Source organism: Rodentibacter sp. JRC1, assembly GCF_020521555.1.
Classification (GTDB): Bacteria; Pseudomonadota; Gammaproteobacteria; order Enterobacterales; family Pasteurellaceae; genus Rodentibacter; species Rodentibacter abscessus.
On the sequence record NZ_BPWA01000001.1, the window covers coordinates 576,716 to 634,386 of the forward strand.

Below are 57,671 nucleotides of genomic sequence, written 5' to 3' on the forward strand. Positions count from 1 at the left end.
ATTAAAAACGGCAGGTTTAATTTAATAAGTCTCGGGGCTGATTTTCAGTCCCAAACTTTTTTATCATTTGACGGTCGAAGTGCGGTCACTTTTTCTTTTGTTTATTTTTAAGGATTCAGTAATGAAAAAATTTCTCTTAGGATTAGCAGTGATCAGTCTATTATCGGCTTGTTCCACCGATCCTGAAAAATTGCAAAGTGCAAATGATACCTATCAAAAATCAGACTCACCCATTCCAAACTTTTCGCCATTAGCAAGCGGAGGGGTAAATCTACCAAAACAAGATGCCACCTACGAACTGCCTAATCTCACCATCAAAAAAGGGGAAACCCTGGACATTCGCCCGCCATCAACACCTTTGGCTATCATCAAAAACTCATTAACTCAATTTGATGGAGAGCGTGCATTAATTGTATATCCTGAAGAAAAGGCTTCACTGTATAACTTACAACAGATCCAACGCTTATTGAAAGAAGAGGGAATTAATTCTACTATCAACGGAGCGATACTCACCACCGATTGGCATAATTCCGATCGTGCGGATGACAAAGCCAACACTGAAATTCGTTATCAAGTAGAGCAAGTTTCCGCCCGTGATGCGAGTGCCCTCACGGTTTCTATCCTTCAAATGCGCCGTGATGGTATTATTTTCACACCAAGCGTAATGGAAAAGCAGCGTTACACTGCCGATCGCTTGAATCGTTTTGTTGCAACGCTCACCCATAGTTATAACAAACAGCAACAAGATTTAAGCAATACCACTATCGGGGCTTTCCAATCTGATTTAATCACAGACATAAACGGAAGAACGGCATTGGGAATGGATGCAACCTTTGTTCAAGCGTGGGAAAAATTAGGTTCTGTACTGCCAAAAATCGGGTTTTATACTAAATCTGAAACGGCAGGACGCGGACAACGAGAATTAAAATATTCGCCATTAAATAAAGAGGACTGGCTACCTTTAGGTGTAAATGCACCCGATCTTGAAAAAGGCACTTACTTTATGCAGCTCTCTGCAATGGGTGAACGAAGTGCGGTTGTTATTACCGATGAAAACGGTAAAGCATTAAGCGATGAAACGGCAAAATCGGTTTATCGTGCGTTAAGTACTTTACTCTTGAAATAAAAAAACAAAAAAGAGCGGTTGGTTTTTATGGTGAATTTCAACCGCTTTTTACTTTCCGAGTATAAAACTATTCCGCTTTCACACCTAAATTACCGATTTTCACCCCCAGCATACCAAGGGAAACCGAATCTAAATAATCGCCAAGAAATTTGAATAATTCATTTAATTCGGTAAATGAACGCTGCACTTTAATTTGCTCTTCGACTCTGCGCACAAATTCATAACGAATACCCTTTTCTTCAAAGTGCGCGGTGAGCGTTACATAAACCGTTTCAAAAAAATGACTGCGTGCGCCTTCTTCACCCGGATCACTAATACGCACATTCCACGTCGTGTTAAATAATGTTTCTGTTTTATTTGACATATAGTTACCTCATATTGCTATTTTTCATAATAAATTAAGTTTTAAAATATCAACGATCATTGCTACGCCTCGCAGTGCTAGTTGTACTGTCTTCAGCTTGAGGATTTGTATCTATTTTAATTTAATTCACTACATTTAAGAAAAACCCGATTATAAAATTTCTGAAATCAAAAAATTTATAATCGGGCTTTTCAAAAAATTTCCCAACGTGTTTTGCTTTTCGCTGGTAGCTTCCTTTCCCTTTGCGTTTTTTCTCAATACGCTGACGGAATAATCTATCCCGTAATAACGCCATAATCGCATTATCTTTCACCACGCCGCGGGTGTGTTGATAAACGGTTTGATTTTCAACCGCACTTTTCTGTTTTTTTGCCATCAATTTTTCCTTAAACTTAAAAAAGCCGCGAAGTGATTTTCACGGCTGTTGTATTATACGCATAAACGTTAAAATTACAAAATCGCCAATACGCTTTCCGGCGGTCGTCCGATTTTTGCTTTCTCGCCATTTACTACAATCGGACGTTCCATAAGTTCGGAATGTTTGCTCATCGCCTGTAATAAATCCGTCTTGGTTAATGCAACATTATCCAAATCCAAGGATTTATACAACTCGTCTTTCACCCGCATCATTTGGCGTATATCAATAATCCCTAATTTATCGGCAATCTGTTGCAATTCTGCAACCGAATATTGTTTTTGTAAATAAAGCTCAATGATCGGCTGAATACCTTGCGATTCAAGCAATGCCAGGGTTTCTCGGCTTTTTGAACAGTGTGGGTTGTGATAAATAATAATCGACATAGAATTTCTCTCCGGTTGGCTATAACAGAGGGGAATTTTAACTTATAATGACGCAAAATACTTGATTGGATGCTCATTATGTTAGACATGTTAAAAAATTGGTATGCCCGCCGTTTGGGTGATCCACAAGCAATGGGATTACTGGCAATTTTACTTTTTGGTTTTATTGCGATTTATTTTTTCGGCGATTTAATTGCGCCGTTACTTATTGCCATCGTGTTGGCATATTTGTTAGAAATGCCCATTCGTTTTCTCACCAATAACCTAAAATTTCCACGAGTGTTGGCAACCATCATCATTTTCGGCGGATTTATTGGCGTCGCAATCGTGTTCTTTCTTGTGCTTGTGCCAATGTTATGGAACCAAACCGTCTCATTATTAAGCGATTTACCCGCTATGTTTAATAAACTCAATGAATGGCTGCTCGCTTTGCCTGAACATTATCCTGAATTAATCGACTATTCGATGGTAGATGCTATCTTCAATTCTGTACGTGAAAAAATCCTTGGCTTTGGCGAATCGGCGGTGAAACTTTCTCTCGCTTCAATTATGAATTTGGTATCACTGGGCATTTACGCCTTTCTGGTGCCTTTAATGATGTTTTTTATGCTAAAAGACAAAAGTGAACTTTTACAAGGCGTAAGCCGATTTTTACCTCGCAATCGCCATTTAGCCTTCAAAGTTTGGACGGAAATGCAGCAACAAATTGCGAATTATATTCACGGTAAATTGTTGGAAATTCTGATCGTAACGCTGGTGACTTACATCATTTTCTTAATTTTCGGTTTGAATTATCCGCTACTATTGGCATTCGCTGTGGGGCTTTCCGTATTAGTGCCTTATATCGGTGCGGTATTAGTTACGATTCCCGTGGCACTCGTCGCACTTTTCCAATTTGGTATCAGCCCGACATTTTGGTATATCATTATCGCTTTTGCAGTGAGCCAACTATTAGACGGAAACTTACTCGTGCCTTATTTATTCTCCGAAGCGGTAAATTTACATCCGTTAATCATCATCGTTTCCGTACTTATTTTCGGTGGTTTGTGGGGATTCTGGGGGGTATTTTTTGCCATTCCACTCGCCACGTTAGTGAAAGCCGTGGTAAATGCGTTACCGGAAGATTAAATGTAGTGAATTAAATTAAAATATATACAAAGCTACAAGCCGAAGGCTGTACAAATAGTACGGTGAGACTGAGACGCGCCCCAGTACAGTAGAGATTTTTACTATAAAAGTAAGGCGGATTATCCCGCCTTTTCTTTCTCTATATCCAATACTTCAACCACATCCGGCGTTTCCGGTTTAATACGCCATTTCACATTAAATTCATACAAACTCATACCGTAAATTCTCTCACTTGGCTTGCCTTGTTGATAAGCCGGACGAGGATCTTGCTCAATCACTTCACAAATAAAACGCGCTAAGTGCGGTCGTTTTTCTTCAAGTTTTTTAACCGCACTTTGCGCCCGTTCGGTAAATTCTATCTTCAGTTTCGCCTGCGGTTTTTCTTGTGCAAAGCCGGAACGCGCATTAGGCTCACTATCGGCGTAAGCGATATAGGGCTTAATGTCAAAAATCGGCGTACCATCCACCAAATCCACCGCACCAAGATGCAAAAACACTTTCCCCTGAATACATTCTACTTTGCGCAATTCAACTTTGGATAATCCCAACGGATTAGGGCGATGCGTTGCGCGAGAGGCAAAGACACCGACCCGTCGATTACCGCCTAAACGGGGAGGACGTACCGTTGGCTGCCATTTTCCCCGCTGAATTTGATCAAACTGAAAAATCAGCCAGAGATGGCTAAATTGTTCCAACCCTTTCACTGTTTCCGGTGAATTATAAGGTGGAAGTAACTCCACAATCCCAACGCCGTCTTGAACCAAATCCGGTTGACGCGGTACAGAAAATTTTTCTTTATAAGGTGTGTGGATAATTGCAATAGGCGTTAACGTTAAATCATTCATAAGTGCATTATTTCAGTGTAGAATACGCGGCTTATTGTAATTAAAAGTGCGGTCAAAAAAAATGACAAATAAAAAATTAAAAATGTGGTGGGAAACAGCACGACCAAAAACCTTGCCTTTAGCACTAGCTTCCATCTTTACCGGCTCAGCACTTGGCTATCGGGCAAATCCTGAAGAATTTAATATCTTGGTAATGATGCTTTGTTTGCTGACAACCATTTTATTACAAGTACTTTCCAACTTTGCCAATGATTATGGCGATCATCAAAAAGGTTCTGATACAAAAGAGCGTATCGGTCCATTACGCGGCATTCAAAAAGGGGAAATCTCAGCACAAGAACTAAAATGGGGCTTGATATTGATGATCTTGGCAAGCTTTGTCTCCGGAAGTTTTCTTATTGGCATCGCTTATGAAAGTTTATCCGATTTATTGTTTTTTGCAGGTCTTGGCATTTTAGCCATTATTGCCGCCATCACCTACACTGTAGGAGCGAAACCTTATGGCTATATGGGATTAGGCGATATTTCCGTGCTGGTCTTTTTCGGTTTGATTGGTGTAGGCGGTACCTATTACTTACAAACACATAGTATTGACGGAGCAATAATTTTACCTGCGATTGGTTCGGGATTATTGGCAAGTGCAGTATTAAACATCAATAATTTACGTGATATAGAACAGGATGCGAAAGCAGGCAAAAACACCCTCGCCGTGCGTTTAGGCGCATATAAGGGGCGGATTTATCACTGTATTTTATTAAGTGCGGCAGCCTTATGTTACCTAATATTTACACTGTTTAGCGCAAGTTCATTAGCAAATTATTTATTTCTGATTGCCTATCCGTTACTTGCCAAACACGCAATCTTTGTTTATCGCAGCACACAGCCTGAAGCCTTACGCCCAATGCTTGCTCAGATGTCAATGATTTCGTTATTTATCAATCTGTTGTTTAGTTTAGGCTTGCTTATCGGCTAAATCGGAATATACTTAGGCTTGTCTCAAATTTTGATAGGGGAATTTATGTTTATTGATACTTCAGAACTTTGCGATCTTTATGCAGATCAAGTGGACGTGGTAGAACCGATTTTTTCAAGTTTTGGCGGTATAAGCAATTTCTATGGAAAAGTCACAACCGTGAAATGCTTTGAAAATAATGGCTTAATCGCTGAAGTATTAGAAGAAAACGGTGAAGGTCGAGTGTTGGTTATTGATGGTGGCGGTGCAGTTCGCCGCGGTCTAATCGATGCGGAACTGGCTCAACTCGCAGCAGATAATAACTGGGAAGGCATTATCGTTTATGGTGCGGTTCGCCAAATCCAACAACTCGAAAATATTGATATCGGCATTCAAGCATTAGCGCCAATTCCTGTAAGTGCAGATGAAAATAATGTCGGAGAAAGCGATATTCCGGTTAATTTCGGCGGTGTAACATTTTTTCCTGAAGACTACATTTATGCCGACCTTACAGGAATCCTCCTCTCGCAAGAAGCCCTTGATTTAGAAGGATTTGAAGAAGAATAAACAAAACATCAAAGTGCGGTTAAAAATAACCGTACTTTCAAACTACTGTCCCCATCCTTTTAATAAGGTGGTTTGTTCGCAATCTAAAACGGCTCACTTTTGTGAGCCGTTTTTTATAGCAATTAATCATGTAAACCTAATTTCTTCTCAAGGTAGTGAATGTTTGTGCCACCTTTTTGGAAATTTTCATCTTCTAAAATCAGTTCATGTAACGGAATATTGGTTTTAATGCCATCGATGATCGTTTCAGCCAACGCATTTTGCATACGACGAATCGCAACATCACGGGTATCGCCATAAGTAATCAATTTTGCGATCATCGAATCATAGTGCGGAGGTACGGTATAACCGCCATAAATGTGAGAATCCCAACGCACGCCTAAACCGCCCGGCGAATGTAAGTGATTTACTTTACCCGGTGAAGGTAAGAAAGATTTCGGATCTTCCGCATTAATACGGCACTCAATCGCGTGACCTTTCACTTTAATATCTTCTTGTTTGATAGAAAGTGGTAATCCCGCCGCAATTCGTAACTGCTCTTTGACCAAATCCACACCGGTGATCATTTCCGTTACCGGATGTTCCACTTGGATACGGGTATTCATTTCAATGAAATAAAACTCACCGTTTTCATACAAGAACTCGAATGTACCTGCGCCACGATAACCGATTTCCACACAAGCGTTGGCACAACGTGAACCAATATCTCTACGTACTTCTTCCGTAATTCCCGGGGCCGGTGCTTCTTCTACCACTTTTTGATGGCGGCGTTGCATAGAACAATCACGTTCAGCCAAATACACTGCATTGCCATGGGTATCCGCCAATACTTGAATTTCCACGTGGCGTGGATTTTCTAAGTATTTTTCCATGTAAACCATATCGTTATTAAATGCGGCTTTCGCCTCGGCTTTTGTCATTGCGATAGATTCTTCAAGTGCTTCTTCGTTACGTACTACACGCATTCCACGACCGCCGCCGCCGCCGGAAGCTTTGATGATAATCGGATAGCCGATACGTTTTGCAATTTCTTTATTTTTTGCAATATCATTGCCCACCGGACCATCAGACCCCGGCACACAAGGCACTCCGGCTTTCTTCATTGCTTTAATCGCAGAAACCTTATCCCCCATCAAACGAATTACATCCGCCGTCGGTCCGATAAAAATAAAACCGGAACGTTCTACTTGTTCTGCAAAATCGGCATTTTCAGATAAAAAACCATACCCCGGGTGAATAGCATCCGCCCCGGTGACTTCCGCTGCCGCAATAATTGCGGGAATGTTTAAATAACTTTTTGTTGAAGGAGCAGGACCGATACAAACGGTTTCGTCTGCCAACAAAACATGTTTTAATTCACGGTCTGCAGTGGAATGCACCGCAACGGTTTTAATGCCCAACTCTTTACAGGCGCGTAAGATGCGGAGCGCAATCTCACCACGGTTGGCAATCACAACTTTTTCTAACATAAGAAATTCCACTTGTTAAAAAATGGCGGACAAGCCCGCCATTTTGGATAATAGATAAGATTATTCAATAACAATTAACGGCTCGTCAAATTCCACCGGTTCACCGTCATTAATAAGGATAGCTTTCACCACACCGGCTTTATCCGCTTCAATACGGTTCATCATTTTCATCGCTTCAACGATACAAAGCGCATCACCGACTTTTACAGTTTGTCCGACTTCAACGAAAGCTTTTGCTTCCGGGCTTGGGCTACGATAGAAAGTTCCCACCATTGGTGAACGAACGATATGACCGGATAACTCATCGGAAGCCACAGGAGCCGAAGTCTGCACCGCAGGTGCCGGAGCTACTGCCGGAGCAACAACAGGTGCAGGTGCAGCAATTGGTGCGGCATATTGTACCGCTGTTGGTGCAACCACAGGAGCTGCACGACTAATACGCACCGTGCCCTCTTCTTCTTGCACTTCTAATTCGGTGATACCGGATTCTTCCACTAATTCGATCAGTTTTTTGATTTTACGAATGTCCATACGTTCTTCCTAAAATAATGAAATTTTTAACCGCACTTTTACTACATGATGATCACAAAAATACCTAAAAGTGCGGTCAGTAATAAACTTGTTTTCTGCGCCGCAGAGATTACCCTAAATTTAGCGAAAATGCGACAAAATTCTATAAATTTAACCCAAAATGCAGGGGTTTTATTATTTTTTCGCTAAATAGTTCAAAGCGAACAAAAAAGCGAATTCATAACCTTGCGCCCCTAGTCCGCAGATCACGCCTTCCGCCACATCACTAAAATAAGAATGATGACGGAAGGGTTCACGCTTATGAACATTCGATAAATGAATTTCCACAAAAGGGATAGATACTGCCAATAATGCGTCACGCAAAGCAACACTTGTATGAGTATAAGCGGCGGGGTTAATTAAAATAAAATCAACCTGTTGGAAACTTTGATGAATTTTATCAATTAATTTTTCTTCACTATTCGCCTGAAAGCATTCAAGTTCCACTTGATGTTTCTCGGCTAGAGCCTTGATATTTGCTTCAATTGCAGCAAGAGATAAACTGCCGTAGTGCTTCGGTTCTCGCGCCCCTAGCATATTCAAGTTCGGACCATTTAATAGCAAAATTCGGGATTTTTGTGACATATTTTTTCCTTTTTGAAACTCAGGATTATACTGATTTTCTGATGAATGGTGGTCGAATCAGATAATCTTTGTAATAAATTCGGAATCCAAATCGACAAGCGGTAAATCAGAATTAGGCCATGAACGGAGCACCTGATAATCCATTAAATCCAAGGTGTCCAAGCCCGGTGTAACATTAGGTGTATATTGTTGCGCTATACGTGCAAGTTGTGTTAGACCAAGACTGCTTTCGATGCTTGAGCTTATTACGGCGGCTAATCCTAAATCATTAGCCCGTTCAATTAACGCGACACAGCGTTCAATCGAACCGATTAAGGTCGGTTTAATGACAATGGCGGATAAGTAGGGTTCTTTTCTAAGCTGAAAATCAGGCTCCCGCACCGATTCGTCCCACGCAATAGCAATACCGGTTTGCGCAGCAAATTCACGACTGAGAGCCGGTGTTTTACAAGGTTCTTCTAAAAATTGAATACGGGAACGGTGTACCGGTTTTACTTTTGCCGCAAATTGTAACGCTTTTTCCAACGTCCAATGACGATTCGCATCTAAACGCAATCGCAAATCGGGAATCGCTTCTAAAAACATATCTGCAATTAAACCGTCACGATTGGCTTCGTACATGCCGACTTTAATTTTTGCGACTTTCTCCCCCGAAAGATTTGCCAATTCTGCATAAAGTTCGTCAGGATCGCCATAACACAGCGGTGCGGCTTGATAATTGCCCTCTTCTTTTAAAGTGCCTTTCATCTCATTCATCGCACAACTGATACCAAACGCCACGGAAGGGTAAGTATCATCAAGTGAAAGCCGCGGTGCATCACAACTTCTTTCACGCCATTTTTCAAGCCATTCAATCGCTTGTGTTTCGGCTTGATCAAGCGTTTCTTCACTAAAACCGGGCAAAGGAGCGATCTCTCCCCAACCATCACGAGCGCAATTTACCCGCACGATTAATCCTTCACGGCGTTTTAAAAATCGATCCCGTAAAATCAGTTGGCTGTCAACAGGAATAGTGTAACGGTAGAGATTAAAAGATTTATTTGCCATATCTTATTCCCATACAAAAGTGCGGTTAAAAATCGATGAGAATTTTAACCGCACTTTGTAGTGATAAACTAAGGATTACGTCTAAATTTACTGAAATCCGGCGCACGTTTTTCGTTGAATGCGTTACGACCTTCTTGACCTTCTTCCGTCATATAGAACAACATTGTCGCATTGCCTGCCAATTCTTGTAAACCTGCCTGACCGTCACAATCGGCATTTAATGCGGCTTTTAAGCAGCGAATGGCAATCGGGCTATTGCGCAGCATTTCACGACACCAACGCACGGTTTCTTTTTCAAGATCCGCATAAGGTACAACGGTGTTCACCAAGCCCATATCTAAGGCTTCTTGCGCATTATATTGACGGCATAAGAACCAAATTTCACGCGCTTTTTTCTGACCGACCAAACGCGCCATATAGCTTGCTCCCCAACCGCCATCGAATGACCCCACTTTCGGACCGGTTTGACCGAAAATCGCATTTTCGGCGGCGATGGTTAAATCGCAAAGCATATGTAATACATGGCCGCCGCCAATGGCATAGCCTGCCACCATTGCTACAACAGGTTTCGGACAGGTGCGAATATCACGTTGAAAATCCAACACATTTAAGTGATGCACGCCGCTTTCATCTTTATAGCCACCGTAGTCGCCGCGAATTTTTTGATCTCCGCCGGAACAAAAGGCTTTTTCCCCTTCACCGGTTAACACAATCACGCCGATTTTTTCATCAAAACGTGCATCTGAAAATGCGTGAATCATTTCTTTTACCGTCTGCGGACGGAATGCGTTGCGAACTTCAGGGCGATTAATCGTGATTTTTGCAATACCGTCAGTGGATTTGTGATAACGAATGTCAGTATAACCTTCGCTATGCTCAACCCATTCAACAGGCGCATAAAGTACATCATCTTTTGGATTTTGCATTGAGAATACCTTCTAATTTGAGACAAAAGTGCGGTCATTATAACGGAAGTTTTTGTAATCGGGAAAACTAAAATTTAATTGTTCCTTTATCTTCTTGGCGGTTATTGCTAGAATTTTCCCCGTTTACCACAGGTATTGATAAAACATAAAAGGAATCAACGGTGAAATATATTCTTACCCTTAGTATGGCATTTTTACTCGCTGCTTGCAGTTTGTTCGATACACCGCAATCCCCTATTCCTGCAGAATTTGCCGGTGCGGACTATCAGCTTTCGGATAAAGACGCAAAACAATGGGCGATAGCCAGTAAACAAGCCGAGCAATGTATTTACCCGAATCTTACCCGTATTCAGCAACAACATTTTAAGCACGAAGACAGCTATATTCATTCTCAATATGTCTTTTTCTATCCACTTGAAAAAATCATTGGTGAAGACTATGTCGCTATGATTCAAAAAGATGAAAAATCAATGAATTATGCGACTTATCAATTCAAAAAATTCCGTACTCAGACAGGTAAGATCGAACCTTTGGAAAATAAAGCCTGCCAACTATTACGCACACAAGCCCGTGATGATTTGGATGTGGTGAAAGGTCAATATAAAAACGGTATGGTTGATGAAACAAAAAATGAAGACGGCACATCGAAGAAACCCGAAGACGGTATTGCAACAAATCAAAACAAATTCTTCTTCGACATTATAAAATGGGGTTCGGCGTTATTACTGTAGTATTCAAGCGGGTTAAACGGTATTCGGGCTAAAATCGAATACCGTTTTTTATGCAAACGATTAGGTGAAAAAAGTGATAAGTAGATCAAATTTTTGGCAAATAACCCTTTGAACTTTAATTATTTTCCGCTAGTCTATCCAAGGTATTTCTTTAAACTTAAGAAGGTGACATTATGGCAAATATTTTTGATCTCGCACAAAACTGGTTAAGCCAAGATCCCGATGCAGAAACTCACGCAGAATTGACCGCACTTTTAAATGCGGCAAAAGATGGTGATAAAAAAGCGGAAGCTGAATTACACGCACGTTTTGACGGTCGTTTACAATTCGGCACAGCAGGCTTGCGTGGTCGTTTACAAGCCGGTTCGATGGGGATGAACCGTGTGCTTGTATCTCAAGCGGCAGGCGGATTAGCCGATTATTTAAAAAATTATGACGACACACCTTCTATCGTAATTGGTTACGATGGACGTAAAAACTCTGATGTATTCGCTCGTGATACGGCTGAAATTATGGCGGGAGCAGGAATAAAAGCGTATCTATTGCCGCGTAAATTACCAACTCCGGTATTGGCTTATGCAATTCAATATTTTGACACCACTGCCGGGGTGATGGTTACCGCAAGCCACAACCCACCGGAAGATAACGGATACAAAGTTTATTTAGGTAAAGCAAACGGTGGAGGACAAATCGTTTCTCCGGCAGATCAAGACATTGCAGCATTAATCGATAAAGTGGCGGCAGGCAATATCAAAGATTTACCGCGTAGCAACGATTATATTGTGTTGAACGATGAAGTCGTTGATGCTTACATTGCGAAAACCGCCTCTTTAGCAAAAGAACCTCAATGCGATATTAACTATGTTTACACAGCGATGCACGGCGTTGGCTATGAGGTATTAAGCAAAACCTTGGCAAAAGCAGGTTTACCACAACCTCATATTGTTGCGGAACAAGTGTGGCCGGACGGTACTTTCCCAACCGTGAATTTCCCTAATCCTGAAGAAAAAGGTGCACTGGATTTAGCCATCAAAGTGGCGAAAGAAAACAACGCCGAATTTATTATCGCAAATGATCCGGATGCCGACCGTTTAGCCGTTGCCGTGCCGGATGCAGAAGGTAACTGGAAACCGCTACACGGAAACGTAGTGGGCTGTTTCTTAGGCTGGTATTTGGCAAAACAATATCATGCGGAAGGAAAACAAGGTATTCTCGCTTGCTCTTTAGTTTCTTCCCCTGCACTTGCCGAAATCGCGAAAAAATACGGTTTTCAATCAGAAGAAACCTTAACGGGTTTCAAATATATCGGTAAAGTTAAAGGGCTCTTATTCGGTTTTGAAGAAGCACTCGGTTACTTAGTCGATCCGGATAAAGTACGCGATAAAGACGGCATTTCTGCGGCGATTATGTTCTTAGATCTTGTGCGGAATTTGAAAAAACAAGGTAAAACCTTGGCTGATTATGCCGATGAATTTACCAAAGAATTCGGTGCTTATGTGAGCGGACAAATTTCTATCCGTGTTGATGAACTTTCAGAAATCACTAAATTAATGACCGCACTTCGCAACAATCCGCCGACTGAAATTGCCGGTGTTAAAGTGGCACAATTTATCGATCATACTAAAACCGATCGCCAAAGTGATATCTTAGTATTCGTACTTGAAAATGGTAGTCGCCTAATCTCCCGCCCTTCAGGTACGGAACCGAAAATTAAGTTTTACCTTGATGCACGTGGCACAGATCCGAAAAATGCCGAACAAGTACTTTCTGATCTTGATGAAGGGGTTCGCAATATTCTTCGTCAAGAAGCTTATGGTAAGCAAGATTGCTAATTAAATTTAATAACCTGAAAAGAGGTGCATATTTGTACCTCTTTTTTCTTTAACGAGGTATAAATGAATCCTTGGGTTTTACTCGCAATTTCAATTTGCTTAGAAATAGCCGCAACAAATTTATTAAAACTGAGTAACGGTTTCACCAACCCCGTCCCGACTATCGGCTCATTGACACTCTACGCCATTGCCTTTTATTTACTTTCGATTATTTTCCGTACCTTACCTGTGGGATTGGTTTACGCCGTTTGGTCCGGTGTGGGGACTGTATTAACCGCTGTCGTTGCCTACTTCGCATTCGGGCAAAAAATTGATATGGCAGGATTAATTGGAATCGGATTAATTATCCTTGGTGTCTTGATTATTAACTTGTTTTCGTCAACGACACATTAAATTACGTAACCACTGCATAAAGCGAAAAATAGGGTAACGCAACTTATTGCCCACCATTGAAATTCCTTCTTTGGATGGGTGGGAAAAAAATTTGACCGCCCTACAACATCCTTATTTAACAACATTTGTGCAACCGCTACATAATACCGAAAAAAAGCGAAAAATTGATCTGACCCCAAAAAGTTAGACCATTTAACAAATGGTTTGAGTTCGATATTGTATCGGGCTCAAGCCGTTTAATTTTAATTGTATTCGTTCCTCATTGTAATACCGTATATACTCCCTCACCGCTTGTGCAACCTCCTCGGCATTGTCAAAATGCTTACCATAGATACATTCCGTTTTCATCCGCCCGAAAAAGCTCTCCATCATCGCATTATCTAGGCAGTTTCCCTTTCTTGACATACTCTGCACTATGCCGTTTTCTTGTAAGATGCGTTGATACGCACACATTTGATATTGCCAACCTTGGTCCGAATGCAGTATCGGCTTCGCCTCTTTGGGTAATTTTTCGACCGCTTGTTGCAACATTACTTTCACTTGTTGCCAATTCGGGCTTCGACTGATAGCAACGCTGATGATTTCCGAGTTGAAGCAGTCTAAAATCGGTGAGACGTAACATTTACTGCCGTCTTTGGCTTTGATTTCCGTGATGTCGGTAAGCCATTTTTCGTTTGGTCGGGTTGTGGTGAAATCCCGTTGTAAGCGGTTTGGGGCGATGTTTCCGATTTCACCGCGATAGGCGGCGTACTTTCTCGCTTTTTTGCCCTTCACCTGTAGCCCCATTTGTTGGATTAAGTGTTGTACCCGTTTGTGATTAACGCCTTTCAATAACGTACTTACTCGGCGATAACCATACGCCGGATTTTCTGCTTTAATCCGCCTGATTTCCGCTTTAAGTGCGGTATTTTTATCCGCCTTCGGCTTTAAATGATAGAAAAACACACTACGAGACAAATTTGCCAATGAAAGCAAGATGTTAAGCGGAAACGTCCCTCTCAATCTTTGGATAATCGCCGCCGTTCGGCTTCTTCCTCCCGTATCACTTCGTCCAACTTTTTTAGAAATGCCACCTCCGCTTCAAGCTCCAAAATCCTTAACCGTAAGCGGTCTTCTTCGGTCTTCGGCGGCGGTGGCATTTTGGCGTATTTTGGTTTTTTCGGGGACATTGTCGGTCTTCCTTTCGGTTTGGGGTGTAAACCGTTTATACCGTCTTTTTCAAAGGCTTTCAACCATTGGCTGATAAGACCTGAATTACTTATGCCGAAATGGATTGTCGCTTGCCTTGCAGAGAAATCCCCTTTTTGAACGGCAAGGATGACTTGATATTTAAATTCAGCGGAATAAATGCGTTTGCCGGGCAATAGGGCAAGCCCTGCATTGCCTGAATGTTGATATTGGGTAATCCAACGTCTTAAGGTGGTGTCGGAAAGTTGAAATTGCTTTTTTGTAAGTGAAACATCTAAGTGATTTTTAAGATAAAAATCGATGGCTTGTTGTTTGAATGTTTGATTGTATTTGGTCATAAAATCTGCCCCTGACTGAGTTGGTTTATTTTGTCCAACTTTTGGGGGGCAGATCAAATTAACCGCTCTTTTTTATACTCATTGCCTTTTTAAGCCTTCACGTCTTGTTCATCACGCAATTGCCGATCAAACACGTTCGCACAATCATCTGTGCCTGCGCCGTACCAAGTTGTATCACGCAATGCTACTTCACCTTTGCGATATTTTTCAACCTCACTTTTTTTCACCAAATAACCGGTTACACGAATTAAATCGGTATTTTTCAGATACGTGGTGATGTAACGATAGCCTGAAGCAAATGCACCATCAATAATATCGACTACGGCATCACAGTGATCTACATAAGTTTGATCAAAAGCGAATAAATCCCCTGTGCCGGATGGAAAATATTTATGAAAAGGGGCTGATTGTTTTAAATGAGCCAATAGTGTCGGCTCTTCCCCGACACGAATACGGTGTGCCGGTGTATTGCGTTTATCTTCTTCGTGATTACTTGCGCCCACTTGTGCATGTAATAAATAACGATTGCCCGTTCGTTCTGCATATAGGCCTTCGTGTGTATCGGTGATTTCTTTTAATTTATCCATGATTGCGGTGGCGATTTCATCTCCACGTTTACTTTTACCAAAGGTTTCATTTAAACCTTCACATTCTAATAAGTGATTTGTCGCATCCGCTAATCCGACAATTGCGAACATTCCGGTAAAATTAGTACGCTTGATAAAACCTTCTTTTTCTAAGAACGAGCTATCAAAAAAGCAACTTTCTTCCACCACAAATTTATGACGTTTATCCATTGTGGAAAGAGCGCATTTTGCCACTCGTGGTAACAATGTATTTACCATTTCATCCGTGCTTTTACAGGAGCGGGCAATAGTACCAAGACGCAAACGGGTTAAGGTATAAGCCCCGCCACATTCCGGCAAAGCGTTGTAACAACTCGCCACGCCGTATTCTTCACCGAGATCGGAAATATAATAGGCATCATTGGCAAAAGAAGGTTTAGACACTAACAAGCAGGCTTTAGCAGCAAGTTCTGCAAATTCACGGCTCGTTTTAGTTTTATCATACCGAATCGTCATATTCGGGGTTGGAGCTTCCAACTCAATGACTGCACGTAAAATTAAACGACCTGCTTTCATATCATAAGGACCAATATTGGCGTGGCAGAACGAATCCGGCACTGTTTTATCAATATGATTTAAGAAACGTTTGATTTTTATATAATCTTTTTCTTCATCCGTAATAAAGGGCTCAAGCAATACATCAAGGCGACCGATATACACGGGATAAGTCGTAATGGAGGGAACGTGAGAATAAAGAATCAATAAACCGTCTAAGACTTCATCAAGATCCTTCGGTGGAGGTAATTCTAAAAATTCACAGCCTTTTTGAATATACACATTGTAATCCGGCAAAATATAGCGCGGGCGATAAATCGCATAGCCTTCACATAAATCACAAATCATCTGATTTTGCAAAAAGCCCCATTCCTCATCGGTATAACCGAGCAATTCACGGGGATCAAATAAGCGTTCCGCAATATTACCTAAAGTCATTAATTTTTGGTGATAAGTCAAATTATCGGCTTTGGCGGTATTGAGAATATCTTGAAGCGTGGCGAGCATAAAACTTTCCCTCATAAAATAAGATGGAACATTGTAATGCCCACTTTGATACAAGGCAATTTTCATAATGTGATGTTGATCACATTTATCTAAAATTTATCTTGTAAATTATGCTCTATAATACCATTAAAGTATTTTGGCTTTACTGTATTTACCCTTATGATAGCGACATCTAACCGAAACAGGTAATTTATGAAAAAACCACGAGTAATTCCCCATACCGCTTGGGCGGCCGACTCCTTATGGTCGGTTGAAACGAAAACGATAAGCGTGTTGTTATGCGCTTTAGCGATATTGGGAATCGGCGATGGATTGATCGTATTATCCGATTTCGGTTCATCTCCTTGGACAGTGCTGTCTCAAGGTGTCGCATTACAAAGTGATATGAGTATCGGCTGGTCATCATTTCTTATCAGTGCGGTTGTAATGATTGCTTGGTTGCCTTTGAAACTACGTTTCGGTTTAGGAACAATCCTGAATATCATTGTCATTGCTCTTTTTTTAGATCTCACCACAAAAATTTTGCCCGAACCGACCGCACTTCTCTCTCGGATTGGGGTTGGTATCTTTGGGCTTTTTCTATACGGCTTAGGCACGGCACTTTATCTTACCTGTCAGCTAGGTGCAGGTCCAAGGGATGGGCTTATGGTGGGAATTTGTCAACGCTTTCATTTAAAGGTGGGCGGTGTTCGCACCGCTATTGAAGTGTTCGTTTGTGTGCTGGGCTTTTTTCTTGGCGGCACGGTGGGAATAGGCACCGTCATTTTTGCCGCCGGAATCGGTTGGATTGTACAAGCCTGTCTTAAATTAATTGCCCGCTTGCCACATCTTTCTCACGAAAGGAATAATCTCTCCTAAAGCATGCCGAATTGAGATAAGCGTTAAATTCATTTGTGTTTCCTTGCCGGCAGGGGGACAAAAAGCAAGATGTTTATCCGCCTCATTAATCGGTTTCCAACGTCTTGGTTGAGAAGAACGACTATTCGGATAAAACCCAATGGTAGGAATATTAAATGCACTGGCTAAATGCAACGGTCCGGTTGAGCCGGCAATGAATAAATCGGCACAAGCAAGCGATCGGGCAAAATCCACCAAGCCATTATTTTTATCATAAATCACCACTTGCGAATCATTCACTAATTGTGCAAGTTCACCCGCTTTTTCACTTTCTCCCGGGCCTGCAGTTAGCACAATATGGCAATCAAATTCAGCTAATAAACCTTTGATTAACTCCGCATATTGTTCAAGTGAAAGATTGGTTGCCGAACCGCCAGAACCGCTGTGTACGAAAATCCATTTTTTTTCTCTTGAAATCCCCAACATGTCTTGTAGAAAAATACGCTGATTTTCAACCGCACTTTCCGCAAAGGTTAGATAAGGCGGTTTCACTTCAACTATCGGCATCGCTTGTTTTGTCAAAAATGCACGAACTAAATCCTGATTATATTCCGCTTCCGATTTTTCCGAACGGGAACGTCTTTGCGTAAGGCGATGATTATAAAGAAATTGTACCCATTTCGTCGCAGGCGCAAGACGATATTTAATCCCGCTTTTCCACGCTAATTTCCCATTGTGGGAATTTGAGAAAAAACTGATCATTGCATCAAAGTTTTTCGATTTCACCTCATTTACAAGGCGATTAAAATCCGCTTTATCGCCTTTGTGGCTATCAATAATCACATCATCCAGATAAGGGCAAATTTCTGCCAATGGTGCGGTGTAACGCGGCACAAGTGCGGTCAATTTTAATGAAGGATTCGAGGCTTTCAACATCGCAAACGCCGGCCAAGCCTGTATAAAATCACCAAGTTTATCATTGCGAATGACTAAGATTTTTTCCATGATTGTTCCTCCAAAGGAGATTTCTCCATTTGTTTTAACATGGCATAAAAAACAAGGGTTAAGAAAAAGTAAAAAAGATTACCTGAATTATGCGTAAAAAAACCTTGGCTTAAACAATAAATCATCACGGAAAGAATATGCACCGTTCCCAATGTTGCGAGCAATTTTATATCTGAAGACGAACTGTTTAATCGAAGACTAAATTGACGTAACGGCACAAGTAAAATGCCGAGAAAAGCGATAAATCCGACAATACCCCGCTTAGACAAATCATCAAGATACTGGTTATGGGCGTGATCAAATTGTCCGATATTGCCTCTTACCGCTTTTACCTTCACATCCTGCTTACGTTTTTCTGTCGCACCATCTGCGCCCCAGCCAAAAATCGGTTTTTCTTTTATCATCAAAATTGCGCTTTTCCACATATCAAAACGCAGTCCAAGAGACGTATTGGCATTGTTCTTTTCATAGTTACTTATATCGGATTGAATGAAAGACAGGCGTTCCATCACCCGGCTATTCGGCATATTCGTTACGCCGGTAATAGCAATAACAAATACCGTTGCCAGCACAAAGAAAAAACCTTTTGAAAGTGAATGACGATAAATCCACAACACCACGATAAAGATGATAGGTAACGCTACCCACCCTCCTCGTGCCGTTGAAAGAATACTCCCCAATATGCCAAAGAGCGAAGCAACAATACAAAGTGCGGTCATTTTACGCTGTGATTTTTGCCAGTAATAAAGCCCAATCACTAAACTAAATAGCCCGAATGACATTGAAATATCGCCCGCTTGAATATAGATTGTACGCAAACCATAAGCAGCTTGGCTATGCAAAACAAATTTATCGTAAAGGGCAACCAATCCTGCAATGACAGAGCCTAACGGAATTGCATAAATTAACGCACATAGTTTTAACGGCATTCTTAATAAAAGCATTAAGGCCGGAATTAACAACACGGCTCGACTTGGGTTGTCTAATTCCCTACCTCTTCCGTCATTCATCAATAGTGAAAGCAAAAAAACAGCAAAATAAAAAATATAACTATAAATTAACCATTTATCTTCTTTTGATAAATTCCATTTAAATTTCTTAAATAGCCCGTAAACGCCATAACCGATCCCTAATGCAATCAGAAAAAACGGCGCAATATTATGTCCGCCTTTAAATGCCAAAACGGATAAAAAGAAAAAACTGATACTACAATTAACCAGAAACGGAAGAAGATTTTGTTTAGATATTTGCATAAATAATCACTCGAACAATAAAAAAACCGCACTCAAAAGTGCGGTCGTATTTTATGCTATTTTTGTGGATTATAAAACATCAACACAGTTTAAGTCTTCGAAAGATTGCTCTAGACGTTTGGACATAGATTCTTCCATTTTGCGCAACCAAACACGTGGATCGTAGTATTTTTTGTTCGGCACATCTTCGCCCTCAGGGTTACCTAATTGACCTTGAAGATAGGCTTCATTCGCTTTGTAGAAGTTTAAAATACCGTCCCAAGACGCCCATTGTGTATCCGTATCAATGTTCATTTTGATAGCACCGTAGCTGATTGCTTCGCGAATTTCTTCACGAGAAGAACCTGAACCGCCGTGGAATACGAAATCAATCGATTTGGCCGGAAGGTTACGTTCTTTAGAAACGAACTCTTGCGATTCTCCTAAGATAGACGGTTTTAATTTTACATTACCCGGTTTGTAAACGCCATGTACGTTACCGAATGCCGCTGCCACAGTGAAGCGTGGGCTAACAGGATGTAATTGGTCGTAAACATACAATACATCGGAAGGTTGGGTGTATAAGCGGGATTCATCAACATCAGAATTATCTACACCGTCTTCTTCACCACCGGTAATGCCGATTTCGATCTCAAGGGTCATACCCATTTTGCTCATACGTGCAAGGTATTCACGGCAGATTGCCATATTTTCTTCCATTGGCTCTTCAGATAAGTCAATCATATGAGAAGAAAACAGCGGTTTACCGGTTTCGGCAAAATGTTTTTCACCGGCATCAAGTAAGCCGTCAATCCACGGAAGTAATTTTTTTGCTGCGTGGTCAGTGTGAAGAATAACAGGCACACCGTATTCTGCCGCAAGTGCGTGAACGTGTTTCGCACCTGCAATTGCACCTAAAACGTCCGCACGAGCGCCGGAAGCCGGTTTAATACCCTTACCTGCATAGAAAGATGCGCCACCGTTAGAGAATTGAATGATAACCGGTGCTTTTACACGTGCTGCGGTTTCTAATACTGCATTTACAGAATCAGAACCGACGCAGTTTACCGCCGGAATTGCAAAATTATGTTCTTTTGCATAAGCGAATACTTTTTGAACATCATCACCGGTTAACACGCCCGGTTTTACAATATCTAATAATTTAGCCATTTTTATGTTTCCTTTTGAAATATTAAAAATTTTTTAGGTATATGGTGTTTAATTTCTACAAAATTAGCCTTTTGCACGTTTTTCAAGAATTTCTACCGCAGGTAATACTTTACCTTCTACGAATTCTAAGAATGCACCGCCACCGGTTGAAATGTAAGAAATTTTATCCGCAATACCGAACAGATCGATTGCCGCTAAAGTATCACCACCACCGGCAATAGAAAATGCTTCGCTATTTGCAATGGCGTGAGAAATAATTTCCGTTCCTTTGCGGAAATTAGGGAACTCAAATACGCCAACCGGACCATTCCATAAAACGGTTTTTGCATTTTTGATAATTTCCGCTAATTGTTCTGCCGATTTATCACCGATATCGAAGATAGACTCGTCATCTTTTACTTCTGTGACAGATTTTTCGGTTGCCGGCGCATTTTCTGAGAACTCCGTACCAACACGAACATCAACCGGAACCGGAATATCGGTACTTGCCGCTAATTCTTTCGCAACCGGAATCAAGTCTTCTTCGTATAAGGATTTACCTACATTATGACCTGCTGCAGCAATAAAAGTATTTGCGATACCGCCGCCCACGATAATTTGGTCAGCGATTTTAGAAAGAGAATTTAACACCTCTAATTTTGTTGAAACTTTAGAACCGCCTACGATTGCCACCATCGGACGAGCCGGTTCTTTTAATGCTTTACCTAATGCGTCTAATTCTGCGGCAAGTAAAGGGCCGGCACAAGCAATCGGTGCAAATTCCGCCACACCGTAGGTGGAAGCTTGTGCACGGTGAGCCGTACCGAATGCGTCCATCACAAACACATCGCAAAGTGCGGCATATTTTTTACCTAATTCAGGATCGTTTTTCTTTTCACCTTTATTGACACGAACATTTTCTAAAACAACGATTTCACCTTCTTTTACTTCTACACCGCCAAGATAATCACGTTCTAAGCGCACAGGAACACCAAGATGTTCATTCAAATAATCAACAACAGGCTGTAAAGAATCTTCAGGCTTAAATTCACCCTCTGTCGGACGACCTAAATGCGAAGTCACCATCACTTTAGCACCTTTCTCAAGCGCCAATTTTAAAGTAGGAATGGTGGCACGAATACGGGCATCGGAAGTCACTTTACCGTCTTTTACCGGCACATTAAGATCTGCACGGATAAACACTCGTTTTCCTGCTAAATCCAGGTCGGTCATTTTGATTACTGACATAATCTATCCTCTTTTAGTTAGTTAAAGTTAAAAATCAAAACCTTGCGTATTATACCTAGATCTCGCTAGGTTGTAACGATTTAGATCAAAGAAATCCTCATTACCTTTGGCAATCAATCACTTGCCATTGCTTGTTATAACAGATGAATAATTCATTACGACTTGCGCCAAGATAGGCATTTTTGAGCTGCGGATTATTCTGTTTCATCCAGCGAAATAATTCACTTCGGCTTAAATTTTCTTTAGGTAAATTCAACGTGTTAAATAACGTTTGCATTTTGGCAAAATATTGTTCGGCAGAGTCAAAGGCACAGCTACCGTGTTTCTCCCATTCGCCTTGTAATAATTTTGCCCCCGGCGATATGGTTAAATAATGCTCAATCGTTGATTTTGGCAAAGCGGGCAAATCGCCTTGGCAAAAACGCGGATGATCCGCAACAGAACGGGCTTTCGCATTTTGTGGCCACAAACCATGTACAACCCAGCCAAAAGAGCGATTAATTCCACATTGATATTGAGAGGATGAGGGAAGCCGATCACCATATTTTTCACGTTGCGAATCACAAAATCCGGGCGACCAAGAAAGTACTAACATATAGTAATCCGCTGCAGCCTTGGCATTTTGACCGATAGAATCATCTCGCATACTTACGTCATAATCGGAAAAAATATCGCCATTTTTGACCGCACTTTTACCGGATTGGGAAGAGATCCTCTGTACGATTTGTTTGGAAGAGGAGGATTTTTGCTCTTCGGTAAAATATTGCCAAATACTTAAAGCAGCCAGAGCAATAATGGAAAGTATCGAAACCTGTTTTTTCATAAAATCCGCTTATTTTTTGTCAATTTTATATTTGTCGGCTATAATTCGCCGCTTTCTATTTGTTGATACATTTAAAGGATCTTCATGGCGTTACTCATCACAAACAAATGCACAAATTGCGATATGTGCTTGCCTGAATGCCCGAACGAGGCGATCTCTGTCGGCGATGAGATCTATGTAATTGATCCTGTACTTTGTACCGAATGTGTCGGTCACTATGATACACCGACTTGTCAAAAAGTTTGCCCGATCACAAACTGTATCAAGCCGGATCCCGCTCATCAAGAAACGGAAGAACAACTTTGGGAACGTTTCGTTATGATCCACCACGCTGACAAGCTCTAAGGTAATCTTATGTTTGCCCGAATGAATAAAACCAAATTAATCAAGATAGCAGTGATTTTGATTTATCTGTTCAGCCCTTTCGATATTCTGCCGGAAGCCATACTTGGCCCTTTAGGTTTAGTAGACGATGCGGCGGCGGTTTGGCTGCTGATCAAAATATTATTTTCTAAATAAAGTGCGGTTGAAATTTGGTGAGAAAATCCGGTATCGTGCAGTTATTTCACAAAAAGAATTTTATATTCAATATTTATTGGAAGGTAGGGTGCGTTAGCCTTAGGCATAACGCACCTTCCTGTCAATTAATCAATAAGTCTCATTACGGTGCGTTACGGCTTCGCCTAACGCACCCTACAATATTTTGTGCAATAGCTACATAATACCGAGAAAATCAACCGCACTTTCATTCGGTTACGCAATCTTCATTTGGAAAATCACAAGCTCAGCCTGACAACAAAACGTGAATTCCGCCTTTAACAAATATCCGTCTTCCGCTTTGCTAATTTCCGCCTGAACATCACAAGGTTCACTTTCCACCTCGCGAGCTTTTTGGGTAAAAAAGTCTAATGCAGTTTGCGCCTGTTCCTGCGTATCATAAACATAATTGAGCATTTGTGTACAATCTCGATTATCAAATAATGATTTCATATCAAAAGTATTACAGCCGACACATTCAATCGGTTTTTCAGTTTGAATAGCCATTTTTCGCTCCTTTATTTAGTGAATTAAATTAAAATGGATACAAAGTAGCAAGACGAAGCTAGACATTTTTAAATTTAATTCACTATGGTCTTTATTTTGCGGCGACAAAGCCGACCGCTTCATACACTTTTGTTAATGTCTCTTGTGCTTTTGCCCGCGCCTTTGCCGCCCCTTGGCGAAGTACGTCATCAAGTAAAGCTTCATTATTGCGGTATTCGTTGAAACGCTCTTGTAAACCTGCAAGCAAGCTGGAGACTTCATCCGCCACCGCCGTTTTTAAATGACCGTACATTTTACCTTCAAATTCTTTCTCAAGTTCCGAGACTGGTTTATCGCTTACCGCCGAAAGAATATCTAATAAATTCGATACTCCGGCTTTATTTTTTACGTCATAACGTACCACAGGCGGTTCATCGGAATCCGTTACGGCTCGTTTGATTTTTTTCGCCACCGATTTCGGATCTTCCAAAAGGGTGACAACATTATTGCGATTGTCATCTGATTTTGACATTTTCTTTTCCGGATCTTGTAATGACATAATACGAGCGCCGGCTTTTCCGATAAAAATTTCCGGAATCGTGAAAACATCACCATAAAGCGCGTTGAAACGGTTTGCAATATCGCGGGTAATTTCCAAATGTTGTTTTTGATCATCGCCCACCGGTACGCTTTTTGCCTGATAAAGCAAAATATCCGCCGCCATTAACACCGGATAATCAAATAAACCCACATTGATATTTTCTGCATAACGGGTGGACTTATCTTTAAACTGGGTCATTCGGCTCATTTCGCCAAAATAAGTATAACAATTTAATACCCAGCCCAATTGTGTGTGTTCAGGCACGTGAGATTGCACGAAAATCGTCGCTTTGTTCGGATCAATGCCACATGCCAAATAAAGCGCTACCACATCAAGGGTTGCTTTACGAAGTGCGGCGGGATCTTGGCGAACCGTAATGGCGTGTAAATCCACCACGCAAAAAATACACTCATAATCATCTTGCATTTTCACCCAGTTACGTAACGCACCTAAATAGTTACCGATGGTCAATTCACCGGAAGGTTGCACACCGCTAAAAACAATTGGTTTTGTCATAAGTTGTCCTTTTCATTTTAAAGCAAATTGACGCTATCATATCAAAAGATATAAGCTTTTTTAATGAGAGAGTTCAAAACAAGCCGTAAAAATGCTATATTGTGAGCCAACCTAACCATTTATTGATCACAATTCTCACGTTGACGCTATCTATGAAAAATTATCACGATATGACACTGGCTCTCGCCGGTGTTTGCCAATCCGTCGCCCTTATCAATCAACTTGCAATGGAAGGCGATATTATTCATAAAGATGCTTTTCAAACCTCAATTCAATCGCTTTTACAAATCCAACCGAAAGATCCCCTTGACGTTTTTAATGGAGATGCCCGCCATCTTAAATTGGGTTTGGAAACCTTAATCGAGCAATTAACCTCAGTAAATGACCGCAACATCGTGAATTATTGGACAGGTCTGCTTAGCTTGGAAAATCGCCTACAAAAAAATGCAAAAGCAAAAAATCAACTGACACAGCGTATCCGACATTTATCGGAACAAATGGAATATTACGATTTGCTTGCTCCAAGTATGATTTCCATTATTGCAAATATTTATATTGACCTAATCAGTCCTTTGAGCGACAAAATTCGTATTATAGGCGTCACGGATTATCTGCAACAGCAAGAGGTTCAGGACAAAGTTCGCGCTTGCTTACTCGCCGGCATCCGTTCCGCTGTATTATGGCGGCAAGTAGGCGGCAGCAAATGGAAGATACTATTCTTCCGTAACAAAATAATTAATGTGGCAAAAGAAATTTATTCAACGATTTAATTAACCTTCCTTATATACCGGAGTATTTTATGCAACTTTCCGCACTTACTGCGATTTCCCCGATTGACGGACGCTATCAAGACAAAGCGACCGCACTTCGTGATATTTTCAGCGAATTCGGTTTACTCAAATTCCGTGTCACCGTTGAAGTTCGCTGGCTACAAAAATTGGCGGCGACAACGGAAATCTCAGAAGTTCCGACTTTATCTAAAGAAGCAAACGATTACCTCAATAAAATCGTCAGCGAATTTAATCTAAAAGATGCCGAGCGTATCAAAGAAATCGAACGTACCACCAATCACGATGTGAAAGCGGTTGAATATTTCTTAAAAGAAAAAAGCGAAAACTTACCGGAACTGGCAAAAGTCGCTGAATTTATTCACTTTGCCTGCACCTCGGAAGACATCAACAATCTCTCTCATGCGTTAATGTTAAAAACCGCACGTGATACCGTTATTCTTCCCGAGTGGCAAAAACTCATTGATGAAATCAATCGCCTTGCAAACGAATACAAAACCGTTCCGTTACTTTCCCGCACGCACGGACAACCCGCCTCGCCTACAACTATCGGAAAAGAAATGGCCAATGTGGTTTATCGCTTACGTCGCCAATTCAAACAATTACAACAAAATGAAATCCTCGGTAAAATCAACGGCGCGGTGGGTAACTACAATGCCCATTTATCGGCTTATCCGAATCTTGACTGGCATAAATTCAGCGAGGAATTCGTTACCTCACTCGGTTTAAACTGGAATCCGTACACTACACAAATCGAACCGCACGACTACATCGCCGAATATTTTGATGCAGTGGTACGTTTCAATACCATAATTATTGATTTCGACCGTGATCTTTGGGGTTATATCGCCTTAAATCATTTCAAACAGCGTACTATCGCAGGTGAAATCGGTTCCTCCACGATGCCGCATAAGGTAAATCCGATTGATTTTGAAAACTCCGAAGGAAATCTTGGTCTGGCAAACGCCGTGATGACCCACTTGGCGCAAAAGTTACCGATTTCCCGCTGGCAACGTGATTTAACGGATTCTACCGTTTTGCGTAACCTCGGCGTGGGTATCGGCTATTGCTTAATCGCTTATGCGGCAACACGCAAAGGAATAAGTAAATTAGAGGTGAATGAACAGCATTTACGTGATGAACTCAACCAAAACTGGGAAGTTCTTGCCGAGCCGATTCAAACGGTAATGCGCCGTTATGGTATCGAGAAACCTTATGAAAAACTCAAAGAACTCACCCGAGGTAAGCGTGTGGACGAACAAGCAATGCGTGAATTTATCGAAAAACTTGAAATTCCGGCAGAAGAAAAAATCCGCTTGCAACAACTCACACCTGAAACCTATATCGGGGCTGCAATTGAGCTTGTAGAAAAGCTGTAATTTGAAGGAATGAAGTGCGGTTAAAATTGACCGCACTTTTTCTTTTCAAACAATGAATTTCAATGGTGGACAACAAGTTGCACCACCCTACTTTTCACTTTGTGCAACTGATATGGAATACCGTGAATATCGACCGCACTTTGTTTTTTATAAAAATCAAAAACCGGACGAAGAGGTAGGGTGTGTTAGCCAAAGGCGTAACGCACCGTTAAACCCAAGTTTGGTGCGTTACGGCTTCGCCTAACCGCAACCCTACAGTGATTTGTGCAACTGATACACAATACCGAAAATTCAAAGCGATTTTTGACCGCACTTTATTTTTTTCATTTAATCGAAAATTAGACGAAGATCAAAGCAAGCGCATTTTTTGCAAGACAAAACAGCAAAATACCTTTATCATAAGCCCCAATTTTAGGCTTGCCTAATACGCATTTTTATTAACTTAAAGAGGAAAACAAAAATGGCAAAAATCGTTAAAGTGATTGGTCGTGAAATCATCGACTCACGTGGTAACCCAACTGTAGAAGCTGAAGTTCATTTAGAAGGCGGTTTCGTTGGTCTTGCGGCTGCTCCGTCAGGTGCATCAACCGGTTCCCGTGAAGCATTAGAATTACGCGATGGCGACAAATCACGTTTCTTAGGTAAAGGCGTATTAAAAGCGGTATCTGCGGTAAACGGCCCGATTGCTGAAGCATTAGTCGGTAAAGAAGCATCAAATCAAGCTGAAATCGACCAAATTATGATCGATTTAGACGGCACGGAAAACAAATCAAACTTCGGTGCAAACGCAATCTTAGCGGTATCTTTAGCAAATGCAAAAGCGGCTGCGGCCTCTAAAGGCTTGCCACTTTATGCTTACATTGCCGAATTAAACGGTACACCGGGCGTATATTCCATGCCATTACCAATGATGAACATTATCAACGGTGGTGAACACGCAGATAACAACGTTGATATTCAAGAATTTATGATTCAACCGGTTGGTGCAAAAACATTACGTGAAGCACTTCGTATCGGTGCGGAAGTATTCCACAACTTGGCGAAAGTATTAAAAGCAAAAGGTATGAGCACCGCAGTAGGTGACGAAGGCGGTTTCGCACCAAACCTAGCATCTAATGCCGATGCGTTAGCATGTATTAAAGAAGCGGTTGAAAAAGCAGGTTATGAATTAGGCAAAGACGTAACCCTCGCAATGGACTGTGCATCTTCCGAGTTCTACAACAAAGAAACCGGCAAATATGAAATGAAAGGCGAAGGTCGTTCATTCACTTCTGAAGAATTTACCCACTACTTAGAAGAATTAACCAAACAATATCCGATCGTGTCTATCGAAGACGGTCAAGATGAGTCTGACTGGGCAGGTTTTGCATACCAAACTAAAGTTTTGGGCGACCGTGTTCAATTAGTGGGTGATGACTTATTCGTAACCAATACCAAAATCTTAAAAGAAGGTATCGAGAAAGGCATTGCAAACTCAATCTTAATCAAATTCAACCAAATCGGTTCTTTAACCGAAACATTAGCCGCGATCAAAATGGCGAAAGATGCAGGTTATACCGCTGTAATCTCTCACCGTTCAGGTGAAACCGAAGATGCCACTATCGCAGATTTAGCGGTTGGTACAGCAGCAGGTCAAATCAAAACAGGTTCTATGAGCCGTTCTGACCGTATTGCGAAATACAACCAGTTAATCCGTATTGAAGAAGCGTTAGAACGTGCCGGCACTCCAGCTGCGTTCCCGGGCTTAAAAGCGGTTAAAGGTCAAGCTTAATCTTCGCTCGCTAATTAAAACAAACCGCACTTTTGAAAGAAAGTGCGGTATTTTTTTAAGACATTTTCGGAATGATGTATCCCCTGCACAAATCATTGTAGGGTGGCGTCAAGCGAAGCCGTAACGCATCGTAATGAAATTTATTGATAAAAAGGTGCGTTACGCCTACGGCTAACACCCCCTACCTCAAAATATCGGATATAAAATTCTCTTTGTGCGACTGATACATAATAACGGGCGTTTTCACCATTTATAGTGTAAACATTGCAGGACATATCACATACGCCCTTAAAAATTAACTTTATTAGGAAAATCTATGCTCCATCTAACCCTTGAAGACGAACTCTTCCTCGGCACACCGAAACAGGTCGGCACTCACTCCACCTTGTATGATCACCTTGCCGTGATGTTTGAAGATGACGGTGAAACCGGCTATTTTTACGCACTTGATATGCGCCAAAACGGACAACAGATTGTAGATGTACTGCACGTGTATAATGTGGATTCCACCTCAAATCATCACGAAGCCCGCAAACTAGAAATCTGCTGGGATGAAAGCGGCTATTTGGCTTTACTCTTAATTAACGGTTATCCGCACGCCGTATTTGATTTTGCCCGTTTAGTCGGTTATAACAGTAGCAAGTATCCGCAACCGGATTTAATGAGTATGTGGACACGTGAAGAAATAACCAACGACAAAGCCGAGCAATGGCTAGGCATACCGACCATCAAATAAATGAAATTTTATCGAAATTTACACCCCTTCAAAGTGATAAGCTTTGATTTAGATGATACGCTTTACGATAACCGTGAGGTTATAACCGCTGCGGTTGCACGCTTTATTCAATACGTACAAAATCTCACGCAATGCCCAAGTTTTGGTGAAGAATGGGGGGAATTAAAAGATCAAATTGCACGGAAAAATCCTCGCTTAAGCGAAGATGTGACGGAATGGCGAAAAGAAGCACTACGCCAATTTCTAGTCAAAAAAGACAAAAATGCGGAGGAAATTGACCGCACTTTAACGTTTGCAATGAACGAATTTTTTCATTGGCGACACCGAATTACCGTACCGGAAGAAACGATCAGCGTTTTAAATTCATTGAAAACAGATTATAAACTTAGCGTGATTACAAACGGAAATGTCGAACCCTCACGTATCGGTTTAACCCAATTTGATCTTATCTTACGTGGCGGCGAGCACGGCAGAGCAAAACCGCACGAGGATTTATTCCTACAAACCGCGCGTTATTTTAATATTGCTCCGCAAGAAATTTTACACGTAGGCGATAACTTAATCACTGACGTACAGGGGGCGATTCAAGCCGGTTGCCAAGCAGTATGGATTAATTTATCGGAGAATACGCTTGCCGATTTTTCCGAAGCAACCCTTTTACCCACTTTAGAAATCAATCAATTAACCGAATTACTTAAGCTATGAAAAAACAAAACCAAATTCTTGTTACGCTTTCCATTGTTGCCTTACTTGGTGGCTGCTCGGAAGAAGAAGTACAACGCGATGTTTATCATTCCCTTGAAGACTGCCTTGCCGATTGGAAAAAAATCGAACTCTGTGAGGCTGACAAAAACACGGAAAATACACAAACCGCTCCGATTAACGAAAACCGTCAAACCACGCTATCTCAAAATAGCAATTCCCTCTCAAATTTAGGTTTGCGCAATAACGGAGAGAACGCAAATACCGCCAATCAAGAATGGCAAAATGCTCAAAACAACCAACCGAACGGTGGACAAAATACCAATAATGAACCCGCAGCCAATGCGGAAAGCAATGATCCTTCTTTAGGTGCAGCTATCGCCGGCGGAGTGATGGGGTATATGGCAGCACGTGCAATCAGCAGCTTTTTAGGCCCAAGTTATCATCCGAGCAATCGTGCGGTTTCCACTCCGACAGGACAAGTTATCCAACCGCAAACCAACCGCTCTGTCGGCAAACCCATGTTGGTAAAAGGCAAAGCAGGTAGTATGAATAGCAAACCTGTTTCACGTGGTGGTTTCACTGCGCCGAGTAGTTCAAAACGTAGCAGCGGAGGCTAAAATGAAACGCGTTACCGGTTTTCCTACCCGCCCTGATATGACGCAGCAGCTTTTAGACGTAGGATTCGATTATTACAATTTACCCTCAAGCGATGGTTCCCATTATTGGTCGGATAATGTTGCCTATGAATTTACCTTGGCAGAAATCGATCGCATTGAAGATACCACGAATGAACTCCACGCCATGTGTTTGGACTTTGTTGCAGATGAAATCAAGCAAGGGGATTATTCCTATTATCGTTTTAGCGATTTACAAAAGCAGCTTATTGAAGATGCGTGGCGCAAACAAGCCCCATATTTATACGGACGCTTTGATTTCGGCTATGACGGCGAAAATTTAAAAATGTTTGAATATAACGCCGATACGCCCACTTCTTTACTCGAAGCTGCCGTAGTGCAATGGCAATGGTTAGAACAAATCGAAGGGCTACAACATCGCGATCAATTCAACTGGATTCACGAAGAATTACTCAAACATTTCACCTTTCTCAAACAACAAAGCGGAAAATCCGACTTCCATTTTAGTGCGATGCAAGAGGCCGGACGTGAAGATTGGGGCAATGTGGATTATCTGGCAGATGTTGCTTACAACGCAGGTTGGAACATTCATCAACTTGCCGTGGAAGATATCGGCTATAACCAAGAAAACCAAGAATTTATCGATTTAAACGATGCACCTATCGAAATGTTGTTCAAGCTTTATCCGCTAGAATGGTTAAGTAGTGCTGAATTTGCTCAACATATTCCTACCGCTAAAACAAATTTTATTGAACCGGCTTGGAAAATGCTATTAAGCAACAAAGCCTTATTGGCAAAATTATGGCAACGTTATCCAAACCACCCGAACTTACTCCCGGCATATTTCAATAAATTTGATATTACCGACAGAAAAGCCATTTGGGTGAAAAAGCCGTTGCTAGGTCGCGAAGGCGCAAATGTGTTCTATTATGAAAAAAGTAACGGGGTAGAATTTGCCGCCAAAGGTAGTGAACATTCGGCATTCTACGATACAGCAGGCTATATTTATCAACAAAAATTCGAACTCCCGAATTTTGACGGAATGTATCCGGTTATCGGCTCATGGGTAATCGGCGATGTAGCATGCGGTATGGGACTGCGGGAAGATTTCACGGCAGTAACAGGAAATGACAGCCACTTCGTACCACATTATTTTGTGCCGTAAAAATGATGAGAACTATGTCTTTACAAACTATCTAAAGCTAAAAGTGCGGTCAAATTTGACCGCATTTTTAGTGTTCATCATTTGTCGCTATTGCACAAATCATCGTAGGTGCCGTTAGGCAAAGCCGTAACGAACCGGAGGAAATTTATTGATAAATTGATAAAAGGTGCGTTACGCCTGCGGCTACCCCCCTACAAAACCTAAAGTTCTTTTTATCAACCATTTTTTCTATTATGCCTCTACATAATATTCGATAAAAAAACCGCAGCTTTTAGCTGCGGTTTAATTATTTTAGCGAATGTTCGCAGGTATTAAATTACCATTGGTAACCAACACCTACCGAACCGCCCACATCACCGCGACTATTGGTGTTACCTTGAAGTTTCAAGATTAACTTACCGTTATCGCTAGCACGTGAGTAACCTACCGCTAAGGCATTTTCACCTTTGAAGTGACCAGCAGATGCCGCAACCATTGATTTACCCGGTAAATAAACCTGTGGTAAACCTGCCGCAGCGTTAGCACCGGCAATACCCGCACGTAAGTCTTTATCGACTTTATTAATACGGTTATTGATATTACCGGCAACGCCTCTTAATTGGCTCACGTTAACCGCATCGGTATCAGCTGTACCCGGAGCAACATTCTTGATCTGGGTTGGCGCAAGATTACCGTTTGCATCCGCTTTACCGATAACAATATTGCCGTTTTTATCACCGGTGATAATCGGGCCGGTATTACCGCCGACCTGAACGGTGTTGACGGAAATATTGTCACTTAAACCGTAAGTCACGGTGCTATCGCCGTTTGCATTAACGGTAATGTTAGCCTCTAGGTTTTTACCTGCTTGGTAAGTCACGGTTTTACCCGGATTGACTTTAGCCGAACCGTTATTTGAGGTCACTAAGTTATTGGTTTTCGCTGCTTTAATGGTGTGTCCTGCGCTATTAATCGCATTCACAACCGTTGTGCCGTTCACCAAATTGCCACCGTTTCCTGCCGGATCAACACTTACCGTACCGTTAGGGTTAGCCACGATATTTGTCGTGTTCGCAACCAAACCTTTATTCGGATCGATCGTGATCGTTGTTCCATCGGCTTTAGTAGTTACAGTAATCGTGCGTACACCATTTTCTGTCGAACCGGTCACATTAACCGCACCATCGCCTTTGAAGTTTACGCGATTAGCATTCTTCACAGTGTCTTTATAACCGTTTCCTTCCGCTTCAACAATCCAACCCATATTTTGTAGATCACGAACTGTTGCCGCCGAATCAGGTTTTGTTGGGTTGCTTAAATCCACTAACACATTACTTGAAGTATTGGTTGTCGGATTAATTACATCGCCACTCGCCGTATTCGGAACGGTTGTCGTGTTCAAGGTTGAACCCACACCGGTAATTTGCGTAGGTTTACCGTTCGTTGTGATATTCAGTGCGAAATCCGGTTGTGTCGGATTATTCGTTGCAGGCGTTGCATTGTCTGCATTGAAATCCACTTTCGGCGCAGTCGGATTCGACACATTACCCACTGTCAATGTCGTAGTATTCACATTGCTTACCGTAATATCTTTTGATAAACCGTAAGTAATGGTGCTGCCGGTTTGGTTGATTTCCAAGTTTTTACCTGCGACATAGGTCAAGGTATCGCCGGCTCTCACTTTCGTGCCTGCAGCATCCGCACCGCTAACCACTTGGTTATCGTTACTGCTTGTATTCACAGTGTGGTACACGTTGTTAACAGTGTTCGCAACATCGTCTACCGTTGCAAGCGGTTTAGTACCGTTGCTGCTATCAAACTCGGCTTTACCCGTTGTTGCATTAGCAGAAACATTACCGGTCGCCGCATTGGCGATATTGGTTGAATTTGCCGTCAAATTACCGTTTTTATCAATCGTAACGCTTGAACCGTCAACCTTCACATTAACGGTAATGTCAGATTTATTACCATCAGAGGTAATATTCACAACAGTGCCGCTGCCATTGTTGAAGTTTACGGTATCGTAAGCTGCAACAAAGTCTTTCGCCTTACCATTTTCTTGCAAGTTCCAGCCTGAATTCAACACATCTTGAACGGTTGCAGCTTCAGTCAAGTTATTGCTAATTGTCGTCGGTGCGCTTGAACTGTTTAGATTCGTTCCGCCGGTTAGACTACTTGCATTGTTAAAGTGATTGTTTAAACCACTAATCGTACCGTTGGTAATTGTTGTGTTGCCTACGGTGATACTTGTTACGTTAATATCACTAGATAAACCATATTCCACAACATGGTTACCATTGCCATCGGTCGTTTGGTTCACAACAAGGTTTTTACCCGCTGAGTAAGTTACGGTATCACCAGCTTTCACTCGAGTTTGACTTTGATTTGGATCTGCTACCGTTTGTACACCATCTTTACCACCATTGGCATTAGATGCAGTGATGTTATGTGAAACATTGTTTAATGTGTTCACTAATGTACTAGCATTCACAAATGATGCACCTTGTGTAGGATCATCCAACTTCGCCGTACCGTTTTCATTGGTTGAGGTTGAAGTGCTGTTCACATCAAAGCCGACATTCAACGTGCCGTTGTTAATGGTAACATTCGGGGTTGTTCCATTACCGTTCACATAGTTGACGTTATTCACCGTGCTTTGGTTTGCAGGTTCGCCGCTAGTAGTATTGGTAACAGTTTGGTTGTTCACAGTGTAGTTGACTTCTTTACCTTTAATAGTAATCGTACGAACATCACCGCTATCCGAACCTTCTACCGTAACACCGCCTGCGCCGACAAAATTCACTTCGTTGGCATTTTTAACCGTGTTGCTGTAGTTGTTGCCTGTTGCTTTAACAATCCAACCCATATTCACCAAATCACGTACTGTCGCTGCTGAATTTAACGTGCCTTCCGGTAAGTTGGTTAAATTCACTAACTGTTTGGTAACATCCGGTTGTCTTGCGCCGTCTTTATCACCCGGATTCGTCGCCACATCGGTCAAGTTCAATACCGAACCTACGCCGGTAATTTGTGTCGGTTTACCGTTTGTCGTGATATTCAACGCAAATTCCGGTGCGTTACTTGCGTTATTATTAGTCGCAGGTTTCGCAGTTTCCGCATTGAAATCCACTTTTGGTGCTGTCGTATTAGACACATTACCAATGGTTAACGTGGTGGTGTTCACATTATTCACAGTGATGTTTTCAGATAAACCGTAAGTAATGTTATGTCCGTCTTGTACGATTTCTAAATTTTTCGCCGCAGTGAATTGAACTGTATCGCCCGCTTTCACTTGTGCACCCGTAGCATTAGCCTTAGAGGTGATTTGCGTTTCAACTTTAGAAGTATTCAACGTATGGAACACGTTATTAATGGTGTTCGCTACATCGGTTACCGTTGCAATCGTGCCGTTAGTCACGTTCGATTCCGCTTTACCTGTCGTGGTATTCGCTTTCACATCACCGGTTTTCACCGCCACCGTGCCGTTGGTCACGTTGGTTGTGCTGTTATCGCCTTTGATGATATTCGAAGTGTTCGCCACTAATTTACCGTCTACCACGCTGATAGTCGCGTTATCAACATTCACGTTGTAGGTAACGTTGCTGACCGTGCCGTTCGCATCTGTCTCAATTACCGCTGTGGTTGCCGTGCCGTTATTAAAGTTCACCGTGTCATACGGTTTCACGAAGTCTTTCGCCGCACCGTTTTCTTGTAAGTTCCAACCTGAATTGAGGATGTCGCCTACGGTCGCTGCGTTAGTGACGTTTAAGTTTGTCGGTAAACTTTGTTCTTTGGTTACATCTTTACCTTCGGTGTTGTACACATCTTTATTATACGTATCCGGTAAGTTGCTATTTAAACCGCTAATCGTACCGTTGGTGATGGTGGTGTTACCTACGGTGATGTTATTCGCCGTGATGTTATTCAGGCTGATATTTTCTGATAAACCGTAAGTGATGTTCGCTCCGTCTTGGTTGATTTCGAGGTTTTTACCCGCTTTATACGTGATGGTATCACCCGCTTTCACTTGAACATCTTTATGACCGCCGCTGGTGACTTGGTCATTGTTCTTCGCTGTTGTGATGTTAAATGATGAATTGTTCACCAAGTTCGCCACTTCCGTTGCGTTCAAGAAGGAATCACCGTTAGTCACTGAAACCGTACCGTTCGGGTTCACCGTGCCGTTTGTGGTGTTAACATCAAAGGCAACGTTTAACGTACCATTGTTGATGGTCACATTCGGGGTTGTTCCCGTGCCGTTTACGTAGTTGACGTTGTTTACCGTGCTTTGGTTTGCAGGTTCGCCGTTCGTGCCGTTAGTCACGGTTTGGTTGTTCACGGTGTAGTTGACTTCTTTACCGGTTACGGTAATGTCGTAAATACCGGTTGTCGCATTCGCTTTACCCGTTACGTTCACGCCGTTTTCACCGATAAAGTTTACGGTATTGGCATTACGTACCGCCGCAGAATAGTTGTTACCGTCCGCTCTTACCACCCAGCCGTAGTCTTTCAAATCGCCCACGGTTACGACCGCACTTGGATCCGTCGCATTGGTTAAGTCGATAAATTTATTTTGGTTATCGCCTGTGTTGCTGTCTGATGTGGTTGGAATCGTAATGTTATTCAACGCCGTGCTGACATTGGTGATCTTATCGCCGCCGACATCTAAACCTTTATCCGTTGAGCTGATATTGGTTGTCGGTGCTGTCGGATCAGACACGTTACCCACTGTCAATGTTGTGGTGTTCACGTGGTTGAATGTGACGTTTTCAGCGGTTGCAAAGGCAATTCTGCCGCCGGTTTGGTTCACCACCAAGTTTTTACCTGCTACAAACTCCAGCGTATCACCGGCTTTCACTTGGGTTGTGCCGTTAGTTGCCGTTACCGCTTCATCCGTGTTGGTCGCGTTTACGGTGTGGAACACGTTATTAATGGTGTTCGCTACATCGGTTACCGTTGCAATCGTGCCGTTAGTCACGTTCGATTCCGCTTTACCTGTCGTGGTATTCGCATTCACATCACCGGTTTTCACTGCCACCGTACCGTTGGTCACGTTGGTTGTGCTGTTATCGCCTTTGATGATATTCGAAGTGTTCGCCACTAATTTACCGTCTACCACGCTGATAGTTGCGTTATCAACATTCACGTTGTAGGTAACGTTGCTGACCGTGCCGTTCGCATCTGTCTCAATCACCGCTGTGGTTGCCGTGCCGTTATTAAAGTTCACCGTGTCATACGGTTTCACGAAGTCTTTCGCCGCACCGTTTTCTTGTAAGTTCCAACCTGAATTGAGGATGTCGCCTACGGTCGCTGCGTTAGTGACGTTTAAATTTGTCGGTAAACTTTGTTCTTTGGTTACAGGGCTGTTGTTTGTGTTGTACTCATCTTTATTGTATGTCGGCGGTAAAGTGCTATTTAAACCGCTAATCGTACCGTTGGTGATGGTGGTGTTACCTACGGTGATATTATTCGCCGTGATGTTATTCAGGCTGATATTTTCTGATAAACCGTAAGTGATGTTCGCTCCGTCTTGGTTGATTTCGAGGTTTTTACCCGCTTTATACGTGATGGTATCACCCGCTTTCACTTGAACATCTTTATGACCGCCGCTGGTGACTTGGTCATTGTTCTTCGCTGTTGTGATGTTAAATGATGAATTGTTCACCAAGTTCGCCACTTCCGTTGCGTTCAAGAAGGAATCACCGTTAGTCACTGAAACCGTACCGTTCGGGTTCACCGTGCCGTTTGTGGTGTTAACATCAAAGGCAACGTTTAACGTACCATTGTTGATGGTCACATTCGGGGTTGTTCCCGTGCCGTTTACGTAGTTGACGTTGTTTACCGTGCTTTGGTTTGCAGGTTCGCCGTTCGTGCCGTTAGTCACGGTTTGGTTGTTCACGGTGTAATTCACTTCTTTACCGGTTACGGTAATGTCGTAAATACCTGTTGTCGCATTCGCTTTACCCGTTACGTTCACGCCGTTTTTACCGATAAAGTTTACGGTATTGGCATTACGTACCGCCGCAGAATAGTTGTTACCGTCCGCTCTTACCACCCAGCCGTAGTCTTTCAAATCGCCCACGGTTACGACCGCACTTGGATCCGTTGCATTGGTTAAGTCGATAAATTTATTTTGGTTATCGCCTGTGTTGCTGTCTGATGTGGTTGGAATCGTAATGTTATTCAACGCCGTGCTGACATTGGTGATCTTATCGCCGCCGACATCTAAACCTTTATCCGTTGAGCTGATATTGGTTGTCGGTGCTGTCGGATCAGACACGTTACCCACTGTCAATGTTGTGGTGTTCACGTGGTTGAATGTGACGTTTTCAGCGGTTGCAAAGGCAATTCTGCCGCCGGTTTGGTTCACCACCAAGTTTTTACCTGCTACAAATTCCAGCGTATCACCGGCTTTCACTTGGGTTGTGCCGTTAGTTGCCGTTACCGCTTCATCCGTGTTGGTTGCGTTTACAGTGTGGAACACGTTATTAATGGTGTTCGCCACATCGGCTACCGTTGCAATCGTGCCGTTAGTCACGTTCGATTCCGCTTTACCTGTCGTGGTATTCGCATTCACATCACCGGTTTTCACTGCCACCGTGCCGTTGGTCACGTTGGTTGTGCTGTTATCGCCTTTGATGATATTCGAAGTGTTCGCCACTAATTTACCGTCTACCACGCTGATAGTTGCGTTATCAACATTCACGTTGTATTTCACCACGCTCACTTTGCCGTCATCATCGGTTGTGATGTTTGCCGTGGTTGCCGTGCCGTTGACAAAGTTCACCGTGTCATACGGTTTCACGAAGTCTTTCGCCGCACCGTTTTCTTGTAAGTTCCAACCTGAATTGAGGATGTCGCCTACGGTTGCTGCGTTAGTGACGTTCAAGCCGCTCGGCAAGTCTTGAGATGTGGTTACATCTTTATTTTCAGTGTTGTACTCATCTTTATTGTATGTCGGCGGTAAAGTGCTATTTAAACCGCTAATCGTACCGTTGGTGATGGTGGTGTTACCTACGGTGATATTATTCGCCGTGATGTTATTCAGGCTGATATTTTCTGATAAACCGTAAGTGATGTTCGCTCCGTCTTGGCTGATTTCGAGGTTTTTACCCGCTTTATACGTGATGGTATCACCCGCTTTCACTTGAACATCTTTATGACCGCCGCTGGTGACTTGGTCATTGTTCTTCGCTGTTGTGATGTTAAATGATGAATTATTCACCAAGTTCGCCACTTCCGTTGCGTTCAAGAAGGAATCACCGTTAGTCACTGAAACCGTACCGTTCGGGTTCACCGTGCCGTTTGTGGTGTTAACATCAAAGGCAACGTTTAACGTACCATTGTTGATGGTCACATTCGGGGTTGTTCCCGTGCCGTTTACGTAGTTGACGTTGTTTACCGTGCTTTGGTTTGCAGGTTCGCCGTTCGTGCCGTTAGTCACGGTTTGGTTGTTCACGGTGTAATTCACTTCTTTACCGGTTACGGTGATGTCGTAAATACCTGTTGTTGCATTCGCCGCACCCGTTACGTTCACGCCGTTTTTACCGATAAAGTTTACGGTATTGGCATTACGTACCGCCGCAGAATAGTTGTTACCGTCCGCTCTTACCACCCAGCCGTAGTCTTTCAAATCGCCCACGGTTACGACCGCACTTGGATCCGTCGCATTGGTTAAGTCGATAAATTTATTTTGGTTATCGCCTGTGTTGCTGTCTGATGTGGTTGGAATCGTAATGTTATTCAACGCCGTGCTGACATTGGTGATCTTATCACCGCCGACATCTAAACCTTTATCCGTTGAGCTGATATTGGTTGTCGGTGCTGTCGGATCAGACACGTTACCTACTGTCAATGTCGTGGTGTTCACGTGGTTGAATGTGACGTTTTCAGCGGTTGCAAAGGCAATTCTGCCGCCGGTTTGGTTCACCACCAAGTTTTTACCTGCTACAAACTCCAGCGTATCACCGGCTTTCACTTGGGTTGTGCCGTTAGTTGCCGTTACCGCTTCATCCGTGTTGGTCGCGTTTACGGTGTGGAACACGTTATTAATGGTGTTCGCTACATCGGTTACCGTTGCAATCGTGCCGTTAGTCACGTTCGATTCCGCTTTACCTGTCGTGGTATTCGCATTCACATCACCGGTTTTCACCGCCACCGTGCCGTTGGTCACGTTGGTTGTGCTGTTATCGCCTTTGATGATATTCGAAGTGTTCGCCACTAATTTACCGTCTACCACGCTGATAGTTGCGTTATCAACATTCACGTTGTAGGTAACGTTGCTGACCGTGCCGTTCGCATCTGTCTCAATCACCGCTGTGGTTGCCGTGCCGTTATTAAAGTTCACCGTGTCATACGGTTTCACGAAGTCTTTCGCCGCACCGTTTTCTTGTAAGTTCCAACCTGAATTGAGGATGTCGCCTACGGTCGCTGCGTTAGTGACGTTTAAATTTGTCGGTAAACTTTGTTCTTTGGTTACATCTTTACCTTCGGTGTTGTACACATCTTTATTGTACGTATCCGGTAAGTTGCTATTTAAACCGCTAATCGTACCGTTGGTGATGGTGGTGTTACCTACGGTGATGTTATTTGCCGTGATGTTATTCAGGCTGATATTTTCTGATAAACCGTAAGTGATGTTCGCTCCGTCTTGGTTGATTTCGAGGTTTTTACCCGCTTTATACGTGATGGTATCACCCGCTTTCACTTGAACATCTTTATGACCTTCGGATTTGACTTGGTCATTGTTCTTCGCTGTTGTGATGTTAAATGATGAATTATTCACCAAGTTCGCCACTTCCGTTGCGTTCAAGAAGGAATCACCGTTAGTCACTGAAACCGTACCGTTCGGGTTCACCGTGCCGTTTGTGGTGTTAACATCAAAGGCAACGTTTAACGTACCATTGTTGATGGTCACATTCGGGGTTGTTCCCGTACCGTTTACGTAGTTGACGTTGTTTACCGTGCTTTGGTTTGCAGGTTCGCCGTTCGTGCCGTTAGTCACGGTTTGGTTGTTCACGGTGTAATTCACTTCTTTACCGGTTACGGTGATGTCGTAAATACCTGTTGTCGTATTCGCCGCACCTGTTACGTTCACGCCGTTTTTACCGATAAAGTTTACGGTATTGGCATTACGTACCGCCGCAGAATAGTTGTTACCGTCCGTTCTTACCACCCAGCCGTAGTCTTTCAAATCGCCCACGGTTACGACCGCACTTGGATCCGTCGCATTGGTTAAGTCGATAAATTTATTTTGGTTATCGCCTGTGTTGCTGTCTGATGTGGTTGGAATCGTAATGTTATTCAACGCCGTGCTGACATTGGTGATCTTATCGCCGCCGACATCTAAACCTTTATCCGTTGAGCTGATATTGGTTGTCGGTGCTGTCGGATCAGACACGTTACCCACTGTCAATGTTGTGGTGTTCACGTGGTTGAATGTGACGTTTTCAGCGGTTGCAAAGGCAATTCTGCCGCCGGTTTGGTTCACCACCAAGTTTTTACCTGCTACAAACTCCAGCGTATCACCAGCTTTCACTTGGGTTGTGCCGTTAGTTGCCGTTACCGCTTCATCCGTGTTGGTCGCGTTTACGGTGTGGAACACGTTATTAATGGTGTTCGCTACATCGGTTACCGTTGCAATCGTGCCGTTAGTCACGTTCGATTCCGCTTTACCTGTCGTGGTATTCGCATTCACATCACCGGTTTTCACTGCCACCGTACCGTTGGTCACGTTGGTTGTGCTGTTATCGCCTTTGATGATATTCGAAGTGTTCGCCACTAATTTACCGTCTACCACGCTGATAGTTGCGTTATCAACATTCACGTTGTAGGTAACGTTGCTGACCGTGCCGTTCGCATCTGTCTCAATTACCGCTGTGGTTGCCGTGCCGTTATTAAAGTTCACCGTGTCATACGGTTTCACGAAGTCTTTCGCCGCACCGTTTTCTTGTAAGTTCCAACCTGAATTGAGGATGTCGCCTACGGTCGCTGCGTTAGTGACGTTTAAATTTGTCGGTAAACTTTGTTCTTTGGTTACATCTTTACCTTCGGTGTTGTACACATCTTTATTGTACGTATCCGGTAAGTTGCTATTTAAACCGCTAATCGTACCGTTGGTGATGGTGGTGTTACCTACGGTGATGTTATTTGCCGTGATGTTATTCAGGCTGATATTTTCTGATAAACCGTAAGTGATGTTCGCTCCGTCTTGGTTGATTTCGAGGTTTTTACCCGCTTTATACGTGATGGTATCACCCGCTTTCACTTGAACATCTTTATGACCTTCGGATTTGACTTGGTCATTGTTCTTCGCTGTTGTGATGTTAAATGATGAATTATTCACCAAGTTCGCCACTTCCGTTGCGTTCAAGAAGGAATCACCGTTAGTCACTGAAACCGTACCGTTCGGGTTCACCGTGCCGTTTGTGGTGTTAACATCAAAGGCAACGTTTAACGTACCATTGTTGATGGTCACATTCGGGGTTGTTCCCGTACCGTTTACGTAGTTGACGTTGTTTACCGTGCTTTGGTTTGCAGGTTCGCCGTTCGTGCCGTTAGTCACGGTTTGGTTGTTCACGGTGTAATTCACTTCTTTACCGGTTACGGTGATGTCGTAAATACCTGTTGTCGTATTCGCCGCACCTGTTACGTTCACGCCGTTTTTACCGATAAAGTTTACGGTATTGGCATTACGTACCGCCGCAGAATAGTTGTTACCGTCCGTTCTTACCACCCAGCCGTAGTCTTTCAAATCGCCCACGGTTACGACCGCACTTGGATCCGTCGCATTGGTTAAGTCGATAAATTTATTTTGGTTATCGCCTGTGTTGCTGTCTGATGTGGTTGGAATCGTAATGTTATTCAACGCCGTGCTGACATTGGTGATCTTATCGCCGCCGACATCTAAACCTTTATCCGTTGAGCTGATATTGGTTGTCGGTGCTGTCGGATCAGACACGTTACCCACTGTCAACGTCGTGGTGTTCACGTGGTTGAATGTGACGTTTTCAGCGGTTGCAAAGGCAATTCTGCCGCCGGTTTGGTTCACCACCAAGTTCTTACCTGCTACAAACTCCAGCGTATCACCGGCTTTCACTTGGGTTGTGCCGTTAGTTGCCGTTACCGCTTCATCCGTGTTGGTCGCGTTTACGGTGTGGAACGCACTATTGATCGCATTGGTCACGGTGGAAGCATTTACTAAGTTGCTGCCATTGCCGCCGTCAACCACTTTGATCGTACCGTTGTCATTGGTTGTAAGGTTAGTTACGTTTGCTTTCACCTCACCGGTTGCCGGATCTGTTGTGATCGTACTGTTATCCACTTTCACGTTCACTTCCACTTTGGAAACGTTGCCGTTAGTGGTATTAATTTTCACTTCCGTACCCGTCCCGTTGACAAAGTTCACGGTGTCATAGGCTGCAACAAAGTCTTTTGCCGTGCCGTTTTCTTGTAAGTTCCAACCTGCGTTTAATACGTCATTCACCGTTGCCGCATTGGTGCCGTTTACGGTGGTCGGTGCGGTTTGCGAATCCACATTGTTGTTGCTGTTGGTTGCAACATTGTTGGTCGGTGGAAGTTCGTTATTCAACCCACTGATTGTGCCGTTGGTGATCGTTGTGTTACCTACGGTAATATTATTTGCCGTAATGTTATTCAGGCTGATATTTTCTGATAAACCATAAGCAATGGTTTTACCGTTTTGGTTGATATTGAGATTTTTACCCGCTTTATAAGTGAGCGTATCACCGGCTTTAACCTGAGTACCTGTAGCGTTCGCTACATCTGCTACTTGCTCATTATCACTGCTTGTATTCACTGTGTGGAACACGTCATTGATCGCATTCGTTACGGTAGTGGCATTGACAAGTTTATCGCCCTCTGTTGGTTCTTTTACTTTACCATCTGTGTCAACAGTTAAACTGGTATTTGCCACGTTAGCCGCAGCACTTCCACCGATTGCACTAATATTGTAGGTAATACTACCGTCTGCTTGCTTTTCCTCAACCACGCTTACATTTTTACCGGCTGTCACCTTGTTAGTTTTCGCAGAAATAGTGAAATTATTGCCCGCTTGTGCAATATCCACATTGTCGCCGGCAATGTAGGTTACGGTTTCACCCGGGTTGATTAGCTCTTTGCTTGTCCCTTTGGAGTTGGTGCCAGTGCCTGATTTGCCCGAAGTCGCATACCAACCTGAGTTGTTGATGGCATCAGCTACGTTAGCGGCTGAAAGGAACGTGTTGCTTGTGGTCGTAAGAGCTCCAGCACCCGAGATATTAGCAGAAACACCAACTCGTCCATTTGTAACATTTTGATTCGCTTGATTTACTGAGAAGACAATGCCCGGGTCACCGTCATAATCGCCTGAACGATCAATATTGATTCCTTGTCCGGCAAAAAGATTAAGTTGTTTATTTAGTACCGTACCTGTTGGTGCTTTATTGGTCGCCGAACCACCACCCAAAGCATCTGTACGATATTTAAATGTCGTTGTCGATGGCTTTGCCGAAATCGTAATATTGTTTCCACTTTGAACAATATTCGTGTTATCTCCAGCAATAAGCTTCACCGTTTCACCAAAATTGATAAATTCATCCGTTGTGCCGGTGGCAGTTCCCGAGCCACTTTGACCTGTGGTTAAATTCCAGCCTGATTTCGCCATTACCATATAAAGCTGTGAGCCGTTAATCGCATCTGTCGAGTTAGCTGAAATATTACCCGCCGCCACGTTGTGGATTTGACGATAAGGCACGGCATTGTTTCCCGTTTCTCCCGATCCAACAGAAACGACATGATTAAGACCATTCGCAGGAAGCACACCGGCAAAACCATCATAGGTAATGCCTGAAACAGTGGCTTGGCTTTCTATTGTTCCGTTTCGTGTTTTCGAGAAAGAACCCAATGCGACAGAATCCCTAAGGCTAGCGACTGCCGTTGTCCCTAATGCGGTCGCATTATTTGCCTCACTTGTAGTATGTGCTCTCGTCCCAAGTGCAACAGAAAATCCTGCTTCGGCATTCGTAAATCCACCAATCGCAATCGCACGATTTTTGGTTGCGTTTGCTTGAGCCCCTGTGGCAATGGTGTATTTATCTAATGCTTGTGATAACACACCATTAGCAACGCTGCCTTCACCCATTGCTTTCGCTGAATCCCCCATTGCTAAGGCGTTTGCACCACCCGCTTCCGAATACGCTCCAATTGCGACCGCATTTGCAATTGTCGAACAGGTTGCATTCATACCATAGGCTTTAGCTTTCTGTCCAATCGCAACCGAGTTGGTGGTATTTGCCATCGCATCAAAACCGAGTACGGTTGTGTGCGTGCCGATAGAACGTGCGTTATGACCAAATGCAAGGGAACGTTCGCCCGTTGCATTTGCGCCAGCCCCTAATGCACTTGCAAATGTGCCACTTGCTTGTGCATTTTGACCTACCGCTGTTGTTCCCGCGGTTAATGCTTTAGCCGTTACCCCTACCGCAACAGATTGGCTACCTTCTGCTTTTGCTAGATGACCGATTGCAACTGTTTCTGTACCCGTTGCATTTGATTGATGGCCTGCAGCAAAGGACATCGATCCCGATGCATTTGCCGCTTGTCCAATAGACGCTGCAAATTCATCGGTTGCTTTCGCATCGTGTCCCAGAGCAACAGAACTTTTACCTGTTGCTTGGGTATTTGTCCCCACAGCAATCGAGTTAGAACCATCTGCTTTCGCCGGATAACCACCATCAGCACCCGCAGCAAGGTTAGCCCCTTCAGTCGCCCATCGACCACTGCCTGATGTTGCTGCAGCAAATGCCTCACCACCGATAACGGTTCCTCCCGCTGTTGCGATTGAAATTGCAATCGTTGAAAGCACAGGGAGTTTTGAAGTTTTTGATCTTGTCTTACCCTTTGCTCTATTTAACTCAGAAACCGCCACCCAAGTTTGCGTAGCGTGATTCCAAATGACCTTGAATATTTTATTCATTAGTTTTTTTTCCTTAGTTTGTTTGCTACTTATAAAAGCACACAGCCATTTATCCGAACTTTATGTTGATACATATTTCAGATAAGGCTTTTTTATTGTATTAAAATCGACAAGCTTTGAACATCGTCTCTTCCCGACTTTTTTGTCAAGGTATGTAAATTTGTCAGTAGTATGTCATTTTTGAGAACGTGTTTACGGCTGTTGCACAAAGTGTTATTGGGGCTGGTATCTACGTGTGGTTAAAATGTTTTTATGTAAGATTTTGAAGTGGTGTGCAACAAGTTGCACACCCTACTTTTCTTCTTATGAAATTGGGCGTATGCAATACGCCCCTACAGTCCATTTTATATTTTTTAACCTTGATTAAACCATTCTGCGGATTATGTATATTCTTTGGGGAATTTTTCCGTTCGTGCTATGCTAGGCAAAATTTTTCAAATGATGTCTTTTTTATGCAACAAAATTATTTAAGTCAGCAACGTTTTGCTGATTTTCCTTTACATCCTACCGTTCTAAAAGCCTTGCGAAGCAAGGGATTTGAATATTGTACGCCTATTCAAGCGCTTTCTTTACCCATCACGTTACAAGGTAAAGATATTGCCGGCCAAGCCCAAACCGGCACGGGTAAAACTATGGCGTTTTTGACGGCGACTTTTCATCATTTACTCACTCATAAACCCGAAAATGTCAATCACAAACAACCACGAGCTTTAATTCTCGCCCCAACCCGTGAACTTGCGGTGCAAATTAGCAATGATTCGGAACTGATGGCAAAAACAAGCGGATTAAAAACCGCACTTGCTTACGGTGGGGACGGTTATGACAAACAATTACAAGCGATTGAACGTGGTGTCGATATTTTAATCGGTACGACCGGACGGGTGATTGATTATGTAAAACAAGGGGTGATTCGTTTAGAGCAAATTCAAGTGGTAGTGTTAGACGAGGCGGATCGTATGTTCGATCTCGGCTTCATTCGTGATATTCGTTATTTATTACGCAAATGCCCAGCACCACAAGCACGCTTAACCATGCTTTTTTCCGCCACTTTGTCTTACAAAGTGCGTGAACTCGCCTTTGAAGATATGAATAATCCCGAATATATTGAAATTGAACCGGAACAAAAAACCGGGCATCGAATTAAGGAAGAATTATTTTATCCTTCCAACCAAGACAAAATGGCGCTTTTACTCACCTTAATAGAAGAGGAATGGCCGGAACGCTGCATTGTGTTTGCCAATACAAAACATCGTTGCGAAGAAATTTGGGGTTATTTAGCCGCAGACGGGCATCGTGTCGGTTTACTCACAGGCGATGTCGCACAAAAAAAACGCCTCTCTTTGTTAAAACAATTTACTGACGGCAATTTAGATATTTTAGTGGCAACGGACGTTGCAGCCCGTGGTTTGCATATTTCGGATGTGACTCACGTGTTTAACTATGATTTGCCGGATGATCGTGAAGATTACGTTCACCGTATCGGGCGTACGGGACGAGCCGGTGAAAGCGGCGTCTCAATCAGTTTTGCTTGCGAAGAATATGCGATGAATTTGCCGGCTATTGAAGAATATATTGATCATTCCATTCCTGTTAGCCAATATGATCCGACATCTTTATTAGATTTGCCAAAACCGCTACGCTTAAAATCACGCTCCAATAATTCCCGACCAATGATGAGAAATCGTTCTTCTTATCGAAGATAAAAATAAAAACGGTTGATTACTCAATAATGATCAACCGTTTCTCTATTATGTTTTCCTAATCTTTCAATGATTATTCAAAAGAATCTTTCAAACGTTCGTCAGCACGGCGGGCTTCGCCTTTATGTTGTAATTTATTAAGCTGACGCTCCAATTTTTCTTCCACTTCATTAATAGCTTTGTACATATCATCGCTTGTGGCACTGGCAAGCAGGTTGCCAAGCGGTGTGCCTATAGATGCCTCGACAGTAAAACCATTCGGTACTTTATTAAGTACAAAATGCGGACTAATCAACTGTGTATGCCATTTTTCTAATTTTGCTAAACGGCTTTCCACATGCTCACGAATTGCAGGCGTGATTTCCATTTGTTTACTGGTAATATTTAATGTCATAGCATTTACCTCTTCGTGTTGTTGGAACCTTTCGGCTCGGTTTGATTTAATATCAAAATAGTCTTACCTAGGGGCTTTTTCAAGTCATTTTTTAGTAAATTTTTAAAAATATGATCTAGCTCTAATTTCTGAACATTGGCGATTTTCTTTTTAAGAAAAGTTGTTATGATGACAAATTGAAACAAAAAAGGGGGCGTACAGCCTCCTTTCCTTTGTGGTCGTATTCAAAATTAAACCAATTCATCTTGATCGCGATGATTGATTTTTAAACGGGAGAAATAGTCTTTTGTTTCTTCAATAACGACTTTACGCAATCCGATTAAAGCAATCAAGTTCGGGAATGCCATTAAACCGTTCACAATATCCGCAAGAATCCAGATTAAATCCAGTTTTAAGAATGCTCCAATTCCCACTAATACAATAAAAACCAAACGATATAGGCGAATACCACGTGTGCCGACTAAATAAACAAAGCAACGTTCACCGTAGTAGCACCAACCTAAAATGGTGGTAAATGCAAAAAATAATAAGCCGATCGTTACGATAGTCGCCCCTATCGGAGAACCTAAACCTTGCGAAAATGCAGCATTCGTTACCGTTGCACCGGCAAGTGACGGATTACTCCACGCACCGGTAAGCACTAATACGATCCCTGTCATCGTGCATACAATAATCGTGTCTAAAAAAGTCCCCGTCATAGAAATTAATCCCTGGCGAACAGGCTCACGCGTTTGTGCGGCGGCGGCGGCAATCGGTGCGCTTCCCAACCCTGATTCATTAGAGAAAATACCCCGAGCCACACCCGATTGAATTGCTTTCATCACGGTAAAACCTAATGCGCCGCCTAAAGCCGATTGCGGATTAAATGCGCTATGGATAATCAGCCAAACCGCATTCGGTACTTTTTCCCAATTGAGTAAAATAATAATGATAGAAACCAGAACATAAGAAATCGCCATAAAAGGAACAATAATAGAGGAAGCTGTCGCAATGCGTTTTACCCCGCCCAAAATAATCATTGCTACCAATAGGGTTACGATAATAGCCGTAATAATCACCGGAATATGAAAGGTATCTTCCATTGCGTGCGTAATCGCATTCACCTGTGGAAAGGTACCGATACCGAAAAATGCCACCAACACACCAAATACGGCAAACATTTTTGCCAACCATTTAATGCCTAAACCCTGTTCAATATAATACATCGGCCCACCGGACATAAACCCACGGCGATCTCTCACACGATATTTCACCGCAAGTAAGCATTCGGCGTATTTGGTTGCCATACCAAGCAAAGCAACCAACCACATCCAAAAAATCGCCCCCGGTCCGCCGGCTTGAACAGCCGTTGCTACACCAACGATATTGCCCGTTCCAATCGTTGCCGCCAATGCTGTGCAAAGTGCGGCAAAGGAAGAAACATCTCCTTTCCCACCACGATCTTTCCTAAATAAATAACCGAGTGCACGTGGCAGGTAACGAATTTGAATAAAACCTAAACGCAAAGTGAGATAAAGCCCCGTACCGGATAACAAAATGAGTAACGGTGGGCCCCAAATAAAGTTATCAATAGCTGATAGAATTGTCTCTAATGACATTGTGATTCCTCGTCGTCTAAAAACCAATAAAACGCAACAAGGAGACGAAAAGAATCCGCGAGAAAAGAAAAATACAGATTGTCTTTTAGCCCCTGTCCTTTTGCCTGAGCGTTTGAAAAACGGCGTTAAAAACGACCGCTCTTTTGCGCCTTCGGCGTCCATTTACCCCCACTAGCGGGGCAACGGCTCTCTCCAAGGGTTCGTCCAGTAACAGTCCCTGCGCTTGCGCGCGCCTGAAAGATTTTACATCGTCGGCGTAGGGTCAATTCCCTACTCTCCAGCTACCTTCATCCGAACTCATTTTTCACTGATACATCAGGAAAAACGGCACAGATTCTAGCAAAAGCAAAAGGGTTTATCAATATTATCAAGGGGATAGAAGAATAAAGTGCGGTCAAAAACACCGGATTTTTTCGGAATGATGTAGCACCGGCACAAAATATCTTAGGGTGCCGTTAGGCAAAGCCGTAACGCAACCCTACTCCTAAAAAATTCTTTTTAAAATGAATTAACAGTATGCTTTAAAATTTTTTCCCTTACTTTCGGTCAAACCATAATAATGGCGGAAATTATAAATGAGAGGTTTCCATTTGTTTGGATCAATACGAGTTTCGTCAAATAAGATGTCTTCATTTGCATGTACTGTTTTAATCTTAAATTCAATTAATGCAAACCCACTATCGGATAAATCGCTAATTTTGGCAACACTCACTTCAGCTTGGAGAGGTGATTCTAATATACGTAGCGGTTTAACTAAAGTTGAGGTCTGTGGAGTAAGACCTGCGATTTCAAATTTATTTTGTATGTGATGACCTGAAAGTTTTTCAATTTTATCAAGAGTAGGAGCAAGTGTTTCGGGAAGGAAATTAATAACAGCTTCAGGGGTTTCTAATAAATTAGCGAAACCTTTGCTCTGTTTATAAATTCCAATAACAATGTTATCTAATAAACTAAAACTAGATGAAAGTGGTGAAATATTCGTATTCCCCTCCTTATCAATGGTAGAGAGTAGAAAAATAGACGTTCCATAATAAAACGCACCGTGTGGAATAGTTTTATGCATATTTAACTCCTTATTTTCTTATAATATATAAAAAAAGAGTACATTTTATATTCCCTTTTGGGGTTATAATTAAAACGCACTCAGCTTTGCTGAAAAAGGTAAATTAATTAGTTCGTTCTTCAATAATTCCACCGCCTAAACAGACTTCATCAAGATAAAATACTGCGGATTGTCCCGGTGTTACGGCTGCTTGCGGTTCATCAAAAATAACCTGAATAGTTTCATCATCAATAGGTTCAATGACACAAGGAATATCTGTTTGACGATAACGGGTTTTAACTGTGCAACGTAATGGTTGGCAAATCGGTTGACGATCAACCCAATGGAGTTGTTTTGCAATTAAACCATTGGAAAATAAACGAGGATGATCCGCTCCTTGTGCAACAATCAACTCGTTATTTTCTACATCTTTATCCACTACATACCAAGCTTCATCGCCGGCATTTTTTAAACCGCCAATGCCTAAACCCTTGCGTTGCCCTAGTGTGTGGTACATTAAGCCATCATGACGACCGATCACTTCACCCTCTACGGTACGAATGTTGCCCGGTTGTGCCGGTAAATAACGAGCGAGGAAATCTTTAAATTTACGTTCACCGATAAAGCAAATGCCGGTTGAATCCTTTTTCTTCGCGGTGATTAAGCCTAAATCTTCCGCAATTGCACGCACTATCGGTTTTTCTATTTCTCCTACCGGGAATAGGCTTTGTCCCACTTGTTTATGACTCAAGGTGTATAAGAAGTAACTTTGATCTTTATTGGCGTCCAAGCCACGTAATAGCTTTGCGTTACTATCATCATCTGTACGGCGTACATAATGACCTGTCGCAATATAGTTCGCGCCAAGATCTTCTGCTGCATATTCTAAAAAGGCTTTGAATTTGATTTCTTTGTTGCAAAGAATATCGGGATTGGGGGTACGACCGGCTTTATATTCCGTTAAGAAATGTTCGAACACATTATCCCAATATTCTGCGGCAAAATTAATTTTATGTAATTTGATGCCTAGTTTATCGCATACGGCTTGTGCATCTGCTAAATCAGCGGCTGCGGTACAATAATCCGTGTCATCATCTTCCTCCCAATTTTTCATAAATAGGCCTTCCACTTGGTAACCTTGTTGTTGAAGAATAAAAGCGGAAACTGATGAATCTACGCCGCCGGACATTCCGCAAATCACTTTTTTGGTTGCGTTTTCGGCAAGCTGTGACGGACTGAGTTTAGGAAAGTTTTGGTTATAAGTATTTGAAATTAACATAGTTCTCCCGTAACTTCGGTTAAGGCGAAGCACATTGGTGGTTGTAAAATACCTACGGATTGTAGGCGGTAAATGAATTTATTTCATTGTGTTGGCTATTTTCACGTTGGTAAAAAACTTTTCCTGTTTTATCAATACTTTCAATAAGTTGTTGATTTGATAGATTTTGATATATGGATAAATCAAATAAGTAAGGTGTATAAGAATCCTCAAGATCGTTCCAAATATTGCTAAGAATCTCTTGAGTGATGAGCTTGCCTTTTAAGGTTAAATCAATATCCGAACCTTCTCTAAACGAACCTTTTACACGAGAGCCATAAATAATAGCCTGCTCCACTTCAGGATAACGAGCAAGTATGTTTCTAATAATCTGTTGCTGTTTATCGCTTAAACCGAACTGTTGCATAATGAATTTACTCTTTGTTCAAAAGCGATAAATAAAGGCAAATATTGGCTCGTAATTTTCTGAAATTCCGTGTCAATCATTGCCTCATCATAAGTATGAACAGTAAGATTACGGCTTTTAATCATTTCTAACCAAATTTCACCATGAGTAATCAGCCCTCGATTAAAAGCAATGCGTGTTGCAGACTTAGAACCGAAAAGCTCAGTCTCTCCCTCTTCTTTTAAAATATCCTGCATAAGTTTCCAAGCAAGTTCATGACAGATTTCAAAACTTTGGATTATACCTTTCTTAATAACTTCAATATCCGTATCTCTGTACTGTTCGACTTCATTAGATAAATAAGTTACTGATTTTTGATAGTTTTGAAAACGTTGTTTCCAACGAGCTTCTTGTAACACAGACACTCCTTTGAAATAGAGAAGTATTTTATCAATCTGAATTTATTTTACTTCGTAGAATTGCGAATCATCATTTTTCTTTGTAAATTTTTGTTCATATTCAGATTTGGCTTGCTCATCACCTGCATCAAGTTTTGATTGAAGCGTATCGCAAGGTTTATCACAATCGCAGGCTTTGGCAATACCAAGTGTTGATAAACCACCGCAGCTGCCTTTCAAGCTTTGTTTTTTGATAATAAATCCGATGGACATCAATAAAATGATAGTAATGAATGCAATTAGCGTAAAAAATAAAGTTTGCATAATTATTATTCCTTTGTTTCCGTTAATTTTTTAAATGCCGATGACATTTTGGTTTCGAAGCCATGGGCTGTTTTGATAATTAAATAAATGGCAAGGTCATTTTTTTCGGCAACTTCCATTGCTTTATCTTCACCAAGCACAAATAATCCGGTTGATAGACCGTCTGCCGTCATCGAAGTAGGTGCTAACACGGTGATTGATGCTAAATGATGTTGAATCGGATAGCCTGTTTTCGGATCAATTTCATGGGCAAAACGTTTTCCGTTTTCTTCAAAATAAATACGGTAATCGCCTGAAGTCGCCATTGCCATATTATTTAAACCAATCACATTTTCGACCGCTCTTTCACCTGTCAAATTCGGTTTTTCAATGGCAATCCGCCATACTTTGCCTTCTGCATTTTTGCCTTTAGTACGAATTTCACCGCCGATTTCTACCATATAATGTTGCACATTTAATTGTTCAAGTTTATCTGCAACTTGATCAACACCAAAACCTTTCGCAATAGAAGAAAGATCAATATAGACTTGGGGGACGGATTTACTTAATGTTGGCTTTTTACCGCTGAGATCAAGTGTGATTTTATCAATACCAACCCAAGCCTGACGTTCTGCCAGTTGCTCCGGTGTAGGTTGCTGTTCAGGGCGTTTTTCCGGCCCGAATCCCCATAAATTCACAACCGGCCCGATCGTGACATCAAGTGAGCCTTCGGTAACTTTATTTAAATGGATCGCTTCAGAAAGCACTGTGGCAAAGTCTTGAGAAATTTCGATAGGCGTATTTACTTGAGTATTTTGATTGAAACGGCTTAATTCGGAATCTTTGATGTAAGTGGACATTTTCGCGTTCACATCTTTCAGGATAGTTTCAATCTGTTTATGCGTATTCTGTGCATTTTCATTAACGGAGACGTCATCAATATATTTTATATGATAAGTTGTTCCCATCGTTTTACCGCTGAGTGAAACCATTTCAGGATCTTTTTTACAAGCCGAAAGAGTGAACATTAAGGTAATAGTAACAAATCCGATTAATACTTTTTTCATTTATTTTTCCTAATAGACAAATTACAGGCAAACTGACTTCTCAATCAGCTTGCCTGTAATTATTATGATAATGAAACGTACTTGCTCATTCTATAAAATACTTTAAATTTTGACCGCACTTCATAAAAAGTGCGGTCAATTTTTATGACGTTTTGATTAACTAAAATCAACCGCCGAAATCATCTAATAAGATGTTTTCATCTTCAACGCCTAAGTCTTTCAACATTTTAATTACTGCGGCGTTCATTACCGGAGGCCCACACATATAGTATTCACAATCTTCCGGCGCTTCGTGATTTTTCAGATAGTTCTCATAAAGCACATTGTGGATAAAGCCTGTGTAACCATCCCAGTTATCTTCCGGTAATGGGTCAGATAAGGCAACATGCCAAGTGAAGTTCGGATTTTCAGCTTGAAGCTGATCAAAGTCTTCCACATAGAACATTTCACGTTTAGAACGCGCACCATACCAGAATGAAATTTTGCGTTTAGAGTGTAAACGTTTTAATTGGTCAAAGATATGTGAACGCATAGGCGCCATACCGGCCCCACCACCGATAAAGACCATTTCCGCATCGGTATCTTTTGCGAAGAATTCACCGAACGGACCGGAAATCGTGACTTTATCACCTGCTTTTAATGACCAAATGTAAGAGGACATTTGACCCGGAGGCGCATCCGGTTGACGAGGAGGAGGCGTTGCAATACGCACGTTAAGCATAATAATGCCTTTCTCTTCCGGATATGAAGCCATTGAATAAGCACGGATAATATGTTCGTCCACTTTTGAAACATAGCGCCATAAATCATATTTATCCCAATCTTCATGGTATTCTTCGGGAATATCAAAGTCTTTATAGTTCACCACATGTGGTTCCGCTTCAATTTGAATATAACCACCGGCACGGAACGGAACTTCTTCGCCTTCAGGAATCGCCAATTTAAGTTCTTTGATAAAAGTAGCTTTATTGTCGTTGGAAATAACGGTGCATTCCCATTTTTTTACACCAAAGATTTCTTCCGGAAGTTCTACTTCCATATTGCCTTTCACGTTTACTTGGCAAGCTAAACGATAGCCTTCTTTGGCTTCACGTTTATTGATGTGGGAAAGCTCGGTCGGGAGAATTTCGCCACCGCCGCTTTTTACTTTCACTACACATTGACCGCAAGAGCCACCGCCGCCACAGGCAGAAGAGACGAAGATCCCTTTGCTTGCCAATGCGCCTAATAATTTGCCGCCGGCAGGTAAGGTGATCGCCTTTTCAGGATCATCATTAATACCGATGGTAATATCACCTGAATCCACAAGTTTCGATTTCGCAAATAAGATGATTGCAACTAACACCAATACGATAACCGTAAATGCGGCAATACCGAGTGCAAGAATTACTGAATCGCTCATTGATTACACTCCTTATAATTGAATACCGGAAAAGGACATAAAGCCCAACGCCATTAAGCCAACAGAAATAAAGGTAATACCCAATCCTTTTAGGCCTGCCGGAATATCCGCATATTTCATTTTTTCCGTTAAACCGGCAAGAGCTACGATAGCAAGCATCCAACCTAAACCGGAGCCAAAACCATATACGATTGATTCAGGGAAGTTGTAATCACGTTGAACCATGAAAGACACGCCACCAAAAATCGCACAGTTTACCGCGATAAGAGGTAAGAAGATCCCTAATGCGTTGTATAGTGACGGCATAAATTTGTCTAATACCATCTCTAAGATTTGTACTAAACCTGCGATAACGCCGATAAAGGTAATGAAGTTTAAGAATGATAAATCCACACCTTCAATTAACGCATTTTCTTTCAATACATTTGCATAAATTAATTGGTTGACTGGAACGGCAATCCCTAAAACGAAAGTTACTGCAATCCCTAAACCGAATGCGGTGGAAACTTTTTTTGATACCGCCAAGAAAGTACACATTCCTAAGAAAAAGGAAAGTGCCATATTTTCAATGAAGACGGCCTTCACAAATAGGCTAATATAATGTTCCATTGATTATTTCTCCTGTTGCTCCGGTTTCCATGTTCTTAATCCCCAGATTACAAATCCGATGATGAAGAATGCACTTGGTGCAAGTAGGAATAAACCGTTTGCTTGGTACCAACCACCATTTTGAATCGTTTCAAAAATAGTGATACCGAATAGTTTGCCCGAGCCGATAAGTTCACGGAAGAAGGCGACAATAATTAACATTGCACCATAACCTAAACCGTTACCGATACCATCCACAAAACTTTCAAGCGGTGGTGATTTCATTGCATAAGCTTCAGCACGACCCATTACGATACAGTTAGTAATAATCAAACCAACGAAAACCGAAAGCTGTTTGGATAAACCATAAGCATAGGCTTTCAAAATTTGGTCAACCACGATTACCAATGAAGCAATAATAGCAAGTTGCACGATAATACGAATGCTATTTGGAATATAGTTACGGATCAATGAAACAAAGAGATTTGATAAACCCGTTACTAAGGTTACCGCAATTGCCATTACAAATGCGGTTTCTAATTTTGTTGTGACTGCCAATGCAGAACAAATGCCGAGAATTTGTAATGCAATCGGATTGTTTTTCGCCACAGGGGCTAACAACAGATCTTTTAAATTTGTTTTTCCAGACATTAGTTTGCTCCTGCTTGAAGTTTTTCAAGATATTTACTAAAGCCGTTAGCACTGAACCAATAGTCGAAAGTACCTTGAACACCGTTACCGGTTAGGGTTGCACCGGATAAACCGTCAATACTGTGTTCATCTTTCGGAGCTTGACCTTTCACAATGCGAATCGCCGGTTTATGTTGCTCGTCAAATAATTTTTTACCTTTAAATAAACCTGCCCAATTCGGGTTTTCAATTTCACCACCAAGTCCCGGAGTTTCTCCATGTTGGTAGTAAGTTATACCGTTAATGGTGTTTCCGTCCGGCTGAACAGAGACTAAACCGTACATTACAGACCATAAACCGGTACCGTAAATCGGTAAAATCACTTGTTGGGTTTGCCCTTGCTCATCTTTCACAAGATACACTTCGGCAGTTTTGGCACGAGTGCGGATTCGTGCTTTATCTTCATCAGCCGGTATTGCCAGTAAGCTTTCGTCGGCTTGTTGAACATACTCACCGCTGTTTAAATCAACAAAACGTGGTTCAATAAACTTCGCGTAGGTCTCTTTTACATTTGTTTTTTCTTGTAAAAGACCTGCTACGTTTAAGATATTTTTTTGTTTATCGAGTAATTTTTGTTCTTCTTGTGCCGGTTTTAACATTACCGCAGAACCTGCAACAATAACGGAACAAACTAAACTCAATAGCAACACAACAAGAATTGTGCCGCCTACACTGTCTTTATTAAACTTAGCCATTTGTTCTCGCTCTCCGACGTTTGATATTTGCTTGAACTACGAGGTAGTCAAAAATCGGTGCAAATAGATTTGC

General features: G+C 42.2%; 52 protein-coding genes and 1 riboswitch (2 of these 53 running past the window's edge). Of the genes, 20 read left to right on the forward strand and 32 right to left on the reverse strand.

Annotated features, from left to right (window positions below; all coding sequences use genetic code 11):
• On the forward strand, nt 1-25 hold the 3' end of the coding sequence (dapA, locus tag HEMROJRC1_RS02565; RefSeq protein ID WP_226691488.1) for a 4-hydroxy-tetrahydrodipicolinate synthase. It extends 872 nt beyond the left edge of the window; the window shows 25 of its 897 coding nt (coding positions 873-897); its start codon lies off the left edge, out of view; its stop codon occupies nt 23-25.
• Between the two features lie 96 nt (nt 26-121).
• On the forward strand, nt 122-1,126 hold the full coding sequence (gene bamC, locus HEMROJRC1_RS02570) for an outer membrane protein assembly factor BamC (protein WP_226691489.1): 1,005 nt from the start codon (nt 122-124) through the stop codon (nt 1,124-1,126).
• A gap of 67 nt (nt 1,127-1,193) precedes the next feature.
• Here bamC and HEMROJRC1_RS02575 read toward each other — a convergent pair whose 3' ends face one another.
• From HEMROJRC1_RS02575 to arsC, 3 genes are all read right to left on the reverse strand, one after another.
• The gene (locus HEMROJRC1_RS02575; protein WP_226691490.1) at nt 1,194-1,490 is read right to left on the reverse strand and encodes a DUF5377 family protein; all 297 of its coding nucleotides are present in this window, start codon (nt 1,488-1,490) and stop codon (nt 1,194-1,196) included.
• Nucleotides 1,491-1,611: 121 nt separating this feature from the next.
• On the reverse strand, nt 1,612-1,866 hold the full coding sequence (locus HEMROJRC1_RS02580) for an alternative ribosome-rescue factor A (RefSeq protein ID WP_226691491.1): 255 nt from the start codon (nt 1,864-1,866) through the stop codon (nt 1,612-1,614).
• A gap of 74 nt (nt 1,867-1,940) precedes the next feature.
• On the reverse strand, nt 1,941-2,291 hold the full coding sequence (arsC, locus tag HEMROJRC1_RS02585) for an arsenate reductase (glutaredoxin) (protein ID WP_226691492.1): 351 nt from the start codon (nt 2,289-2,291) through the stop codon (nt 1,941-1,943).
• Nucleotides 2,292-2,369: 78 nt separating this feature from the next.
• Here arsC and HEMROJRC1_RS02590 point away from each other — a divergent pair, with 78 nt between their 5' ends.
• The gene (locus tag HEMROJRC1_RS02590; RefSeq protein WP_226691493.1) at nt 2,370-3,419 is read left to right on the forward strand and encodes an AI-2E family transporter; all 1,050 of its coding nucleotides are present in this window, start codon (nt 2,370-2,372) and stop codon (nt 3,417-3,419) included.
• A gap of 119 nt (nt 3,420-3,538) precedes the next feature.
• On the opposite strand, the gene tsaA is transcribed toward HEMROJRC1_RS02590, so the two are convergent.
• Nucleotides 3,539-4,264, reverse strand: a complete 726-nt coding sequence (tsaA, locus tag HEMROJRC1_RS02595) for a tRNA (N6-threonylcarbamoyladenosine(37)-N6)-methyltransferase TrmO (protein ID WP_226691494.1) — start codon at nt 4,262-4,264, stop codon at nt 3,539-3,541.
• 61 nt (nt 4,265-4,325) lie between these two features.
• On the opposite strand from tsaA, the gene HEMROJRC1_RS02600 reads away from it, so the two are divergent.
• Together HEMROJRC1_RS02600 and rraA are read left to right on the forward strand one after the other, a co-directional pair.
• A complete protein-coding gene (locus tag HEMROJRC1_RS02600) occupies nt 4,326-5,237 on the forward strand; it encodes a 1,4-dihydroxy-2-naphthoate polyprenyltransferase (protein WP_226691495.1) in 912 nt (303 codons plus the stop codon).
• A gap of 45 nt (nt 5,238-5,282) precedes the next feature.
• Entirely contained in the window at nt 5,283-5,783 is a 501-nt protein-coding gene (gene rraA, locus HEMROJRC1_RS02605) for a ribonuclease E activity regulator RraA (protein WP_226691496.1), read from the forward strand.
• A 122-nt stretch (nt 5,784-5,905) separates the two neighbouring features.
• On the opposite strand, the gene accC is transcribed toward rraA, so the two are convergent.
• From accC to menB, 5 genes are all read right to left on the reverse strand, one after another.
• Complete coding sequence (accC, locus tag HEMROJRC1_RS02610) at nt 5,906-7,252, reverse strand: acetyl-CoA carboxylase biotin carboxylase subunit (RefSeq protein WP_226691497.1); 1,347 nt, start codon at nt 7,250-7,252, stop codon at nt 5,906-5,908.
• A gap of 60 nt (nt 7,253-7,312) precedes the next feature.
• Nucleotides 7,313-7,783, reverse strand: coding sequence for an acetyl-CoA carboxylase biotin carboxyl carrier protein (gene accB, locus HEMROJRC1_RS02615; protein ID WP_226691498.1), 471 nt, complete (start codon nt 7,781-7,783; stop codon nt 7,313-7,315).
• 174 nt (nt 7,784-7,957) lie between these two features.
• On the reverse strand, nt 7,958-8,407 hold the full coding sequence (aroQ, locus tag HEMROJRC1_RS02620) for a type II 3-dehydroquinate dehydratase (RefSeq protein WP_226691499.1): 450 nt from the start codon (nt 8,405-8,407) through the stop codon (nt 7,958-7,960).
• A 57-nt stretch (nt 8,408-8,464) separates the two neighbouring features.
• Nucleotides 8,465-9,454, reverse strand: coding sequence for an o-succinylbenzoate synthase (gene menC, locus HEMROJRC1_RS02625; RefSeq protein ID WP_226691500.1), 990 nt, complete (start codon nt 9,452-9,454; stop codon nt 8,465-8,467).
• 68 nt (nt 9,455-9,522) lie between these two features.
• Entirely contained in the window at nt 9,523-10,380 is an 858-nt protein-coding gene (gene menB, locus HEMROJRC1_RS02630; RefSeq protein ID WP_194811569.1) for a 1,4-dihydroxy-2-naphthoyl-CoA synthase, read from the reverse strand.
• Nucleotides 10,381-10,541: 161 nt separating this feature from the next.
• Here menB and HEMROJRC1_RS02635 point away from each other — a divergent pair, with 161 nt between their 5' ends.
• From HEMROJRC1_RS02635 to HEMROJRC1_RS02645, 3 genes are all read left to right on the forward strand, one after another.
• Entirely contained in the window at nt 10,542-11,111 is a 570-nt protein-coding gene (locus tag HEMROJRC1_RS02635; RefSeq protein WP_226691501.1) for a DUF5358 domain-containing protein, read from the forward strand.
• A gap of 173 nt (nt 11,112-11,284) precedes the next feature.
• Nucleotides 11,285-12,943, forward strand: coding sequence for a phospho-sugar mutase (locus HEMROJRC1_RS02640; RefSeq protein ID WP_226691502.1), 1,659 nt, complete (start codon nt 11,285-11,287; stop codon nt 12,941-12,943).
• Between the two features lie 63 nt (nt 12,944-13,006).
• Nucleotides 13,007-13,336 (forward strand): multidrug efflux SMR transporter, encoded by a 330-nt coding sequence (locus HEMROJRC1_RS02645; protein WP_226691503.1) that lies wholly within the window; start codon nt 13,007-13,009, stop codon nt 13,334-13,336.
• 192 nt (nt 13,337-13,528) lie between these two features.
• Here HEMROJRC1_RS02645 and HEMROJRC1_RS02650 read toward each other — a convergent pair.
• Together HEMROJRC1_RS02650 and HEMROJRC1_RS02655 are read right to left on the reverse strand one after the other, a co-directional pair.
• Nucleotides 13,529-14,862 (reverse strand): IS3 family transposase gene (locus HEMROJRC1_RS02650; protein WP_226691504.1). Its coding sequence is split into 2 segments (ribosomal slippage): nt 13,529-14,358 and nt 14,358-14,862, totalling 1,335 coding nucleotides; the frame shifts between segments, so codons are not numbered across the junction.
• Between the two features lie 89 nt (nt 14,863-14,951).
• Entirely contained in the window at nt 14,952-16,490 is a 1,539-nt protein-coding gene (locus HEMROJRC1_RS02655) for a YjjI family glycine radical enzyme (protein WP_226691505.1), read from the reverse strand.
• Nucleotides 16,491-16,682: 192 nt separating this feature from the next.
• Here HEMROJRC1_RS02655 and HEMROJRC1_RS02660 point away from each other — a divergent pair, with 192 nt between their 5' ends.
• Nucleotides 16,683-17,348 carry a YitT family protein gene (locus HEMROJRC1_RS02660; protein WP_226691506.1) on the forward strand — a complete coding sequence of 222 codons (666 nt, stop codon included), beginning with the start codon at nt 16,683-16,685 and terminating at the stop codon, nt 17,346-17,348.
• On the opposite strand, the gene HEMROJRC1_RS02665 is transcribed toward HEMROJRC1_RS02660, so the two are convergent.
• From HEMROJRC1_RS02665 to HEMROJRC1_RS02685, 5 genes are all read right to left on the reverse strand, one after another.
• Nucleotides 17,298-18,332, reverse strand: a complete 1,035-nt coding sequence (locus HEMROJRC1_RS02665; protein ID WP_226691507.1) for a glycosyltransferase family 9 protein — start codon at nt 18,330-18,332, stop codon at nt 17,298-17,300. The two genes, HEMROJRC1_RS02660 and HEMROJRC1_RS02665, sit on opposite strands and share 51 nt — an antisense overlap.
• On the reverse strand, nt 18,317-19,585 hold the full coding sequence (locus tag HEMROJRC1_RS02670; protein WP_226691508.1) for an O-antigen ligase: 1,269 nt from the start codon (nt 19,583-19,585) through the stop codon (nt 18,317-18,319). Before HEMROJRC1_RS02670 ends, HEMROJRC1_RS02665 begins: the two co-directional genes overlap by 16 nt.
• Before the next feature lie 69 nt (nt 19,586-19,654).
• Nucleotides 19,655-20,734 carry a class II fructose-bisphosphate aldolase gene (fbaA, locus tag HEMROJRC1_RS02675; RefSeq protein WP_226691509.1) on the reverse strand — a complete coding sequence of 360 codons (1,080 nt, stop codon included), beginning with the start codon at nt 20,732-20,734 and terminating at the stop codon, nt 19,655-19,657.
• Between the two features lie 63 nt (nt 20,735-20,797).
• Nucleotides 20,798-21,961, reverse strand: coding sequence for a phosphoglycerate kinase (gene pgk / locus HEMROJRC1_RS02680; protein WP_226691510.1), 1,164 nt, complete (start codon nt 21,959-21,961; stop codon nt 20,798-20,800).
• A gap of 100 nt (nt 21,962-22,061) precedes the next feature.
• On the reverse strand, nt 22,062-22,784 hold the full coding sequence (locus tag HEMROJRC1_RS02685) for a ribonuclease (RefSeq protein WP_226691511.1): 723 nt from the start codon (nt 22,782-22,784) through the stop codon (nt 22,062-22,064).
• An 84-nt stretch (nt 22,785-22,868) separates the two neighbouring features.
• Between HEMROJRC1_RS02685 and HEMROJRC1_RS02690 the strand changes: the two genes are divergently transcribed.
• Both HEMROJRC1_RS02690 and HEMROJRC1_RS02695 read left to right on the forward strand, forming a co-directional pair.
• Nucleotides 22,869-23,129, forward strand: coding sequence for a YfhL family 4Fe-4S dicluster ferredoxin (locus HEMROJRC1_RS02690; RefSeq protein WP_226691512.1), 261 nt, complete (start codon nt 22,869-22,871; stop codon nt 23,127-23,129).
• Between the two features lie 21 nt (nt 23,130-23,150).
• Nucleotides 23,151-23,303: a DUF1232 domain-containing protein gene (locus HEMROJRC1_RS02695; protein ID WP_226692913.1), complete on the forward strand. Its 153-nt coding sequence runs from the start codon at nt 23,151-23,153 to the stop codon at nt 23,301-23,303.
• A gap of 234 nt (nt 23,304-23,537) precedes the next feature.
• Here HEMROJRC1_RS02695 and HEMROJRC1_RS02700 read toward each other — a convergent pair whose 3' ends face one another.
• Together HEMROJRC1_RS02700 and trpS are read right to left on the reverse strand one after the other, a co-directional pair.
• Nucleotides 23,538-23,828 (reverse strand): YfcZ/YiiS family protein, encoded by a 291-nt coding sequence (locus tag HEMROJRC1_RS02700; protein ID WP_226691513.1) that lies wholly within the window; start codon nt 23,826-23,828, stop codon nt 23,538-23,540.
• A gap of 91 nt (nt 23,829-23,919) precedes the next feature.
• Nucleotides 23,920-24,924, reverse strand: a complete 1,005-nt coding sequence (gene trpS, locus HEMROJRC1_RS02705; protein WP_226691514.1) for a tryptophan--tRNA ligase — start codon at nt 24,922-24,924, stop codon at nt 23,920-23,922.
• A 152-nt stretch (nt 24,925-25,076) separates the two neighbouring features.
• On the opposite strand from trpS, the gene hflD reads away from it, so the two are divergent.
• From hflD to HEMROJRC1_RS02745, 8 genes are all read left to right on the forward strand, one after another.
• Nucleotides 25,077-25,694, forward strand: coding sequence for a high frequency lysogenization protein HflD (gene hflD / locus HEMROJRC1_RS02710; RefSeq protein ID WP_226691515.1), 618 nt, complete (start codon nt 25,077-25,079; stop codon nt 25,692-25,694).
• A gap of 29 nt (nt 25,695-25,723) precedes the next feature.
• Nucleotides 25,724-27,091: an adenylosuccinate lyase gene (gene purB, locus HEMROJRC1_RS02715; RefSeq protein WP_226691516.1), complete on the forward strand. Its 1,368-nt coding sequence runs from the start codon at nt 25,724-25,726 to the stop codon at nt 27,089-27,091.
• A 52-nt stretch (nt 27,092-27,143) separates the two neighbouring features.
• Nucleotides 27,144-27,335, forward strand: coding sequence for a hypothetical protein (locus HEMROJRC1_RS02720; RefSeq protein WP_226691517.1), 192 nt, complete (start codon nt 27,144-27,146; stop codon nt 27,333-27,335).
• 216 nt (nt 27,336-27,551) lie between these two features.
• Nucleotides 27,552-28,862, forward strand: coding sequence for a phosphopyruvate hydratase (gene eno / locus HEMROJRC1_RS02725; protein WP_226691518.1), 1,311 nt, complete (start codon nt 27,552-27,554; stop codon nt 28,860-28,862).
• A gap of 316 nt (nt 28,863-29,178) precedes the next feature.
• The gene (locus HEMROJRC1_RS02730; RefSeq protein WP_226691519.1) at nt 29,179-29,598 is read left to right on the forward strand and encodes a DUF2251 domain-containing protein; all 420 of its coding nucleotides are present in this window, start codon (nt 29,179-29,181) and stop codon (nt 29,596-29,598) included.
• The gene (locus tag HEMROJRC1_RS02735) at nt 29,599-30,303 is read left to right on the forward strand and encodes an HAD-IA family hydrolase (RefSeq protein ID WP_226691520.1); all 705 of its coding nucleotides are present in this window, start codon (nt 29,599-29,601) and stop codon (nt 30,301-30,303) included.
• Nucleotides 30,300-30,920, forward strand: a complete 621-nt coding sequence (locus tag HEMROJRC1_RS02740) for a hypothetical protein (protein WP_226691521.1) — start codon at nt 30,300-30,302, stop codon at nt 30,918-30,920. Before HEMROJRC1_RS02735 ends, HEMROJRC1_RS02740 begins: the two co-directional genes overlap by 4 nt.
• Before the next feature lies 1 nt (nt 30,921).
• On the forward strand, nt 30,922-32,103 hold the full coding sequence (locus HEMROJRC1_RS02745) for a glutathionylspermidine synthase family protein (protein ID WP_226691522.1): 1,182 nt from the start codon (nt 30,922-30,924) through the stop codon (nt 32,101-32,103).
• A 316-nt stretch (nt 32,104-32,419) separates the two neighbouring features.
• Here the strand turns inward: HEMROJRC1_RS02745 and HEMROJRC1_RS02750 are convergent, their stop codons facing one another.
• Nucleotides 32,420-46,057 carry a YadA-like family protein gene (locus tag HEMROJRC1_RS02750; protein WP_226691523.1) on the reverse strand — a complete coding sequence of 4,546 codons (13,638 nt, stop codon included), beginning with the start codon at nt 46,055-46,057 and terminating at the stop codon, nt 32,420-32,422.
• Between the two features lie 452 nt (nt 46,058-46,509).
• Here HEMROJRC1_RS02750 and rhlB point away from each other — a divergent pair, with 452 nt between their 5' ends.
• Entirely contained in the window at nt 46,510-47,760 is a 1,251-nt protein-coding gene (gene rhlB / locus HEMROJRC1_RS02755) for an ATP-dependent RNA helicase RhlB (RefSeq protein WP_226691524.1), read from the forward strand.
• A gap of 70 nt (nt 47,761-47,830) precedes the next feature.
• On the opposite strand, the gene raiA is transcribed toward rhlB, so the two are convergent.
• From raiA to HEMROJRC1_RS02820, 13 genes are all read right to left on the reverse strand, one after another.
• The gene (gene raiA, locus HEMROJRC1_RS02760; RefSeq protein WP_226691525.1) at nt 47,831-48,151 is read right to left on the reverse strand and encodes a ribosome-associated translation inhibitor RaiA; all 321 of its coding nucleotides are present in this window, start codon (nt 48,149-48,151) and stop codon (nt 47,831-47,833) included.
• A 230-nt stretch (nt 48,152-48,381) separates the two neighbouring features.
• Nucleotides 48,382-49,749, reverse strand: coding sequence for a sodium:alanine symporter family protein (locus HEMROJRC1_RS02765; RefSeq protein WP_226691526.1), 1,368 nt, complete (start codon nt 49,747-49,749; stop codon nt 48,382-48,384).
• Nucleotides 49,750-49,831: 82 nt separating this feature from the next.
• A riboswitch (glycine riboswitch) is annotated at nt 49,832-49,955 on the reverse strand.
• A gap of 302 nt (nt 49,956-50,257) precedes the next feature.
• Nucleotides 50,258-50,812: a flavin reductase family protein gene (locus HEMROJRC1_RS02770; RefSeq protein ID WP_226691527.1), complete on the reverse strand. Its 555-nt coding sequence runs from the start codon at nt 50,810-50,812 to the stop codon at nt 50,258-50,260.
• Nucleotides 50,813-50,915: 103 nt separating this feature from the next.
• Nucleotides 50,916-52,070 carry a tRNA 2-thiouridine(34) synthase MnmA gene (mnmA, locus tag HEMROJRC1_RS02775; RefSeq protein ID WP_226691528.1) on the reverse strand — a complete coding sequence of 385 codons (1,155 nt, stop codon included), beginning with the start codon at nt 52,068-52,070 and terminating at the stop codon, nt 50,916-50,918.
• A 52-nt stretch (nt 52,071-52,122) separates the two neighbouring features.
• Nucleotides 52,123-52,476, reverse strand: coding sequence for a nucleotidyltransferase domain-containing protein (locus tag HEMROJRC1_RS02780; protein WP_226691529.1), 354 nt, complete (start codon nt 52,474-52,476; stop codon nt 52,123-52,125).
• Entirely contained in the window at nt 52,458-52,874 is a 417-nt protein-coding gene (locus HEMROJRC1_RS02785) for a nucleotidyltransferase substrate binding protein (RefSeq protein ID WP_226691530.1), read from the reverse strand. Before HEMROJRC1_RS02785 ends, HEMROJRC1_RS02780 begins: the two co-directional genes overlap by 19 nt.
• 42 nt (nt 52,875-52,916) lie before the next feature.
• Entirely contained in the window at nt 52,917-53,177 is a 261-nt protein-coding gene (nqrM, locus tag HEMROJRC1_RS02790) for a (Na+)-NQR maturation NqrM (protein ID WP_226691531.1), read from the reverse strand.
• 5 nt (nt 53,178-53,182) lie between these two features.
• On the reverse strand, nt 53,183-54,223 hold the full coding sequence (locus HEMROJRC1_RS02795) for an FAD:protein FMN transferase (RefSeq protein ID WP_226691532.1): 1,041 nt from the start codon (nt 54,221-54,223) through the stop codon (nt 53,183-53,185).
• 166 nt (nt 54,224-54,389) lie between these two features.
• Nucleotides 54,390-55,625, reverse strand: a complete 1,236-nt coding sequence (gene nqrF, locus HEMROJRC1_RS02800; protein WP_226691533.1) for an NADH:ubiquinone reductase (Na(+)-transporting) subunit F — start codon at nt 55,623-55,625, stop codon at nt 54,390-54,392.
• A 12-nt stretch (nt 55,626-55,637) separates the two neighbouring features.
• Nucleotides 55,638-56,234 (reverse strand): NADH:ubiquinone reductase (Na(+)-transporting) subunit E, encoded by a 597-nt coding sequence (gene nqrE / locus HEMROJRC1_RS02805; protein WP_005631374.1) that lies wholly within the window; start codon nt 56,232-56,234, stop codon nt 55,638-55,640.
• Between the two features lie 3 nt (nt 56,235-56,237).
• The gene (locus HEMROJRC1_RS02810) at nt 56,238-56,864 is read right to left on the reverse strand and encodes an NADH:ubiquinone reductase (Na(+)-transporting) subunit D (protein ID WP_226691534.1); all 627 of its coding nucleotides are present in this window, start codon (nt 56,862-56,864) and stop codon (nt 56,238-56,240) included.
• Entirely contained in the window at nt 56,864-57,598 is a 735-nt protein-coding gene (locus HEMROJRC1_RS02815) for a Na(+)-translocating NADH-quinone reductase subunit C (protein WP_226691535.1), read from the reverse strand. The genes HEMROJRC1_RS02810 and HEMROJRC1_RS02815 overlap by 1 nt, the downstream gene beginning before the upstream one ends.
• A protein-coding gene (locus tag HEMROJRC1_RS02820) for an NADH:ubiquinone reductase (Na(+)-transporting) subunit B (RefSeq protein WP_226691536.1) crosses the window boundary here: on the reverse strand, nt 57,591-57,671 show its 3' end. It continues 1,155 nt past the right edge of the window; the window shows 81 of its 1,236 coding nt (coding positions 1,156-1,236); its start codon lies off the right edge, out of view; it ends in the stop codon at nt 57,591-57,593. The genes HEMROJRC1_RS02815 and HEMROJRC1_RS02820 overlap by 8 nt, the downstream gene beginning before the upstream one ends.

Bases quoted from the DNA above. Each gene is read 5' to 3' on its own strand.
- HEMROJRC1_RS02720 (WP_226691517.1), top strand. From the start codon at position 27,144: ATGAATTTCAATGGTGGACAACAAGTTGCACCACCCTACTTTTCACTT.
- menC (WP_226691500.1), bottom strand. From the start codon at position 9,454: ATGGCAAATAAATCTTTTAATCTCTACCGTTACACTATTCCTGTTGAC.
- accC (WP_226691497.1), bottom strand. From the start codon at position 7,252: ATGTTAGAAAAAGTTGTGATTGCCAACCGTGGTGAGATTGCGCTCCGC.
- mnmA (WP_226691528.1), bottom strand. From the start codon at position 52,070: ATGTTAATTTCAAATACTTATAACCAAAACTTTCCTAAACTCAGTCCG.
- HEMROJRC1_RS02660 (WP_226691506.1), top strand. From the start codon at position 16,683: ATGAAAAAACCACGAGTAATTCCCCATACCGCTTGGGCGGCCGACTCC.
- HEMROJRC1_RS02700 (WP_226691513.1), bottom strand. From the start codon at position 23,828: ATGGCTATTCAAACTGAAAAACCGATTGAATGTGTCGGCTGTAATACT.
- bamC (WP_226691489.1), top strand. From the start codon at position 122: ATGAAAAAATTTCTCTTAGGATTAGCAGTGATCAGTCTATTATCGGCT.
- HEMROJRC1_RS02670 (WP_226691508.1), bottom strand. From the start codon at position 19,585: ATGCAAATATCTAAACAAAATCTTCTTCCGTTTCTGGTTAATTGTAGT.
- HEMROJRC1_RS02655 (WP_226691505.1), bottom strand. From the start codon at position 16,490: ATGCTCGCCACGCTTCAAGATATTCTCAATACCGCCAAAGCCGATAAT.
- HEMROJRC1_RS02810 (WP_226691534.1), bottom strand. From the start codon at position 56,864: ATGTCTGGAAAAACAAATTTAAAAGATCTGTTGTTAGCCCCTGTGGCG.
- HEMROJRC1_RS02640 (WP_226691502.1), top strand. From the start codon at position 11,285: ATGGCAAATATTTTTGATCTCGCACAAAACTGGTTAAGCCAAGATCCC.
- HEMROJRC1_RS02815 (WP_226691535.1), bottom strand. From the start codon at position 57,598: ATGGCTAAGTTTAATAAAGACAGTGTAGGCGGCACAATTCTTGTTGTG.
- nqrM (WP_226691531.1), bottom strand. From the start codon at position 53,177: ATGCAAACTTTATTTTTTACGCTAATTGCATTCATTACTATCATTTTA.
- HEMROJRC1_RS02685 (WP_226691511.1), bottom strand. From the start codon at position 22,784: ATGAAAAAACAGGTTTCGATACTTTCCATTATTGCTCTGGCTGCTTTA.
- HEMROJRC1_RS02745 (WP_226691522.1), top strand. From the start codon at position 30,922: ATGAAACGCGTTACCGGTTTTCCTACCCGCCCTGATATGACGCAGCAG.
- pgk (WP_226691510.1), bottom strand. From the start codon at position 21,961: ATGTCAGTAATCAAAATGACCGACCTGGATTTAGCAGGAAAACGAGTG.
- HEMROJRC1_RS02665 (WP_226691507.1), bottom strand. From the start codon at position 18,332: ATGGAAAAAATCTTAGTCATTCGCAATGATAAACTTGGTGATTTTATA.
- HEMROJRC1_RS02730 (WP_226691519.1), top strand. From the start codon at position 29,179: ATGCTCCATCTAACCCTTGAAGACGAACTCTTCCTCGGCACACCGAAA.
- trpS (WP_226691514.1), bottom strand. From the start codon at position 24,924: ATGACAAAACCAATTGTTTTTAGCGGTGTGCAACCTTCCGGTGAATTG.
- raiA (WP_226691525.1), bottom strand. From the start codon at position 48,151: ATGACATTAAATATTACCAGTAAACAAATGGAAATCACGCCTGCAATT.
- HEMROJRC1_RS02735 (WP_226691520.1), top strand. From the start codon at position 29,599: ATGAAATTTTATCGAAATTTACACCCCTTCAAAGTGATAAGCTTTGAT.
- HEMROJRC1_RS02750 (WP_226691523.1), bottom strand. From the start codon at position 46,057: ATGAATAAAATATTCAAGGTCATTTGGAATCACGCTACGCAAACTTGG.
- nqrE (WP_005631374.1), bottom strand. From the start codon at position 56,234: ATGGAACATTATATTAGCCTATTTGTGAAGGCCGTCTTCATTGAAAAT.
- HEMROJRC1_RS02695 (WP_226692913.1), top strand. From the start codon at position 23,151: ATGAATAAAACCAAATTAATCAAGATAGCAGTGATTTTGATTTATCTG.
- HEMROJRC1_RS02590 (WP_226691493.1), top strand. From the start codon at position 2,370: ATGTTAGACATGTTAAAAAATTGGTATGCCCGCCGTTTGGGTGATCCA.
- HEMROJRC1_RS02580 (WP_226691491.1), bottom strand. From the start codon at position 1,866: ATGGCAAAAAAACAGAAAAGTGCGGTTGAAAATCAAACCGTTTATCAA.
- fbaA (WP_226691509.1), bottom strand. From the start codon at position 20,734: ATGGCTAAATTATTAGATATTGTAAAACCGGGCGTGTTAACCGGTGAT.
- hflD (WP_226691515.1), top strand. From the start codon at position 25,077: ATGAAAAATTATCACGATATGACACTGGCTCTCGCCGGTGTTTGCCAA.
- rhlB (WP_226691524.1), top strand. From the start codon at position 46,510: ATGCAACAAAATTATTTAAGTCAGCAACGTTTTGCTGATTTTCCTTTA.
- aroQ (WP_226691499.1), bottom strand. From the start codon at position 8,407: ATGTCACAAAAATCCCGAATTTTGCTATTAAATGGTCCGAACTTGAAT.
- eno (WP_226691518.1), top strand. From the start codon at position 27,552: ATGGCAAAAATCGTTAAAGTGATTGGTCGTGAAATCATCGACTCACGT.
- HEMROJRC1_RS02600 (WP_226691495.1), top strand. From the start codon at position 4,326: ATGACAAATAAAAAATTAAAAATGTGGTGGGAAACAGCACGACCAAAA.
- HEMROJRC1_RS02765 (WP_226691526.1), bottom strand. From the start codon at position 49,749: ATGTCATTAGAGACAATTCTATCAGCTATTGATAACTTTATTTGGGGC.
- purB (WP_226691516.1), top strand. From the start codon at position 25,724: ATGCAACTTTCCGCACTTACTGCGATTTCCCCGATTGACGGACGCTAT.
- HEMROJRC1_RS02645 (WP_226691503.1), top strand. From the start codon at position 13,007: ATGAATCCTTGGGTTTTACTCGCAATTTCAATTTGCTTAGAAATAGCC.
- HEMROJRC1_RS02740 (WP_226691521.1), top strand. From the start codon at position 30,300: ATGAAAAAACAAAACCAAATTCTTGTTACGCTTTCCATTGTTGCCTTA.
- HEMROJRC1_RS02690 (WP_226691512.1), top strand. From the start codon at position 22,869: ATGGCGTTACTCATCACAAACAAATGCACAAATTGCGATATGTGCTTG.
- nqrF (WP_226691533.1), bottom strand. From the start codon at position 55,625: ATGAGCGATTCAGTAATTCTTGCACTCGGTATTGCCGCATTTACGGTT.
- accB (WP_226691498.1), bottom strand. From the start codon at position 7,783: ATGGACATTCGTAAAATCAAAAAACTGATCGAATTAGTGGAAGAATCC.
- tsaA (WP_226691494.1), bottom strand. From the start codon at position 4,264: ATGAATGATTTAACGTTAACGCCTATTGCAATTATCCACACACCTTAT.
- rraA (WP_226691496.1), top strand. From the start codon at position 5,283: ATGTTTATTGATACTTCAGAACTTTGCGATCTTTATGCAGATCAAGTG.
- HEMROJRC1_RS02780 (WP_226691529.1), bottom strand. From the start codon at position 52,476: ATGCAACAGTTCGGTTTAAGCGATAAACAGCAACAGATTATTAGAAAC.
- HEMROJRC1_RS02770 (WP_226691527.1), bottom strand. From the start codon at position 50,812: ATGCATAAAACTATTCCACACGGTGCGTTTTATTATGGAACGTCTATT.
- HEMROJRC1_RS02795 (WP_226691532.1), bottom strand. From the start codon at position 54,223: ATGAAAAAAGTATTAATCGGATTTGTTACTATTACCTTAATGTTCACT.
- HEMROJRC1_RS02575 (WP_226691490.1), bottom strand. From the start codon at position 1,490: ATGTCAAATAAAACAGAAACATTATTTAACACGACGTGGAATGTGCGT.
- menB (WP_194811569.1), bottom strand. From the start codon at position 10,380: ATGCAAAATCCAAAAGATGATGTACTTTATGCGCCTGTTGAATGGGTT.
- arsC (WP_226691492.1), bottom strand. From the start codon at position 2,291: ATGTCGATTATTATTTATCACAACCCACACTGTTCAAAAAGCCGAGAA.